This is a genomic window from Francisella philomiragia (assembly GCF_018135955.1).
GTDB lineage: Bacteria > Pseudomonadota > Gammaproteobacteria > Francisellales > Francisellaceae > Francisella > Francisella philomiragia.
The window spans coordinates 1,084,557-1,142,227 of sequence record NZ_CP063138.1; the positions used below are offsets into that span (position 1 = coordinate 1,084,557).

Sequence of the window (57,671 nt, forward strand, 5' to 3'; positions counted from 1 at the left end):
TATCTAAATGACTATCACTCTATTTGGATGAGAATTGGTATGTCATTAATATGGTTATTAATTATATTTAGTATAGCTATTGGTATAGTTATCAAAGAGAAATTACAAAAGAAATAGTTATACTTTTCTCCTGTAAAGGATGCGTTATAAATATTTAAATATTTTTTGTCGCGACTTTAAAAAAAGACAAATACTTGCTATATAAAGTTTTTGTTTAACACAGCTCTTCTATAAACTCTAACTACTGGTTCATGACAATATATTAAACTCAAATGAAACGTCTACTATTTACATCTTTATCCTTAATTCCAACATTTTTACTAGCAAACACTACTATAGATGACTCTTTTAATAATTTGGAAGATAAATATCATGGTAAACTCGGTATATATACCGTCAATACCGATGATAAAATTAATATAAGCTACAATGAAAATTATCACTTCCCAATTTGTAGTGTTTTTAAATTTTTATTAGTTGGTGCAGTTCTAGAATATGATATGCAAGACAAAGGTTTTTTAGATAAAAAAATTCTAATAACTCAAGACGATATTGGTACTCTAGGTTATGCTCCAGTAACAGGCAAAAATATTGGTAAAACTTTGACAATATCACAGCTCAATTATGCAGCTATTCTAAGTGATAATCCTGCTGCTAATATCCTTGTTAGAGAGATTGGGGGCTTGGAAAAGCTTAATAAATTAGTAGCAAAACTAGGAGATAAAGATACTATTATCAAAAATGATGAGCCTAAAATCAATCATACAAAACCAGATAGTAATATCAACAAAACAACGCCCAAAGCTATAACTCAAGATATCTATAATCTAGCATTTGGTAATATTTTGGATAAAAAACATCGTGAAATCTTCATAGGATATTTACAAAAAAACAATACTGGTGCAAATAGAATAGCGTATAGTATGCCTAAAAATTGGATAATTGGTGACAAGACAGGAACTTGTGGAGAGTATGCGGCTACTAATGATGTAGCGATAATTTGGCCACAGAATAAACCGCCTTTTGCTCTAAGTATTCTATATACAAACACTAGTGATGTAAAAGCTCTAAGTAATGAAAAAATTATTCAGCAAGCATCTAAACTTACTGCAAATAGCTTATTAAATAATGGTTACAAATAAGCTGTCCTCCACATAGAAGAGACATTATTTATAACAGATTCCCTATCTTGAATATTCGTCAAGAAATGTAATCCTGTACGCTGTTCAATATCCTTGATTGATACTCTATAATTTGCAATCTTTGTCTTTTCAACTCTTGCATTAGGCATTACAAAGGCTATAGCTTGGTTTTTAGAAGGTACATATATTATCTTAAAGAAATAATCTGGCACTGCTATCTTATTATCACCTATTGTTTTATATATCTTCTGTTTCTTATAGATAGGACCTGTATATACATAGATTGAATCATACATATTTGCCCAAATTCGCTCATCCGTTTCTAATCTCTCCCAACCTTGCCTATTTAATCCAGCTTTTTGAGGAGACATATTCGACAATAAGAATGACTCATCTGCAGACTTTTTACTAAAATTCATAGAAGCATAAGATGCCAAATGCCCTCTATCATAACCAGAGCGTGAATAATCATCTAATGTAGCTCGATAAACAAAAGGTACATCACTATCCTCTTTAAATTTATCATCTCTTTTTAGTTTATTAGCGACTTTTGACTTTGTAAGTTTAAATGCCACCCAACTCGCCTCTTTAGTTTGATAATTATAACCAACAACATAACCATCACGACATAAGTAGAGATTTGACTGTCCTAATCCTTCTGTCACATCATAGCTAGGATTACCATAAGCCAAAAAACCATGACAATAATCAGTTACAGCAGGCAATGTTCTAACAGGTGGATACTGCTTAAGATTCTCGAATTGATTTATCTGCTGTTGTTGATCTTTTGCACTATCACTTTCAGAAAAGAATTTTGCAATTATATTTTGATTATCTTTAGCAGTATAATGCTTTAGTGGCTCACTAGTAAAATAGTTATATATTTTATAACGTAAATCTATAAATTTTTCTTTAATATCAAACTTATCAAATAGAAGTCCTGAAAAACCTCCACTAATAGTTAATACCAAAAATAATACTATCTTTACATAGCGAATTGACTTCTTATTGTCTTTGTTAGAGTTTTTATTTTTTGCTGCCATGTTTACCTATTTTTTATCACAAAAATATCACTAGAAATTTTCATCTATATTAATTGAAAAATATTAGAAATAAAAAATTATTCAGCTATTTAATATGTCTTGTCTTGAATAATAGAAAATCTTTGACTTCTTGATCTTCGATTAATGGTAATACTTCTTTTCTAATTCTACTGTAGTAATTGTTTATAGTTTTTTTCTCGGTATAAGTTAGCATCCATGTTTCAATCAAATTATATTCATAAGGTACTAATGTCAAATCCTCAAAACAATAAAAAGGTCCATGCCCTGTAGGAGAATCTTGATTACGTTGTTTTACATAACACAAATTTTCAATTCTAATGCCAAACTGACCTGGAAAATATGCTCCTGGTTCATTGCTTAGAATCATGCCAGGCATTAGCTCAACTTTAGAAGCTGAGTTTATACGTTGAGGACCTTCATGCACACCTAAGAAACTACCCACTCCATGACCTGTACCATGAGCATAATCTGAACAGAAATGCCATAAATGCTCACGTGCTAATACATCTAAGTGAGATCCTGTAGTTCCTTTTGGAAAGACTGCTCTACCTAAGCCTAGATGACCTTTTAAAACTAATGTATAGTATCTTCTATGCTCATTAGATGGTCTACCGAAGTGCAGTACGCGAGTAATATCAGTTGTTCCTTCTTTGTACTGCCCTCCAGAATCGCACAAAAGAGGTGCTTGATCATCAATTTTCTTTAGATTTACATCTCTCTTAGCTGAATAATGAATAATCGCACCATTAGCAGCATGACCAACAATATATGAGAAACTATCTTCAACATAACCCTTTTGCTTAGCACGAAACTCTCTGAGTTTTGCCATTGCATCAAGTTCATCTATCCCTTGATAGTTGTTCTCCATCCAGTGCCACCATGAGATAAATGCTGCTGCATCTTTTTTATGAGCATCTTTTGATCCATTTATTTCAATAGAGTTTTTTAATGCCTTGCTCAAAATTATTGGACTAGTGTCTTCGATAAGTTTACTATGCTCATTTTCTTTGATTGCTAATTTAACAGCATAACTTGCAACATTACTATCGATAACAAACTTTGCAGCAAACTTTTTCAAATCTGCAAAAAACTCTTTATAGTCAAGAACGATCACATTATTTTGCTCAAAATGACTATGAATCTCATCTGTAACTTTATCTTTATCAATATATAAGAAAGTACTTTCAACTGTAACTACCATATAGCAAATAGCTAATGGTGTATTTTTGATATCTCTGCCTCTTATGTTTAAAGTCCACATAATTGAGTCTAAGCTTGTCTCTATTAGACACTCTGCTTTGATAGATTTTAAATATGTTCTAAGATTTCTTAGCTTTGAATCAACCGATTGACCAGCATATTGAATTTCGTGTACAAAAATATTTTCTTTAGGTATAGCAGCTTCTTGATTAAGCTCTTTTTGAGCTTGAGCTACCAGATTAGTATTATCAAAAACAATTTTACCATCAACTTTTTTTGCTATTGATAATAAATTTTCTGCTCTAGTAATACCTATTTTTTTCGGATCTATTGCAAGTGTTTTACCAGCGAAATTTTCTTCAAGCCACTCTTCTATTTTTGAAGAAAAAGCTGTTTGCTTTAATAATACAAATTCATTTTTATCAAGTTGATATTCGGCTTGAGTGAAATATCTACCATCGGTTGAAAGATAAGATTTATCTAAACCTATAAGGACATCTCCTGCTGAACCATCAAAGCCACTAATCCAGCTACGATATTGCCAGCACTCTGGAACATACTCATTATTATGATCATCTATAGAAGGAACTAAATAAAAATCATAGCCCTTTTCTTTCATTAATCTTCTTAAAACTTGTAATTTTTCAGACATTTTATCCCCATTAGATATATTTAAATTCATTCAAACCATACAAATGTAGCTTGTCTACCTGTAATACCCTCTTTGCGATAAGAGTAAAATCTTTTGTTACTGTAAGTACATAAACCAGAGTCGACTATATCAAAACAATGATTATCATTTAATATTTGTCGAGCTACCATTTTCATATCAAAAAGATATTTATCTTCACTTTTTGAGCGAAATGCTTGTCCATATGCCTCATGCTGCTCTACAAATTTATCATGAACATCACAACCAACTTCATAGAAATTTCCAGATATACAAGGACCAAACCAAGCTACTAGATCTAAGCCAACAAACTCTTTGAGAGTCTGCTCTAATATTCCTTGCAATAAACCTCTCCAGCCAGCATGAATAGCAGCCACTTTTGTCATCTTTTTATCAAAAAGTATTATAGGCAGGCAATCTGCTGTCAAAACCACACAAGCCTGCTTAGGCTTATCTGTAACGATAGCATCACAAAAACCACCATTATATTCATCAAAACTTGTGACAATATTGGTATGATTTTGTCTTAACCATTTAATATCAGCGTTGATGTAAGATCTAAATGAATTACGATTTTTTTCTACAGCTAAATGCTTATCACCAACATTATCTGCTAGATTAAATTTAGCATATTTATCTTTACTAAAGCCTTGAGTATTATTTGTATAACCTAGTTTAAGTCTAGCAAAAGGCGTATTTACAAAAACTACTGACATCCTCTTAAACTTACCTATTTTTTAGCGTAACGATTTTTAACATAATTCTCGACAATCTCTATAAACTCTTTTGAGATATTATCACCTCTGAGAGTATGAGCTTTTTTGCCATCTATAAATACTGGTGCTACAGGAGACTCTCCACTGCCTGGCAAACTAATACCAATATCAGCATTTTTTGACTCACCTGGACCATTTACTACACATCCCATCACAGCTACTTTCATGGCTTCAACACCATGATATTGATCTTTCCATGTGTGCATTTTTTCATCTAAATGCTCTTTAACTGTACTAGTTAGCTCTCTAAAAAATGAGCTAGTAGTTCTTCCACAGCCTGGACAAGATGTCACACTTGGAGTGAATGTTCGCATACCAAGGTTTTGCAAAATCTCTCGACACACTCTAACCTCTTCTGTACGTGGAGCATTTGGTGCAGGAGTTAATGAGACACGTATAGTGTTACCTATACCTTGTTGTAACAATATTCCCAAGCTAACAGCACTAGCAACAATACCTTTTGTACCCATACCTGCTTCAGTCAGCCCTAAGTGTAGAGCATAATCACACTCTTTAGCAAGCTTTTGATACACCGCGACTAAGTCTTGAACTTCACTAACTTTACATGAAATAATGATTTTATCTTTTGCTAAGCCAAGATCTTGCGCATATTTTGCACTCTCTAATGCTGAAGTAATAAGCGCTTTGTGCATTATTTGCTGCAATGTTAACGGATTTTCTTGAAGATTATTCTCATCAATTAGTCTAGCTAATAATGCCTGATCTAAACTTCCCCAGTTAACTCCAATACGAACAGGCTTATCATTTGCAATGGCAATTTTGATAATCTCGGCAAACTGAGTATCTTTCTTTTTACCGAAACCCACATTACCTGGATTTATGCGATATTTTGCTAGTGCTTTTGCACACTCTGGATATTTACTAAGTAGAGTATGACCATTATAGTGAAAATCACCAACTAAAGGTACATGGCAATCATGCTTTGCTAACTCTTTAACAATCTCTGGCACAGCGGCAGCAGCTGGCTCATCATTAACGGTAATTCTAACTATCTCACTACCTGCTTTATGAAGAGCTAAAATTTGCTTAACTGTCTTTTCAATATCTGCAGTATAGGTATCTGTCATTGATTGGACAACAACCGGATTATTTCCGCCAATTAAGACATCTCCAACTCTTACAACATTTGTTTTACTCATATAAGAACCCAAAAAATTATATTTATATTTTTAAATAATTTCACGAAAAGTATACAATGTAAGATTATATCATCATAAAGATTAATTTTCATAAGCTATGAACTTTAAAGAATTAGAAAATTACTTAAATAACTACTTTGATATTGCGCAATTTAAAGACTATTGCCCAAATGGTCTACAGATTCAAGGAGATAGAGATATCAAAAAGGTTGTCACTGGTGTCACAGCATGTCAGGCACTTATAGACCAAGCTGTAAAAGAGAATGCTGATGCCATTATTGTACATCATGGTTATTTTTGGAAAGGTGAAAGTTACCCTATCGTTGGTATAAAGTATGAGCGTATCTCAAAACTTATAAAAAATGGTATACATCTATTTGGTTATCACTTACCTCTAGATGGACATTCTAAAATAGGTAATAATATCTTATTAGCAAAAAAACTAAATCTTACAAATCTAGAGTTTTTTGAAACAGGTTCCAAGCCTGATATTTCAGTGATAGGTAACTGTGATTTAGATTTAGATAGTTTTAGCAATTTAATAGAAAATAAACTTGATAAAAAGCCAATCGTAATTTCTACAAAACAGCAAAATAAAAAAGTAGCTATTTGTACTGGTGGAGCACAAGACTATATTGAATATGCATATCAAGCAGGAGCTGACACTTTCATATCAGGAGAAATCTCTGAAAGAACAACTCATGCTGCTCGTGAACTAGGTATAAACTATATCGCAGCAGGACATCACGCTACAGAAAAAGAAGGTGTAAAGGCTATTGCTAATTTGCTTAAACAAGAGTTTACTCTAGATGCTAAATTTATAGATATAGATAATCCGGCATAGCCATACTTATTATTTCTTGGGTAATTCTTGGGAGATACCATTAGGGTATCCTCTATAAGAGATAATAGTTTTATCATTATTAGGGTTAATAATTCTATCTATGTATCCCAAAAATTTGGTGTTATCAGTTCCTAGCCTATACACTAAACTATTCCAGTTTATTTTTTTATCTTTGACAATAATATTTGGATCCGTCCATGATGCCTCAGCCAAACCAGTCATTTTTGGAAATGCCATATACCATAAATGATTTGCATTATTAATATTCTCTGACCACAGAGCTCCTTCTAGACCCTTTATATTTTTAGCTTCTTTTGTTGATAAACTGGTGATCGTAGTTTTTGAATCTAAAGCACTATTTAAAGCAGCATGAGTATCTGCATATTCAGTAGCCCAATAAAAACCAGGCTCCCAAAAATCTGGATTATATGATAAATCAAAATATGTATCATCAGCATATGCTAATACCGTAGAGTAACCAGCTTTTGCAAGTTGCTGTGCTTCATTGTATCCAGAGCTATTAAATGCACTCCAAACCCAAATATATCCAGTTTTCTCAGAAGGTATTGAGTTTTTATCAATACCTCCCGCTAAATTTCCATTAGGATCATTTTGGACAGTTTGTTGCCATCCAGATATTCTTAGATTAGTATTTTGTTGCAACTCTTTAAAAAACTTATGCGATTTTTCTAATGCATTTAAATCTTTTTGATTTTCACATGTCGAGTCATTAGTCCAAGCATCAGCAGAAACTTCATCACCACCTACACTAATTTGTGGCTCAAAATATACTGTATTTTGGTTATCAAAAAGTTTATATACCTCAGTTACAATCTGATCAATCTTAGCTGTAAACTTTTCTCCTTGAGTATTTGACTGGTTATATAAACACACTGGTAAAACATCATCATAATACCCTTGTACACTTATATAGTCACTTTTATCAGATTTATTAATAAATATATCAGGTGCTGAGTCAATCAATGATTTAGCATGACCTGGCAAATCTATTTCAGGAATAACTGTTATTTGTCTAGCATTTGCATAACTAATAATCTCTTGAATATCTTTTTTTGAATAATATCCCTCATAAATCGTTGCAGCTGTTGGGTAATTAGGCGATATAATATCGCTATCTTTTATTTTCTGATTAAAGTAATTTGATTTATCTAAATTTGCTTGTTGATACATTTGTGCCGGAATAGTTGAGCTATCATTATATCCTCTTGTACTGGCTCTTTTAACATCTACGCTATCTAGAGCTAACCTAAAACCTTCATCATCAGAAAAATGAATATGTAAAGTATTTAACTTTTGGCTTGCCATAGCATCAATTAGTGTTTTTATTGTCTGAACACTAAAGTAATGTCTAGCGACATCTAGCAATATACCTCTATACTGAAATCTTGGTTGATCTTTGATTGTTACTTGAGGAAGTATCAACATATTACTAGTATTCTTACTACCAACATTATCTTTTTGATAAAGGTTTCTCAGTGTTTGGATAGCATAAAATAAACCAGCACTTGTCTGATATCTAATATAGATCTTATTATCAATTATTTTTAAAATATAGCCTTCTTTATTTTTAATAGATAAGTCTTTTTCAAGAATAATACTCGCATGATTTTTATCAGTAACTGCTTTTAAGTCATTAGTTGTAATCTTATCTGTTTTAAAATATTGATTTAACAATTTGATATTCTGCTTACTATTAGAATCATCCACATATACTCCATTGTCTAAATTTATATTTTGCTTTGAACCAACATTACTAATACTTAGGGGAGTCGGTATCAGATGATATTGATTAGCAAATTCTGAAGAATCTCTGGAAATTGAGTTATCAACATATGATTGTAATTTTTTTTGGATTTCTATATTAATCTTAGCTGAATCATAGCCTTGAATGCTTGAGATTTCCTTAGTATTTTTAGATATATAAGCATCTAGATTAGCATTGGAAGTTACTACATTGCCGTTAGAGTCAATCAAAAAGAAGCTTTGAGGAAGAGATGATATATTACAAGGAACCCACAGGTTATTATTTTCGAAACTAAATCTATATATATGCCCTGCCTCTAGTTCAAAATCAGTAGTAGCTCTAAACAAATTACTATAACCATCAGCATAAATAGGCATAGTAGTCAAATTATCAGCTTTTTTAACATAACTCAGATTTGCTGATTTTTTAGTACTTAAATCAGTAACCTTGAGAGTAAGATTAGGATTTACATCTTTAGATGAATTATAAGTTCTTGGCATATAAAAACCAAAAAGCCAATCCCTTGATTGATTTTGATTAATTTTGACATCAATACTCATATCAAATTTACGATTATTTTGACTGATATTTTTTATTTGAATTTTTTGTACATCAAAATCAGTTGCAAATCCACTACTAAGTAAACACTGTGAACCAAGTAATACAGCTATTAAATTCTTTTTCATATATGCCTTATATCAAATTGAATAAATTTAAAATGATAATACTTAATAAAGATATTATCTAAACAATTTGATTATTGAAAATAAAAGATGAAAAAGAATATAGAATTAGTAAAAAGTTATTTGATAAAACCTTGTTCGATTTCTTCTAGAGTGCGTCCATTTGTTTTTGGTACAAATTTAAACGCTATAAAACTATATACCAAAGTACATACTCCACATATACCTAAAATCACACCGTAATTTCCATTAAAATGTTGTGTCACAGGCATCACTGAAGAAGCTAAAATTGCAGATGCCATACTATTTAAGAATAGTGCTACAGCTAAGCCTTTACTTCTAATATTTGTAGGTAATAACTCAGACATAATAACCCATATATATGCTCCTGGACCGATGGCAAAGAAGAATATATATAATATGAAACCAATAAGTAATACCATACCTTTTGCTGAAGTATCAGGCATAGCATACATTAGAACTGCTAGAGTAAGTAAAACTATAGAAACCATTAAAGTTCCAAAAGTAATTACAAATTTTCTCTCTATTTTATCAGCTATAACAACTGCTATAATCGTTGTCACAAAGTTAAGACCCGTAATTGCAACACCACCAACAACAGCTGCATATACAGAACCTAAGCCAGTTTCTTTTAGCATCGTAGGAGCGTATTGTAAGATACTGTTAATTCCAGTCATTTGAGCTAAAATCGCAACAGAGAATACTATAAGCATCGGCATTAAATAATGTCTTTTTGTAAGACTCGATAATAAACTGCCTTCATTTTTAGTTTTCTCAATCAAAGCTTTAACTTCTTGCATTTGCTGTTTTGCTGCATCTACACCTATAGTTTCTGATAAGATTTTTTCCGCCTCTTGCTCTCTATTTTTCATGATTAGCCATCTAGGAGATTTAATCAGTAGAAATCCTCCTATGAACACAATCAGACCAGGAATTAAAGCTGTAAGAAACATATTTCTCCAGTCACCAGTCTCTAAACCAGTTACAGGATCATTTGATATAAACAATAAACTTACTGCAACAGATATTAATATTCCTGCTGTGAGAAATAGCTGAAAACATGTAACGGCTAAACCGCGAATCATACTAGGCACAGATTCTGTCAAATATAACGGAACTGTTATAGATATAAAACCAACTGCTACGCCTTGAACTAATCTTGAAAATAGAAGAAAATCATAACTCTCAGCAGAATAAATCATGAATACTGATATTACAAATATTAATCCGGACGCGGTAATAATATTTTTTCTACCAAAAATATCTGCTAGTACTCCACCTATAAGAATTGCGAAGGCTCCACCAAATAAAACAGAACCTCCTAAGAATGATTCTTGTGCTGCAGTCATACCCAATTCAGATTTGATAAAAGGTAAAGCACCGCCTATTATACCTATATCATATCCATACAACATTCCACCCATTGCTGAGAAAAATATAATCATAAAGACTTTAAGCTTATTAGCTTCTTTCATTCTTTTCTCCTTAAAAAAATAAAGCCATCAGTAAATTATCATTTCAAAATAAATTAAACAGTTTCTGTAACTTTTTTTAGATTACTTGGACTATCAGGGTTATATCCTAATGACAATGCCAATTCATTTACCATTAGGTAGAATTTTTGCAATATAACTACAGTTTCAAGAATTGGATGAGTTTTTACATCAATATGTAAATGAACCTTTGCATCAGATTGATTATCTGTTGTAGCAAATACAGTTCTAACTCCCAAATCTGTCATTCTCTTAACAATCTCACGAGTACCTTGAGCACTTTCATCATGCTGCAAAATAGTAAATGTTGTAAAAGTTTGATTCATAAGAGCAAATGGACCATGTAATACTTCAGCAGAGCTAAATGCTTCAGCATGGATTCCACAAGTTTCTTTAAACTTCAAAGCCATCTCTTGGACTATTGGAAATCCAAAACCTCTTCCGATGACAAACATATTTTTACTTTTTTTAAGCTCTTCTATAGCTGGAGTCCAATCAGAATTTAGACTTTTCTCTAGTGCTTTTGGAAGATTATTTAAACTATCCAATAAAGCTTGATCTTGATTATATTCAGCTACAATATTTACTAGCGCTACTAAAGAAGTTATTACACTCTTAGTCGCTGCAACTGCATTTTCTGCATCAGCTCTTACAGGTAAGACCAAGTCTGCACTATCTGCTAAAGGAGATTTCTCAACATTCACTATCGCTAAAGTAGTACATCCAGCTTTTTTACAACCTTCAAGTGCTAGACGCAAATCCGGACTACCTCCAGATTGTGATATACCTATAGCTAATGTATTTTCATCACCTATATTTTTGTTATAAATAGTTGTTATAGATGGTGGCAAAGACGAAACACTAAATCCAAGCTGCGTTTCAAATAAATACTTTGCATAATTAGCTACACAATCAGAACTGCCTCTCGCTACAGTAATAACTCTTTTAATATTTTTTTCTTTAAGAGTTTTGACTATAGTTTTAACAATATCTTTATTGAGCTTAAGTTGATTAGCGACTTTCTCGAAGCTACTACTAGCCTCTTGGTGCATAAGAGTTTTTGTCATATTAACTGATGAAATAAAAATTATAGGTAATCCATTATAAGCTTGTTTTTTTTATTTTTGCAATAAAAATAGTTATCAAAATTAAACTATGACTATCAATTTTTGAGAAGACAAACCTCCGCTACTTATGTAGTATACCAAGTTGGTAAACTATGTTAAAATCCATCTCTATAATTTTCTACAATAAGGTTTATAATATGGTAATTTTACTTATAGTTTCGGTCGCTGTATTAATATATTTACACATTAAGCAGGTTAGTTTTAATTTTAGAACAATATTCGCTCTAGTTACTGGAATAATTATTGGTATTATCTATAACTGGACTGATAGTTATAGTAATAGTTTCATCCAGATTAGCAATATATTGGGAGACGGCTATATTTCTTTACTTAAGATGCTAATTATCCCTATTGTTCTAACATCTATTATCCATTCAATAGTAAATCTAAAAAACTACGAAGGCTCTTATGTTATAAAATTTGCATATAAAACAATAGCAATACTACTTATATTAACTGGGATAAGTGCTGCTATAGGAGCTACTGTTGCTATCATAATGAATTTAGGTCATGGTATAGATATCGCATCTATTACAGGCAATGTTGCTAAAGATATAAAAACATCAAGCATATCTGAGACTGTCTTAGGATTTTTACCTGAAAATATTTTCCATCAGATGGATAATAATAATGTAATGGCCGTAGTTATATTTGCGATACTTCTTGGCTTCTCAATGCTAATAGCTCATCGTGAAGATAGTAAACTAGCAGCTCCTTTCATCAGTTTTGTAGATTCTGCATTTTTCGTAATAAAGAAATTAGCTAGAATGATTATTGCTATCACACCTTATGGTGTACTTGGATTGATGATACAAATGAGCATAGAGCTAGATAACAATAGCATTTCTACAGTTTTATATTTTATCTTCACTTGTTATATAGCATTAGCAATTGTTCTAATAATGCATATTGTTCTATTAGTTATATTTAGAACTAACATTGTCAGATTCTACAAAAGTATTTGGAAAGCTATGTTAGTTGCTGCTACATCTAGATCTAGTATGGGCACTCTACCATTATCAATCGATGGTTTAAACAAATACGGTACTACCAGTAGTATTGCTACATTTGCACCAACTATGGGTACTACCCTAGGCATGAATGGTTGTGCTGGAGTATTTCCTGCAGTGCTAGCAATAATGGCAATGAATGCTACAGGCGTAGATATCACATTTTCAACTGTGATATTGATTTCGCTAATCTGTATGTTGGCTTCACTAGGTGTATCTGGAATTCCAGGTACAGCATTTGTTGCTGCGGGTGTTGTTTTTTCTTACTTTGGATTACCTTGGCAAATGATTGCTTTAATCATCGGTGTTGACGCTATTATCGATAGCTTTAGAACTCCTCTAAATATTCACGGTACTATGACAACAGCTATTATCGTAGATAAAACTACCAAAGCTTCTTAACACAGTAATATTTGATAAACTATTTAAGTACCGCAAAAAGTAAATCTAACTTTCTCTTGTTCTAGAGGTTCTGCCATATATTTCTTAGTGAGAGCATTTAATTCATATGGTGTTTCAAGTGCTGTCACGAGACTTTGAAGAATGCTAAAATTACCATTTTCTGCAAACTTAAGTGCTTTTTCAACTTGATGATTACGCGGGATTATTACTGGATTAGATCTCATCATACTTTCGAAATTGATATCGTAATTGACATATTTATCTAACCAATCTTTTAAGCCTTTATTTCGCAAGTGATCAAAATTATTATAGCTTAGATTATAGAACGTATTTGTATAATCTAACTTATGCTTAAACATATCAATGAGCAAACCGGAAATAAGTTCATCATCGTATTCGCTATTGACACTAAAACCTATTTTACTAAGAAACATTTGTCTCCATTTTTGCTTATAAATCTCTGAATAACTTTGCAGTTTATCTTGAGCTAATTTAATAGCTTCATCCTCATCCTGTGAGATAAGTTTCAATAAACTTTCTGCTAGTCTTGCAATATTCCAGCCAGCAATTGATGCTTGATTAGCAAACGCATATCTTCCATCTCGATCTATTGAACTAAAAACAGTATCAGGATCATAAGTATCTATAAATGCGCAAGGTCCATAATCAATAGTTTCGCCTGAAATAGTCATATTATCAGTATTCATAACCCCATGAATAAAACCTACTCTTTCCCATTGTGTTATTAAAGTTGTCTGTTTATCAATGACATAGTCAAGTAAGCTCAAAGCTTTATTATCACTATATGAAATATTATGTCTAACAATCGTATAGTCTAATAATTCTTGGCTATAATTCTCCCCAAGCATAGCTGCATACTGAAAAGTACCTACTCTAATGTGACTACTTGCAACTCTAAGAGCTATTGCTCCTTGTTGTAATTTATTTCTTTGAATATTCTCACCTGTTGATATCACAGCTAAAATTCGGCTAGTAGGTATGCCTAGATTATGCATAGCTTCACTAACTATATATTCTCTAAGCATTGGCGCTAAAGCTGCTTTACCATCACCACCTCGAGAGAACTTAGTTAAGCCAGATCCTTTTAGATGAAAATCAACCAGCTCGCCATTGGATTTTTCATATTCACCAATTAAAATAGCTCGACCATCTCCTAACATTGTAAAATTACCAAACTGATGACCAGCATAAGCTTGTGAAATTGGCTTTTTACTAGTATAACCTAAGAAAATTTTTAATAATTCTTGCTCTGATTTACCTTCTAAATCTAAACCTAAGTCCTTGGCTAAACAATCATTTACAATCAGTAACTTTGCATCAGGATATCTGTATACTTTTTGCGCTGAATAAAACTTATCAGATAAATCCGTATAACCATATTGGAAATCAATCATAAAATCTAAACTTTACTGTTTTGGTATAATTTTAGCAGAGTATAGATAATAACATAGCTTTTAAGGTAAAATAGATACTATAAGTGCTAGGATAAGGAGTCAAATAGTTATGGAATATCTCAAACTAGCAATAGTTGATTCTGAAAACTATAACAATTTCTCTCATATTTCTGAGGGTAATTTTGACAGAGTAATTGTCTTTACTAATCCACAAGAATTAGAAGCAAACTTCAATAAAACCCAAATCTATCATAACTTTGAACTTGTACCAATAATTTATGGTGAAGGCAACAAAGATAATATGGATGGTTATATCTGTGCTAAAGTTGGTGAGTATGTCGAAAGATATCGTGATTTCCGTACTTACCTTAGCATCACTATTTTTAGTAATGATCGAATTTTTAGAGGTATTGCGTCATACTATACACGCAAAGGATTCAATATAGCTACTGCTGCTCCTAACCAATGCGACACCGGTAATAGTAATACTGATCCTAAAATACGTATCAAAAAATTCCTGTCATGCCATGAAAGCATTGTTAATAAAACATTCAAAAAACACTTTAATGAAACAAATCAAGATGCCTTCTATAGACTCATTAGAAGACATTTAGACAAAGATATACCTAGACAAACTACAGATCTTTTCGTTGAAAACAATATTGTATTCTTTTCAAATAAATCACGTAAGATTGGTATTGATGAATCTAAGTATAACCTTTTGTAATGTTTTAATAAGGTACTGGATATACGATTTTTATAATGCTAAAATATTGCAACTTTTTATTTACTAATCATTTTTTTAGAGTTAATTATGGAATATAGAAAATACATTTGTATCGTTTGTGGTTTAATTTATGATGAAGCTGAAGGTTGGCCAGAAGATGGTATTGAACCTGGTACTAGATGGGAAGATGTCCCTGAAGACTGGGAATGTCCTGACTGTGGTGTTGGTAAGGATGAGTTTGAACTATTAGAAGAATAATTTCTTAAATGGTCTCCTTGTTTCAAGAAATATCTTTTGAAAATAAAGATTTCATTGTAATGAGAGATGATCTAAATCACCCGATTTTCTCTGGCAATAAAGCTAGAAAATTAGCTTATCTTCTAAAAAACCCAGATAAATACTCTCAAATCAAAACTATTGTATCTTTTGGTGGTAATCAATCTAATTTCATGCTGGCACTATCACAGCTAGCTAATATCAAAGGCTGGGATTTCCATTATTGGATAAAACCACTACCAAAATTTCTTAAAAATGCTAAAAATGGTAATCTAAAGATAGCTCTAGAAAATGGCATGCAGTTATTTGAGACTACAAGCTCTCTCAACCTAGAAAGTATAAAAACAAATTACAATATAGGCAATAGCCTTTACTTCTTTGATCAAGGTGGTAGGAATACTCTCGTTGAAGAAGGCATAGCTGACTGTGCTAATGAAATTAAAAAGTACTGTCTAGAAAATGATATCGATAATTACAGTGTTGTTGTGGCATCTGGTACTGGCACAACTGCACTATATCTTGAAAAGTACTTACCAAACAAAGTCTACACTATTGCCTGTGTTGGTGATAATCAATACTTAAAAAAACAATTTAATGATATTGATAATGGTCTCAAACATCCTAAAATTCTCAATTTAAACTTTAAAACTCATTTTGGGCAATTAGATATCCAAAATTACGCAATATACCAAAAGCTTTTAGAGCAGACAGAAATTGAGTTTGAGCTACTATATGACCCTATAGCTTGGCGTGCATTATTAAATGAACATCACAAACTTACAAAGCCTATTATCTATATTCACTGTGGTGGAACTAGTGGTAACGAAACTATGATGGCTAGGTATACAAGACTAACAAGATGAGTTGCTAAATATACTGTGCTACTAATATTTTGTTTAGTTGCTTTCTTAATTCAACAATATTTGTCTTCACAGATCTACATAAATTGTAAGTAGTATTAAGCTTCTCTGTTGTTGAATTACTAAACCTTATGCTACTAAGATTTGCCCTTGGAGAACTTTCAATAGCTGTTAAGACTGTAGATTCTTGTAAATCTAGAGGCTCCTGTAATATTTTTACAATCTGTCGAGCATAGGCTTTGATTTGCTCAGTTTTTGAAGAAAAATCATGCTCATGGTTGATATATTCAAACATTTTATAAGCTATAGACATTCTCATTTGCTCTTCGAGAAATATATAAGCTAATTGATGTTCTATATTTTTGCTCAATTTCTCATCATTACCAAACTCTAAAGATTTCCATTGGTTCAATAGAATATTCATCCTTTTAAGCCGAGTTTTTACTATACTCACTCTTTGGTAAAATCTATTTTTATTTTGCTGTATTAGCTTTTTGATTTCTTTAGGCTGATTTTTTGTAGATAGCTGTTTTATTGATTGCTCTAATTGATTTAGATTATTTGTTATATCTGGAGCTGTATCAACAACTTCTATCAAATCTAAATCAGGCGCAACTTCAGATACAGCTAAATAACATTGTTTATAAATACCTAGAATATGATTATATTTCTCAAGAATTCCCGTTCTTAAATTCTCTATAGAATTAAATAAATAATCTTTTTTAACATCTTCAAACTTAGAAACTGCTTTCAAATAATATATTTTTCTACCTGATAGTAGCTCTATAAAAAGAGTTATAACATTATTCGCATCTTCTAAATCAAATAGATTATACATCCCTGCACTATTATAAACTTTAGATAAAAAGCCAGCTTTTCTGTCAAGCCCCCTTTTTAGATCTGAATACTTGCCCACTAAAGCTTGCAAGAACTTCTCCTTTAAATCTTCAGGAATACTTTGACTAGTACTGATCTGTTTATAAAACTTTATTAACTTACGTTTGTTAGCTGGCGTATCAATAGGAAAACCATTATCACGATGTAAATATATAATCTCAGCAAATTCTGCCATTTCTTTATCAAAATGTAGCTCAAAAGCATAAAAGATTTCTTTACTTGTTGGATGAGATTTAGCAAGAATTTCATATGCAATTTTGTTATCTCTTACTTGATCGGTTAAATTACTGAGAACAATCTTTTTAGACAAATATAAACTTTGATATGATTCCTCGATGACATATAGAAATTTATCTTGCATCTGTTCTTTATTACGATGCTTAATAGAATCAAAAACAATTTTGCTAATAAAACCCACTAACCCTACAAAGAAAACATAAAAAGAAAAGTACGCAACTGTAACTAGCGGAACTTTTTGACCATGACTAAGGTAATAGCCTAAAGTTATAGCTATAATTGTAACGGGTCCAGCTGCCCAAAGTATAGATAGTATCGCAGCTTTGATATCAGCACGATGAATCGATGATATCAACTCACTAACATAAGTATCATTATATGAGTTTCTACTCTTGAAAAGTGCTTTTACTTTGTTAACTTGTGACAGCATACTCCAACTATATTTATAAGTTATTAATAAGTTCACTTTAAATTTTAACAAAATTATACTAATAACTCCAAATTAGCCATAATTTCAACTTGAGTACTAAACAATACAAAACTTTTTATTATTAAAGATTATTTGCTTTAATATATTTTTAGCACGATGATCTTCTGTTGCATATATTAAAAATAGAAAACTACTTTCAAACTAAAGTATCTATTTTTTTAGGTACTTTTACACCTTATTAGTCTATAATTGTTGGTGATTTTATAAAAATAGGTATCCCTAATGATTGAAAATTTAAGAAATATTGCAATTATTGCGCACGTTGACCATGGTAAAACAACATTGGTTGATAAATTACTACAACAATCAGGAACACTTAAAAACCGTGGACCTGAAGTTGAAAGAGTTATGGACTCTAACGATATTGAAAAAGAAAGAGGAATTACAATCCTTGCAAAAAATACTGCTTTAAAATGGAATGACTATAGAATTAATATCGTAGACACTCCAGGACATGCTGACTTTGGTGGTGAAGTTGAACGTGTACTATCAATGGTTGACTCTGTACTACTACTAGTTGATGCTGTTGATGGTCCTATGCCTCAAACAAGATTTGTAACAGAAAAAGCTTTTGCTCAAGGTCTAAAACCTATCGTAGTCATCAATAAAATTGATAGAGATGGTGCTCGTCCTGATTGGGTTGTTGATCAAGTATTTGACCTTTTTGACAGATTAGGTGCAACTGATGAGCAATTAGACTTCCCTATTATCTATGCTTCTGCAATTAATGGTTGGGCAACTAATGATCTTGATCAGAAAAAAGAAGATATGACAGATCTTTTCAAGGCTGTTATAGAGAACGTTGAACATCCTGCTGTAGATGAAGATGGGCCATTCCAAATGCAGATATCATCATTAGACTATTCTAGCTTCACAGGAACTATTGGTATTGGTCGTATACAAAGAGGACGTATCAAGACAAATACTCCTGTAACTATCGTGAATGCTAAAGGTGAAAAAAGAAATGGTCGTGTACTGCAAATATTAGGCTATCTTGGTTTAGAAAGAAATGAAGTACCAGAAGCTAGCGCTGGAGATATAGTTTGTGTAACAGGTATGGAAGGACTAAAGATCTCTGATACTCTATGTAATCCTGATCATGTCGAAGCATTACCTGCTCTTTCTGTTGATGAGCCTACTATCAGCATGACTTTCCAAGTAAACAACTCTCCTTTTGCAGGTAAAGAAGGTAAATTTGTAACATCTAGACAAATCAAAGATAGACTAGAAAAAGAGTTAATTCACAACGTAGCATTAAGAGTTGAACAATTAGATGATCCTGATAAGTTCAAAGTTTCAGGTCGTGGAGAACTTCATCTTTCTATTTTACTAGAGAATATGCGTCGTGAAGGTTATGAAATTGCTGTATCTCGCCCACATGTAATTTTTAAAGATGTTGATGGTGAAAAGCATGAGCCATATGAACAAGCTATTATAGATATCGAAGAAGAACATCAAGGTACTGTAATGGAGCGCATGGGCTTACGTCAAGGTGAGCTTAAAAATATGGAGCCAGATGGAAAAGGTCGAGTAAAACTTGAGTTTATTATTCCATCGCGTGGTTTGATAGGTTTCTATACAGAGTTCCTAACTATTACATCTGGATCAGGTATACTAAACAAAGTGTTCGATCATTACGGACCAATGAAGAAACAAACTCTAGAAACTCGCCAAAATGGTACTCTAGTTTCTATGGTACCTGGTAAAGCATTAGCATATGCTCTTTGGAATCTTCAAGAGCGTGGTAAAATGTTTATCGGTCACGGTACTGAAGTTTATGAAGGTATGATTATAGGTATTCATAGTAGAGATAACGATTTGGCTGTAAACCCTTGTAAAGGTAAGCAGCTAACTAACGTTCGTGCTTCTGGTAAAGATGATGCTCTTACTCTAGTTACTCCAATTAAATTGACTCTTGAATATGCTCTTGAGTTTATCGAAGATGATGAACTTGTAGAAATTACTCCAGTGTCTATTAGATTAAGAAAAAAACATCTAACAGAATCTGATCGTAAAAAAGCATCTCGTGGTGCGCTTTAATTAAATACATTCTTTCAAACTAATTCTTTTCTTACTTTTTATCTAAAGCTCTTATTCATAAGGAATTTAATATGCAAAGATTAAAAAATAAAGTCGCACTAATAACAGGCTCTGCTAGAGGAATAGGTAAGGCAACTGCTGAACTCTTTTCAAATGAGGGAGCAACTGTGATTGTTTCAGATATAAACGACAGTTTAGGTAATCAAACGGTTAAAGATATTAACTCATCAAATTGTGAATATAAACACTTAGATGTTAGTATTGAAGGTAATTGGATAGAAGTTACTAACTATATTGAATCAAAGTTTGGCAGATTAGATATTTTAATTAATAATGCAGGTATTACCGGCTTTATTGAAAGTGCAGGCCCTCATAACCCTGAGGATTTAGATATGGATTCTTGGCAAAAGGTTCATTCTATAAATTCTAATGGTGTAGCCTTAGGATGTAAATATGCTATAAAACTTATGAAAGAAAATGGCGGCAGTATAGTCAATATTTCTTCCCGTTCTGGACTTGTAGGAATACCTCAAGCTGTTGCATATGCTTCGAGTAAAGCATCTGTAAGAAATCATACAAAATCTGTTGCCTTATACTGTGCAGATATGGGATATAACATTAGATGTAACTCTATTCATCCTGGTGCAATATTGACGCCAATGTGGGATGAGATGCTACCGAAAGATAAGGATCAAAAACAAGCAGCTATTAAAACTATTGCTCAGGATATACCTTTGAAGAAAATGGGTGAGGCAAAAGATGTAGCTTATGCAGCTTTATATCTAGCATCTGATGAATCAAAATATGTCACAGGGATTGAACTAAATGTAGATGGTGGAATACTTGCAGGAAGCTCTGCTGCACCAAGAGATAGAAAGGAATAAGAAAATTTAAATAATTTGATATAAATCAATAGCCTATAGCTAAAGCATTACCTCTACGTGGATCTGCTGCACCATAGACATACTGTCCATCAGACATTACAGACTCTGCAGCACCCATAGCAGCATAAGGAGTTACGGTGTTACCCATTTTCTTAAGTAGATTGATAGTATCCACAGATATACCCTGCTCTACACCAATCTCTTCTGGCCATAATTGACTATGCATACGAGGATTGTTAACTGCTGATTGTAGATTCATATTATAGTCTATGATATTTAAAATCACCTGTAATGTTGTTGTAATAATACGACTTCCACCTGGTGAACCTGTAGCTAAAAACGGCTTACCATCTTTATCAAGAACAATTGTTGGAGTCATTGAGCTTAATGGTCGTTTATTGGGAGCAACTGTATTAGCTTCACCTTGAACTAAGCCAAAAACATTTGCCACGCCTACTTTTGCTGCAAAATCATCCATTTCGTTATTTAACAAGATACCAGTTCCTGGTACAACAATACCATTCCCATAAGAATAATTAAGCGTATAAGTATTTGATACCATATTGCCATCTTTATCAACTACACTAAACTGAGTAGTCTGAAGTTTTTCACGATCTTCTGGATTAACTGTGCTTATATCTTTACTTGGAATATGCTTATCTGTAGTGATTTTTTGAGCAATCTGTTTTGCATATTTTTTAGACAAGAATTTAGCCAAATCCATCTTAACAAAATTAGGATCTCCTAAATCAGAATTTCTATCATTATAAGCATAGCTCATTGCATTACTCATAAGATTAATGGTTTTAGCGCTATTGTTACCATAGTCAGCTAATGGGAAATTCTCAAGAATATTTAATAACTCTATCAGAATTACACCGCCTGAGCTTGGTGGCGGCATAGAATATATTGTATAACCTCGATATGTCCCTTTAAGTGGCTTCATCTCTTCTACATTATAATTTTTCAAATCTTGTAATGTTATTAGACCACCATTTTTAGCCATACTATCTGCTATCTTTTGCGCGATCTCTCCCTCATAAAAAGCTTTTTTACCTTGTTTTGCTATTAGCTTCAGACTATTAGCAAGTTCAGGCTGTTTTAAGATTTCTCCAACCTTATAAGCAGAACCATCTTTATGATAAAAAATCTTCATAGCCTCCGGTGATTTTTGTAACCATGGTTTTGCAGTTATAAGCGACTGATTTAGGTCATAGCTAACTGGAATTCCATCTTCAGCAAGCTTGATAGCTGGAGCAATAACTTGTGATAATTTCAATTTACCATATTTTTGTTGCGCATCAACCAAACCTGCTACAGTACCTGGCACACCTGAAGCACTGTATGAACCAGAAACTTTAGCATAATCGACATCTCCTTTATCGTTTAAGAACATATCTTTAGATGCTTTTGCAGGAGCTTTTTCACGGTAGTTTATTGCTATATTCTTATTGCCATCTTGTAAATGGACAATCATAAAACCACCACCACCGATATTTCCAGCTCTAGGTAATGTAACAGCCAAAGCAAAGCCAACTGCAACAGCTGCATCTACAGCATTACCACCTTGTTTTAATATATCTAAACCGACTTGACTTGCTAAAGCCTCTTGAGAGGAAACCATACCATGAGTTGCAACAACTGGTTGAGCAATTTGCATCTCTTCTTGGATAGGGATGAAATCATAACCTGTTGGTATTGGAGCAGCAACCAAAGCTAAATTTGGTAAAAAAATTACCAAACACATTAAACTTACAAATAGTTTTTTCACTAATAAACCTCAGTAATTATTTTTCAAACATAATACATATAAGATAACAAAAAACGATATTTTAAAAAAACCTTTTAAGCTAAACAAAAGATATTTTTTAAGACTTATGTATAACTTAGACTAGACTTCAGCAGCTTTATTTACACTAGTAAGGCTACTTTTTAGGACTGGTGGAGTATCTTGAGATGCCTGAACAAAACTCTCATCACTATAGGCAACCTCTGATTTAGCATTAGTGTTGTTGATACCTAAAACGCTTAATATTGCTTTATCATTTTGAGATCCATCAAGTGAAGGATCTTTTTGTTTGAGAACTTTTGCCATACCATAATCATAATTTTGGATATACGCGTTTCTCATAGCTGTATATGGGTCTACCGATACTTCTTCTAAATTTGAATATGCTGGCAGATATGAAACACCTTGATTTGTATAGTATAAGCCATAGACACTGTAGTTTACAGCATATGCTGTAAATGTACCTACTCCTGGAGCTAAAAACAAATACGAAAGTGGATTAAACATAGCATCAACACCATCACTAACTCCCTCTATAGTACCTGGTCCAAAAATTGGCCAAACAATATATGGTGAAGCATATCCTTTTTTATATACTCCCCACTTATGGAGAGTAACTGCAAAATCTTGATGATATCGCATTGGCAACCCAAACCTACTACCAGCCACATCAAAAATACCTACCACTCCAAGTGTCGTATTTTCCAAAAATCTCATACTATCATCTCCAGCATAACTCCACTCGCCTTGAAAAAGATCATTAGCTACTCGACTAGGCTCAAAAAGATTTTGAAAAAAATTGAATATACCTGTTTGTGCTGCTTCTGGCATAATGAAATTATAGGCTTTTGCTACAGGTGTCAGATCCTCATATAATTCATTATTCCAATGAAACATCTTACGATTATAGTTTTCATAAGGATCTCTATCATTAACTGGTGTCTCCCATTTAATTGAACAACCTGATAATGCTATGATAGTGGCGAGTAACAAAATACTCTTTTTTATTTTTAATTTCATGAACTTATTAAATTGATTTTAAAAAATCTCACAATTATAGCCAAGAATTGCTATATATAAATGGTCTGAAGTAATATTTTATGAAAATTTTATACCTTTCTTGAAGCTTCTAGTCCAAAAACGCTCTATAGCAAGCGCTTCTAGTAACTTATCCGAGTATTTTTGATTTTGATTTGTTATGTATGCTGTAATAATCTGAGCCGCTAATAATGATGAACATAAACCTTTTGAGCCAAATCCTGAACATATATATAGACCTTGTTGATATTCAATCTTTGGCATTTTTGATTTTGGATAGCCTTTAGACAGAGGCTTATAAAAAACTTGTTCGAAACTACTATAATCTGCCAACCTACCAACAAGTGGTAAATGATCAGAAGTTACACATCTCGTAGCTACTCTTGAGTTAACAATTTCAACATTGTAGTTTTTATCATCAAATATTTGCTTAATTTGATTAATATTAAAAGTATTATCTTCTTGTCTTATATCTCCACTAGTATCATTATTATCTCGAAATGTTGCTCCAATAACTTGTAGATTATCTTTATAATTAGGGATTATATATCCTTTATCCATAATATTATTTGAGATATCAAAACATCTTTTAATAACTGTTAACTGACCTTGAGATGGGTATACTGGAATATTTTGTAGCAGAGAAATATTTTTAAATAATGGATACCCTCCAGCAAATATCACAATATCAAAATCTTCAGTAAAATCATTAAATTCTAATTGCCAAGTATTATTCTCTAATTTCTTAATATCCAAGAGCTCATTATCTAATTTTAATTTAGCAGTTGATAATTTAAGCCATAGCTGACAAATACTTTTAGGTACCACAGATAAAGCATTAGGGTAATATACAGCTTTGTTAAGAGTATCTTTGCCAATTAATTGCGAAAGCTCTTGATGAGATATTATTCTAGCTAAATCATCAGCTATCTCTCTTTTTGTAAAAATCTTTTGATATCTATTTAGTTCTTTTTCATCACTTAATATTTGCAAAACACCCTGAGTACAAATTTCTATATCATTACGATACTGATTTATAAACTCTAATAATATACTATAGCCTAGTGTATGAAACTGATCTGAGAAATTATTATCTGAAGTTAAATAAGGTTCTAAAATTCCCGCAAAGTTCCCAGAAGCTTCTGTTGCAATATCAGAGTTTTTATCAAATAAAGTTATATCAAAGTTAAGGGTTCTACTTAATTCATAAGCTAATGAACACCCTGCTAGTCCAGCTCCTATAATAGCTATTTTTTTATTACGCACCAAAACCTCTGATGCCTTCTCTTTTACGCTTTTGTTCTGCTCTTAGCATACGGGCTTGTTTTGGATCAATAGTTAGATTTCTGTATATCTCAACTCTATCTCTATCCTCAAGAACATGATCTAGATCAATCATTTGTCCATAGATACCAACTTTAAGATTTTCGATACTGTCTAATTCAGAATAAGCATCTAAGATTTTTGATTCAATAATAGCTTCTCTAACAGTCAGAGAATCATCAGACTCAACATAAAAAGACTTCTGCTCATTAGGTAAAGCATAAATGACTTCTACTTTCACTATTTATAAACCTCTTCTGCACGTTTACAAAATGCGCCCAACATCTTATCTGCAAGCCCACGAAATACAGGACCAAGAGCCATTTCCACAAATTTATTTTCAAAGGTAAACTCCATGTCCAATGATACCTTACATGAATTTTCATCTTGAGGTTCAAATTTCCAATCACCTGTTAAACTTTTAAATGGACCATTCATAAGATTTAAATGAATATGCTGATCTTTTACCATTGTATTATGTGTAGCAAAATCCAATTTCACAAATCCTGATTTGATTTTTAGAGATGCTTTTGCTTCTGTTTCTGTATGCTCAAAAACTTCTATATCATAGCACATTGGTAAAAACTGAGGATAGCTTTCAATATCATTTACAAGATCATACATCTGTGAAGCAGTATAATTAACAATTGCAGATTTATTAACTTTATTCATTTATTTAATCTTTTGTGTTTTGCTGATAATATATAGCGTTACATTGTATATCTTTTACAAAAAATAATAAAGTTATGAGTAAACATAAGGTTTCTCCAGCAACTATTGCTAGAAATAAAAGAGCCTTCCATGATTATACTATTCTAGAGAAATTTGAAGCTGGAATAGTACTACAAGGATGGGAAGTAAAAAGTATCAGAGCTGGTAAAGTACAGATGATAGATAGCCATGTGCATATCAAGCGTGGCGAAGCTTGGCTTTTTAATTGTCTAATAACTCCTCTACTCTCTGCATCTACTCATGTGGTAGCTGATGCTTCAGCAAATCGTAAACTACTACTTAATCGCCGTGAGATAGACAAAATCATGGGACGAATTGAGCAAAAAGGATTTACATGTGTGCCTTTAGCTATGTATTGGAAAGGTCCTCGTGTAAAAGTTGAAATAGCTCTTGCTCAGGGTAAAAAAGTTCACGACAAGCGTCAGGCTCAAAAAGATAAAGATTGGGCTCGCGAAAAAGATAGAATCTTTAAGAAGGCGCATAGATAAAATGACTGAAATAAAAATAAGCAAAACTGAAAAAAAATTACGCCACTATATCACTAAGGCTATAGCTGATTATAAGCTTATCGAAAAAGGTGATAAGGTTATGCTATGTCTATCAGGAGGTAAAGATTCTTTTGGATTATTAAAAGTTTTGCATGGATTAATCGAAGATAAAACTTATGATATTGATCTTCATGTATATACACTAGATCAATCTCAACCAGGGTGGGATGATAGCAAGCTTAGAGCTTATCTTGATGATTTAGGCGTATCTTATGAGATTGAAACAAAAAATACTTATGGTGTGGTGATAGATAAAGTTCCAGAAGGCAAAACTTATTGTTCGTTATGCTCGAGACTTCGCCGTGGTAATATCTACAGATATGCAAAAGAACATAAAATGGATAAAATCATTCTAGGACACCATCGCGATGATTTGATCGAATCATTACTAATGTCGATTCTATATCAGGGGCAAATTAAATCTATGCCTCCTAAGTTTATTACTCAAGATGGTGAAAATACTGTAATCCGTCCAATGGTATTAGTTCAAGAGCGTGATCTCATAGAGTTTGCTAAAGAAGAAAATTTCCCAATAATTCCATGCAATCTATGTGGATCTCAAGAGAATCTTAAAAGAAAAAAAGTTAAAAAGCTAATTCAAGATTTAGCACATGAAAATCCAAAGGTACCAAGTAATATTCTAAACTCTTTATCAAATGTATTACCAAGTCATTTGATGGATAGAGATTTACTTAATGTTATACAAAATTAAATTTGCAACTTCCTCTATCTATTCTATCATTCTGAACTAGTTTCAATCTCAATAAAATAAATACTTATCATAATATCGAGTTTTGAATTAATTAACATATATAATCACAGTACATTAGCAGTTAGTAGTCCATAAAACAAAGGGTCTAGATAACTTTAGCACTAAATTTTCTTACTAAAGTACACATGATTTTATATAAATCATTATCTTTGTTATTCCACCTAAATTCACACTCTTTTAAATGTAAAACAAACTTATCATCACTTAATCCGTTAAATTTTGCAAGTCTTCTTTTAGAGAAAGACCAAAATGACTCTATACCATTAACATGGTTTTTACCACGAGCAAACTCATTGTGAGAGTGATAAATACGATAGTGATCATAACCGTTTAGAATAAGCCCATCATATGCTTTCCAGCCATCAGTATAGATTGTGCTGCTTTCGAGTATTTTGCCTTGTATTATAGGCATTAAGGACTCTTTAGAGCAGTTTGGTACAATAGAAACGTAGACTTTATTATGTTCATCGCGTTTTAAAACACCGAATACTGGTGTTTTACCAACTGCACCACGACCACGTTTACCTCGTACTCGTTTAGCTCCAAAATAAGACTCATCTAGTTCAAACTCTCCAGTAGATGCTAAGAATTTTTCATCAGATAATAGAATTATTTTACGAAATCTATCAAAATAGCGGTTAATTGTTACTCTGCTAACATTAGTTATTTTACTCGTATTTGTCGCTGTTAAATCCAAGCAGAAACACTTCAAAATCTCTCTAATTTTAGCATCTGAAATATGCGAACGTTTTTTATACCTTCCAAACATAGATAAAATATAGCTCCATCAATGATTTTTGACAAGCTAAAGTTATCTAGACCCAAACAAATTATTAGAAAATAAAATAATACTATTCGTCTTACTACGGCTCCGACCGTAGTATCCATTAACAGAGTAAAGATGTTATCAATATTCTTTAGATTCTATGATCAAGCCATAGGATAACATCATTTTTTCATTATGTCATTCCAAAATATTACAAAATAGAGTGATATTTTATATCTATAGAACTAACCCACATTATGAGAAAAATTAGAAATTTTAAATGTATTTGGACATGTACTTTGGTTAGCATTTGGTGCATTAGCTAGCAAAGCAGACAAATCTTTTTGGTTTGGTTCATCAGCATTTTTAGGCAATGATATATACACATCAACTAGCACACCATCTTTACAATTTAGATATACTTTATTACTAGTACCAGCCCCAAAGCTTTGATTAAAAGCATTATCAAATTGTTCAATAGTTATATCTTTACCAATATTTTGGCTAAATAACTGCTCTAATTTCGAATCATTTATTTGATTTACAAAAGTAGCTGCTTGAGTATAGTATTGGTTTTGATCTTGTAATTGACAAGTTCCATGCTTGTACCATTCATGGCGTTGCAAACATGAAGAGTCATTATATCCTGGCATCACACTATGCAGCAACTCCATAGTTTTATCATCTAAATTTAATGGCGCATAATTACAAAAATCAGATTGTTTCTGAGCACCACAAAAGCCATAATTAGTACCACAAGTATCTTGATTTGGCCAAAATCCATGTAGCGAAAAACTCTTAGCCGCTGCACTATCTACAGGTAGATTTTTACACTCTTGTTTTCCAGCACTGAAGCCATAAGTCTCACAAAATGCAGGCTGCCAACTTAGAGCTAATACATAGCTATCAGCAAGTCCAGGCTCTTGGACACATTGTTTAGCAGGAGTATCACCTCCTTCTTCAGGATCTGCGATACCGCAACTACTACTTACCCAGCGCAACTGGCTTTCACTAGCATTTGAAATAAATACTCTAAACCAATCAGGATTAGTATCTTTATTTTTTTCCTGAATAGAGTAAGTTTGCCCTGCAATTACATAAGTATTATCAGGATTAGTCATTTTGTTTTTTGATATATATGCTTGACACGATGACTCTGCTGTAAATGTACCTTTAGCAGGCACTGCGTATACTGATGTAGTAATTAATGCCAAAAGGACAATCGCTAAGATACGAATTATTATTTTCATATAAGTAAATTTTTGGTTAACTTCAAATAGTAATTATAACTTAATTAGAAGTATTTCGAGAAACTAACTTTTGACAAATTTGTTCTAATGAAATACCTTTCTCTCTCAGTAAAACTAATAAATGGAATAATAAATCTGCTGTCTCAGAAATTAACTCATCTTCTGAATCTTGTTTCATTGCGGCAATTACAACTTCTACACCTTCTTCGCCAACTTTTTGAGCGATTCTAGGTAATCCTTTTTTAAATAAACTAGTCAAATAGCTATTCTCAGGTAAATAGTCTTTTCTTTCAGCAATTAGTTTTTCTAATTTATCTATTATATACAGCGAGCTATTTTCTTCATTTTTAGTAAAACATGATTTACTACCAGTATGACAAGTTGGACCGTACGGTATAGCTTTTATAAGTATAGAATCATTATCACAATCAACAGCAATATCTTTTAATTCAAGGAAATTACCACTTTCTTCTCCTTTAGTCCACAATCGCTTCTTACTACGACTATAGAAAGTCACTTTGCCAATTTCTAAAGTCTTTGTTAAAGATTCTTTACTCATGTATCCTAGCATTAAGACACTATTATCAATTGCTGATTGAATAATAGCTGGAACTAAATTATCCATTTTTTGCCAAGCTATAGACTCTATAATTTTGTTATCCATTTTGTATCCTATTTTACTATTCTTGTAGGTATATTGTTTTTAAAAAGCTCTTGTTTTAACTCAGGTATAGCAATAATATCATCATGAAAGACACTAGCTGCTAATGCTCCATCAATATCTGTATGTTTAAATACATCAATAAAATGCTGAATCTCACCAGCTCCACCAGAGGCAATAACTGGGATTGAGACATTTGATTGAACTTCTCTAAGATGCTCTAGATCATAGCCACCTTTGACACCATCTTGATTCATACAATTAAGTACTATCTCACCAGCACCACGAGACTCTACCTCTTTTGCCCAACTAATGGGATCTAATAATGTCTGTACAGTTTTATCAGCACTACCTGTATATTGACAAACTTTAAATTCACCATCAATAAATTTGCTATCAATACCAACGACCACACACTGACTACCAAATTCATAAACTAGCTCATCTATTAAATTAGGTCTAGCTAATGCTGCTGAGTTTACAGATATTTTATCTGCCCCTTCATTAAGTATAGCTCGAGCATTTTCTACAGATTTAATTCCACCAGCTACACAAAATGGGATATTTATCTTTTTGGCTATCTCTTGTATCCATTTGATAGACAGTAACTTATTATCAGGACTAGCACCAATATCATAAAATACTAGCTCATCAGCTCCTGCATCCGAGTATTTCTGAGCTAGCTCAATAATATCGCCAATGATTCTATGATTTCTAAATTTTACACCTTTGACAACTACGCCATCTTTGACATCAAGACATGGAATTATTCTTTTTGTTAGCATTCTAAAGCCTCTTGAAGTGTAAATTTATTCTCATATAAAGCTTTGCCTATGATAACACCATAAGTATTCTGCTCTTTTAGAATTTCTAAATCTTCTAAGCTACCAACCCCACCAGAAGCCATAAACTGAACATCTGGATATATAGATGAGTAAATTCTATATAGCTCAAAATTTGGACCTTGTAGCATACCATCTCGTGAAATATCAGTACATAAAACATACTCAAGACCATCACCAAGATAAGTTTGCAATATCTCATCTAAAGTTGTTGTGCTTGATTCTTGCCAGCCATGCGTTGCGATATAAGGTATTCCTTCTTTGATAAATACATCTAAAGCTAAAACTATCTTATCAGCACCATATTTCTCAAAAAACTTCTTTGTTAACGCTATGTCCTTAACAGCCAAGCTACCAATAACCACTCTATCAACCCCTATCTCTAGAAGTTTTTCGATAGTCTCAAAATCTTTGACACCACCACCAACTTGTAGAGTCATATTACAGTTTTCTCTAATTTGTCGGATAGTTTCAAACTGACAAGTTTGGCCTTTTTTAGCGCCATCTAAATCGACAACATGGATAAACTCTGCACCAGCTTGTTGATATGACTTTGCAACATCTTTTGGCTCAAGCTCATAAGTAGTGGTTTTATTAAAATCACCTTTTTCTAAACGAACGCATTTGCCATTTATGAGATCTATCGCTGGAAATATATTCATTTACAAAGCTCCTTGTATAAAATTCTCTAAAATCTTCATCCCAACATTACCTGACTTCTCAGGATGAAATTGAATGCCATAGAAATTATCTTTATTTACCATTGCAGTGAAATCATTTATATAATCATTAGTAGCTATGCTAAATTGATTAAGCTCCGCATAAAAACTATGTACAAAATATACATAATCATCTTCTGCAATATCTTTAAATAAAAAATGATCCTTATTTATATTTTGTAAAATATTCCAACCCATGTGTGGAATACTAAAACCTTGCGTTTTTTTAAAAGCTTTTACTTTTTCAGGAAAAATACCTAAACAATATGTATCACCTTCTTCAGAAAAACTATACATAATCTGCATTCCTAAGCAGATTCCTAACACTGGTTGCGTCAGTTGTGGGATAAGCTTATCTAAATCATATTTTTTTAGATTTGCCATTGCTGATTTAGCATGTCCTACACCAGGTAAAATTACGCAGTCTGATTTTTTGATAACTTCAGCATCATGTGTTAGGACTATTTCTTGCCCTAATTTCTCAAAGGCATATTTTATCGAAGCAAAATTACTACCACAACAATCTATTATCGCTATCATAACACTCCTTTTGAACTAGGAATCTCATCTATACCATTTTTGGCAATTGCTTGTTTAAGTACTTTTCCTAAGCCTTTAAAACACGCTTCTATCATATGATGAGTATTCTCACCTGTTACTTTAATATGTAGTGTTGCTTTTAGACCTTCAGCAAAAGATACAAAGAAATGCTTCACCAACTCTACTGATAAATCCCCAACCATCTCTCGATCAAAATTTGCCTCAAATGAGCAGAAATTTCTGCCACTTAAATCTAAAGCAATTTCAACTAAAGCCTCATCCATAGGTAACAAGAATCCATAACGGTTAATACCGTATTTATCACCAAGAGCTTGAGCAATTGCTTGTGAAAGAGTAATTGCTACATCTTCAACACAATGATGATCATCTATATGAAGATCACCTTTTGCCTTAATTACGGCACTTATCCCAGCATGTTTTACAATCTGATCAAGCATATGATCAAAGAAACCAAGACCCGTATCTATTTCTCGAGTTCCAGGAACATCTAGATTAACTTTTACAATAATATCAGTCTCATTAGTTACACGCTTGATTTCAGCTACTCTAGGCTTATTTAATATAGCTGTAGTTATATCATCCCAAGATTGATAATTTCCAACACCAAATTGAATAGGATTGACTTTAATATTATGGGCCAACTGTACATCTGTTTCTCTATCACCGATTACATAGCTATCTTTTAGAGAAATCTTTTGCTCTACTAAATAATTCATCAATAAACCAACTTTAGGTTTACGACAGTTACAATTCTCATGAGCAAAATGTGGGCATATTAAGACATCCTCAAATTCTACCCCTTGAGATTTAAATATCTTCATCATCAAGTTATGCGGCGCATCGAAATCTTCTTGAGGAAAGGACTCGGTACCTAAACCATCTTGGTTTGATACCATCACAAGTTTAAAGCCTGCTTTTTGTAATTTTTTAAGAGCTTCAAAAACACCTTCAAAAAACTCTAATTTTTCGATACTATCAACTTGTTTATCTATAGGTGGCTCAACTATTAAAGTACCATCTCTATCAATGAATAAATATTTATTTTGTTTCATATTCGCTACTTAATTTTTGTAATACTTCGATTAATCTTTTATTTTCAGATACTGTCCCTATGCTAATTCTTAGAACTTTTTCATCATTGAAAAAATGCGCCATAGAACGAACTACTATTTTATTATCGATTAGTTTATTAAAGACACTATCTCTAAATCTAACTAATATAAAATTAGCATCTGATGACCACGATTTATCTACAATCTTCATTTGTGATAATACTTGGTATAGATGTTCTCTTTGCTCTTTTACTTCAGCAATTTGACTAGCTATATTTGCTAAATTCTCATCATCAAGCATTTTTAATATAGTATTTTCTGTAGTTTTTGGGATTGGATATGGTGCTAATATTTTTCTCAACCAAACTATTCTATCTGAATTAGTAATTACCGTCCCTAGCCTAAGACCAGCCATACCAAAAGATTTTGACAAGGTTCTTAGCACAACTAAATTTTCATATTTATTAATGATGCTAGAAACAGACTTTTCATTACTAAATTCAATATACGCCTCATCAACTACAACTACACAATTGCCAGCTAATTCAGATAGAATTTGCTCAATATCAGCTAAGGGTATAGATTTACCAGTAGGATTATTAGGAGTACATAAAAATAATAACTTACAGTTATCAGGAATATTTGCTAAAAGCTCTGTAACATTAATCTCAAAGTTATTTTCTTCTTTTAGCTTAAGAGTCTTATAATCAACACCCTGTAATTGAGCAGCTATTTTATACATCCCAAAAGTAGGCTCAACTGCAAAAGCAGAATCTTTTTGATACTCACAATATAATCTAAATAATAGATCAATCCCCTCATCACTACCTCTAGTAACTAATAGATTGCTTGCATCAACATTATATATTTTTGCTAGTTTCTCCACTAATTTTCTTGGTTGCGGCTCAGGATAACGATTATATAAATATTCATCATTATATGGCGATTCATTAGCATTTAACCAAATATCTCCATCTACTTTTAAAGAGCGCGCAGATGAATATGCACTAAATTTTTGTAAATCTTTACGAATAAGACTTTCTGTTGTTTGATTTTGCACAATCTTTTGCATAATGTTATAAACTCTCCAAACGAATAGCTATTGCATTTTCATGAGCTTTGAGACCTTCTATATCAGCTAATCTCATCGCTGTTTGTCCTATGTTTTTTATACCTTGTTTTGATACATTTTGGATACTTATAGCTTTCATAAAATCTATAGTTGCTAAACCGCTATAGGCTTTTGCATATCCATAAGTAGGTAGTACATGATTAGATCCTGTAATGTAATCACCTAATGCTTCAGCCGCCCAAGGGCCTACAAATACAGCACCTGCATTTTCGATACTATTAATATAATTATCTGCATTTTCAATATTTAAAATAAGGTGCTCAGAAGCATATTCATTAGCTATATTAATTGCTTGGCTAAGTGTATCTACAACAATAATTGCGCTATTTTCTAAAGATTTTTCAATAATAGCTTTTCTTTGGGCTGTACTAGTTTGCTTAGAAACTTCATCTCTAACCTTATTAGCTAAAACTTGACTAGTTGTAATTAATAAAGCTTGTGAGTCTGTGCCATGCTCAGCTTGAGCTAATAGATCTGCAGCAACAAATCTAGAATCGGCCACTTCATCAGCAACTACTAAAACCTCTGAAGGTCCAGCTGGTAGATCAATAGCCGCACCTTGGCTATCATTAGATACTTGTTGTTTTGCCTCTGTAACCCAAGAATTTCCAGGGCCATAAATTTTATTAACTTTTATTACAGCTTCTGTACCATAAGCTAGAGCAGCTATAGCTTGAGCACCACCTAATTTATAAATCTTTGAAACCTTACAAATATCAGCCGCTATTAAAATTAATGGATGGATATTGCCTTCTTTATCACAAGGAGTAGTTACATAAACCTCTTTACAGCCTGCAATTTGCGCTGGAGCCGCTAACATTATTAGCGTAGAAACTAAAGGTGCTGAACCACCAGGCACATATAAACCAACCTTTTCGATAGGCTTATAGATTTTTTTACAAACCACACCATCATTAGTATCACAAACAGTTGTTTTTGGTTTCATTACCTCATGATAGTTAGATATACGCGCAATAGAGTTTTTAACTAACTCAATATCATCTTGTGAAACTAATGAATAAGCTTTTTTAATCTCATCTGCTGAGACTTCAATATTATCTAAATCAACACCATCAAACTTAGAAGTAAACTCTAAAAGAGCTTTGTCGCCATTCTGCTTAACTTCATTTAAAATATTTCTAACACCTCCGACTAAGCTAGCTTTATTAGCAGAAACTGGGCGAGATAGAAGCTCTGCTTGCTTTGCTAGACTAAGTTCTTGCCAATTATATATTTCAATCATTGTCGTTACTTACTCCAACATCTTCTCAATTGGTAAAACTAATATAGAACTAGCACCAGCTGCTTTTAGCTTTTCTAAAGTTCCCCAAAAAACACCTTCTTTGGTAACTAAATGTATCGCAACTTTAGTATCACCATATAAAGGCATTATCGTTTGACCTTCATGTCCAGGTAGAATATGAGCAATCGTATCTATCGAATCTTTATCTATATGAAACATAATATATTTACGTTCTTGAGCATGTTTTACACCCTCAATGCGTCTAAGTAATAACTGATAATACTCTTCAAGCTCCGCTCCAAAACTCTCATTTGAGCGAATTAAAATAGCTTGGCTTTTCATGATAGTATGAATTTCTTTAAGATTATTCTCTTCTAATGTTCTACCAGTAGAAACCAAGTCACATATTGAGCTAGACATTTGTAAGTTTGGAGCTATCTCAACTGATCCTGAAATAGATAATGGATCTAGATTTAAATTATTTTCATCTGAAAACTTCTGCACTAAATGAGGATATGATGTCGCTATACGTGTATTTTTAAGTGTACTAATATCATCACTTGCATCATTAGGTACTGCTATAGATAATCTACAATAGCCAAATCCTAACTTCTTAGTTTTGATAATATCATTCTTTTTAGTGGTATTTTTGATACTTAATAAATACTCTTCTAAAACATTTTCACCGACTATTCCAAAATCACAAACATTACCATTAACTAGAGTTGGAATATCATCATCTCTCACAAAAAGAAAATCAATTGGAGCATTTATTGAATGGCATAACAAGTTACTTTTACTTGAGAACTCTACTTTAATACCTATTTTGTTGAATAATTCCATAGAATTGTCATATAGTCTGCCTTTTTTTTGTACAGCTACTCTTAATCTTTCTCTCATTTTAGCTCTCTTTATTAATTTTATTATATATGGTATTGTAACCATTAGTTCCATAACTAAGGCATCTTGCAACTCTGCTAATAGTTGTAAGGCTAACTCCTGTTTCAGCATGTATCTGCCTATAAGGCTTATCTTTTTTTAGCTCTTTAACTACTCTCCAACGTGCAGCCATTGCCATTAAGTCTACAGGAGTACATAAATCCTCTAAAAAAATCTTGGCCTCTTCAGCAGACTCAAAACTTTTGAATACTTCGTATAAGTTTTGAAGATTTTCTTCATTATTTTTTATTTCAGACATTAGGTGAATTAGAATAAACAAGTTTATTAATGTATTAACATATTAGTACATAAGAACAGCAAATACAAATAAAAATATCGTCTAAATTAATATATTTATTTATAGAAAAAATATTACAGAACTACAAATTTATTCTTCTAACTCAATACCTTTTGTCTCAGGCATAGTCGCTATGATAATAACTATAATTATAGAAGCTATTAGAGCATAAAAACTAGGAGCAACATTACCAAAATACATAACTAATGCTGCTGATACCATTGGTACAGTTCCTCCTAATAAAGCATTACTTATATTATACCCAGTTGCTACACCACTAAATCTTAGATGTGTTGGAAATAGCTCATTGATTGTGACTACAAATGTCGCTGTAGCTGCTGATATTAATAACATTATCACAGTCATAACTAATGTTATAACAATTTGTGAATCTGTATTAGTCATAATATAAAATGCGGGTATTATTAAAACTCCAATCCCAATACAAGATATTAACAATACTTTTTTTCTACCAACTTTATCAGATAAGCCACCCCATATTGGTGCTGTTGCAAAGTAGAAGAATGCTGCAACCATAGACATCAACATAGCTGTATGTACAGAATAACCTAAATCACTTTTTAGGAATGTTGGTATAAATCCAGAAACCATATAATATACAATTCCCAAATATCCAGCTAAAGCAAATACAATAAAGATTTGATACGGATATTCTTTAACTGCAGATACTACAGGAGTATCATCCAACATCCCATCTTGTTTTGATTTAAGATACTCAGGAGACTCATCTGATGCAAACTGAAGTATCAAAACGATAACAGCAAGTATCGCTCCAATAATAAAGCAAACTCTCCAACCATACGCATGCATCTGATCAGAATTTAAAAAACTTGTTAAGATATAGACTATAAACGTACCTAAAAAAACACCTAAACCTGAGAAAAACGTACCAAAAGCAGTAATCAAACCACGCTTACTATCAGGAGCGCCTTCACTAAGTACTGCAAGTACTCCATTATATTCACCACCTATTGAGAATCCCTGAATCATTCTAGCTAGGAGTATAATTATTACTGAAGCTATTCCCAAGCTACCATAACTAGGAGTAAATGCTATCATAGCTGTAGATATAAACATCAATGCCACAGTAAATATCAATACATGCTTACGCCCTTTTTTATCACCGAGATTACCAAAGAAAATCCCACCCAACGGTCTCATCAAATATCCAGCAGCAAACAATCCAAATGTTTTTAATATAGCAACTGAAGAGTTATTATCTGGAAAAAATGTCGCCGATATATAAATAGTTACATAAGTAAATAGAGCAAAATCAAAATACTCTACTGTTGTTGCAAAACCTGCAAATATTATATTTTTTGGGGATACTTTTTTTTGCATTTCATCAATTTTAAATTTATTTTTAACTATTATGATGAATAATAATTTAATTTGCAAAAATACTCTTATATTATTACTTTATAAAACTTTTTATTTCTTATAAAAATGAAATACATAAATGTAAAATTTACGATTATTATATTTATCATATTAAGCACGCTAAGTTTAAGTTTTGGTAATAATATTACTCCCACGAGCATAGCAAGTATTAGTCTAAAGCAAAAAGCTATTGAAAATGTTCAATATAGTATTTTTAACCAACAATCTGCAGATACATACTTACGTAATGCTATAGATGCTCTTGAATTGGCAATGAAGCAAACTGATCCAGATAGTAAAGAACTTTTACAATTAGGACTATCATTATTTTCTCTTCAGATAGAAACAAAAGAATATAATCAAGCCGGTGAAACTTTAGATATGCTTGTAGAGAACTTCCCTGATGACCCTATTGTGCAAATATATGATTCAGCATACTCATATATTTTTGATTTTAGTAGCTTTAGAAAAGCATTTACTAAATTAGAAACATCCAAATGGCCTGATATGCCAGTGTATATAAATGCTTTTGATATTATCAAAAGAAGTTTTAACCTACACATAAATACTGGCTCTAATCAAATACAACTTGAGAGAGGCTCTATACCTGTAATTGTAATTTTAGGATCTCCATTAAACTCTAATGCAAGTATGAATGAGTATCTAATCAAAAGACTCTATAAAGGATTAGAAGCTTATTTTAGATTCCCAGAGGCAACTATTATAGTAAGTGGTGGTAGAGTAACAGCTGGCAAAACTGAATCATATCAAATGAGACAATGGTTAGTTAATAGTAGTGTACCTTTGAAAAAAATTATATTAGAAGATCAATCATTTAATATGGTGTGGCAAGGTGTTAATACTTTTATGACTATAAAAAATATGAACCCAAAACCTACTGATATCATTTTAGTTACTTCAACAGCAGATATTAGAAGAGCTAATGCAATATTCAAACAAGAAGCTTTTGATAATAGTATGCTTGATATAAAGATTCATAATTTAGCTTCTGAGACTAAAGGATACAATATAATGTACCCTCTTACAGATTATGAAAAAGTAATGATTATCAAAGATACTCTTAGAGCCGCTGGAATATGGCAAATGCCAGGAATGATTTTTTAAAATTTTATAAAGAGATTTAATTTATAGTAACTTTTTTATATCATCTTATAATACTTGATAACAAAAACATAAATATGAAAATCTCAAAAAAAATTATCTTAAGCTTACTAATTATAACTTTACCTATTTTAACATTTGCAGCTCGATCAAATAATTTCAATCTTGATATCTTAAACAATCAACAAACTGCAATAGCAAATATCCAGTATGATTTGAGTGTTTCAACTGATGATAAAAATGACGGTTCAATTACCCAAAGAGGCGACTTACAAGGTTCAATCAACTCTTTAAAAAATGCTCTTAAAAAATCTAAGCCTAATAGTTATATCAATACACAGCTCACCCTTGCATTAGCATCTTTAGAAATATCTAATAATTCAGTAAATGATGCTAGAAAAACATTAAGCTCACTTGGCACGATAAGCTCTTATAATAACCCAATATTACAAATATTCTTAGCCGCATATTCTTTAATTTGGGATCCCAATAATTTTGATCAAAACATTGCAATTCTTAAAGAATCTAAATGGTCAAAAATGCCTCACTTTATACGAGCAATACAAACTGCTAAAACCAACTTCAACTTAGGCATAAACTCAAAATTAGATCAATTAAAAGATATTGATCAAAACTCTTTAGCAATAGTTACATTAGGATATTCATTAAATGATGATGGCTCTATGAGCAATATATTAGTTGATAGACTAAAAATAACCCTAGCAGCACACAAGAAATACCCTAATGCGATAATCATAGTATCAGGTGGAGTTGCTCACGAAGGTGTGACAGAATCATACCAAATGAAACAATGGTTAATTAAGCATGGTATTTCTGCACAAAGTATAATACAAGAGGATCAATCAACTAGCACTGTCACCAATGCTATCAATACGATAAATATAATCAAAAAAATAAATAGACCTATTAAAAATATTCTACTAATAAGCTCTGACTCTCACATCCGTAGAGCAAACTCTATTTTTGAGCAAGAAATTTACAATGCTAAATTACCTATCAAAATGTTTAACATAACTGCTAGAACAAATTATGATATTAATAAACCAGCACAGCAACAAGAAAAAATACTAATAATCAAAGATACTCTTAGAACAGCTGGAATATGGCAAATGCCAGGAATGGTTTTCTAGTCATTACCTTCAAATTCATCTATAAACTTCTGAGCTGCAGCAATTCTTTCTTTACATAACTGATAACTTTTTGAAGCTTGTTCTAGCATTGGTGCTAATTCATCTAACAGAGCAGGATTATCTTGTTGCTCTTGAAGCTTCTCATTAATCTCTTCTAATATTTGATAATTTTTTGCAAATTTTTTACTTTGAGTTGCCATTTTCTTTCACCTCTACTTGTATATGTCCATCGGCATAAACTATCTCTAAATCTAAGTATGCTTGCGCTTGTTTTTGAGTTGTTATATATTTGCCATCTATTGTCTTTGTCAAGCTAAAGCCTCTTTTAAGGGTTGGCTCTATTGATACAGATAATATCTGCTTATAAAGAGATTCGCTTGTTTGATTATAGTATTTTAAAATATTTCGAGCTGTATTGGTTGATTGATTATATGAATTATAAATGTTATTTTCGTAACTTCTTATCAATCTTTTTGAGCTTAATAGTATATTTTCATACATAGTATTCACGGTTTTTTCATATAGTTTAGAAACTCCCCTTGCTATAGAAGTAGATTCTTTATAGTTATGATCAACACTTTGACTCATTTGATAGAGATAATGTTCTATACATGTTTTAAAATTATGATACAGATTATCCAATTGATGTTTATTCTGTTTAGCTAAATTTTTAGTGATTCTTACTATCGATTCATAATTATATTTAGCGTTTATTGCATTATCAACAATTGTATTAGCTATATAATTTATAACCTTAGATGGTGTATCAAATCTTTTTGTACATATCTCATCTAAAACTGTACTATCTCTCTCATGTCCTATACCAACTAGCACAGGAATTTCACTATTACAAATGCTTTCAGCTGGTAGTATATTATTAAACCAGTCAAGATCAGCTTGAGAGCCCCCTCCTCGGATTAATACTATCGCATCATATTTATCAGCGATTGTTGCTATTTTAGCAAATGCTGTTGAGACACTTTTTGCACATTCTGCACCTTGCATCTTTGCTTCATATATATCAAAGTTACATAAATTTAAATCTTGTAATTTATCAGCCTCTTCGAAGAAATCTCCTTTACCTGCAGCAGTCATACTTGTGATTACTGCAACATTGGTAAAATCATCTGGCATATTAAGAACTTTATTTTTCTCTAGAATGCCGTTTTTAGATAATTTTTGTAGAATCTCAATTTTACGAGCTTGCCTATCACCAAGTGTAAAAGCAGGATCTATATCTATTATATTTAGACTAAGACCAAAGCTAGTATGATAATTTACACTTACCCTAAATAAGACTTTCATATCTGTTTTTAGAGTTTCACCAGTAGCTTGACTAAATTTACTATGAATATAATCAACTTTATTTGCCCAGCAATTACATCTAATTTTAGCTATAGGAAATTTACTAACCCCATCATGCTCTATAAGCTCACCATAGTAATGCTTACCAGATCTACGCCATTCAGATAACTCTGCAACTACCCAAAAGCCTTCATATCCAAAGCTCATTTCTATAGTACTTTTTATAAGCTCAAGAAATTCGCTTAGTTTCAATGATTCTTGCATGATAATATTAACTAAAAATCTTGATTTGAATAAATTCTACATTTACAGAACTAATATACAACCGTTATTAACATTTATAATAGAAAGACAGGTTTTATAAAGAATTTGTTTATAGTGCTGATCTTAATGCACCTCTGACTTTAAAACTACATTCCTGAACACTTGATTTTAGTTTTTCATAGTTTTCTTCTGAACAATTATCTGGCTTTTTTGATGGTATACAAGTTTTTATTTCCCCATGATGTTTTTGTTCCTGTAAACAATTTAAATCACCACTAGTTAATTGTTCATCTGCAGCATATACCGAAGCAGAAAAAATAATAAATACAAAAATAAAAATAAATTTTTTCATAGTGAATATCCTTAAGATTAACTTTAAACATACTTGCGACGAAACTTCAAAAAATCAAATAAATGGAGTTTGATCACATTTTCATTATAACACTTAGTTTGTACTATTTATCTATTTTAATATGTTTCATAAAAAGTTTTAATTTTCATTAGGTCTAACTATTTCATAGACATCTACGCTATCTTTATTAGCCACTCCCACAAAATGAGCATCTGAACTGAATATGAGCTGAAGAGGTTTATCTTTTAGATAAAATGCTTGAGATAAGACAAACCCATTAAATACTTGTATAGCCGATTCACTCATTATGGCTGTAACCTTATCGACATGCTCCACATCAATAAGCGAAGCATCAAAACCTCTTTGCAAAATAAGTTTATCTTCTATCGCATTTGTTTTAGCGTTAATCTCTCTAATATCAAAGCTATACTCATATGCTACTAGAAACATCTGTTTTTCATCATATGCATATATTTGATAAGGCTCTAGTTCTAGATTAACACTTGATGTTAATCTCACTCCCACACCATTAAGTATATATAGTTTCAAAGCACCTTGGCTAAGACCAGAGTCACCATTTTTTAAAGCCACCACCATTCGTAGTGTTTTTTTATCACTATCTTTTAGTATTCCAAAGTCCTTAATTGTATTACCTGGGTAATCTACTAGCTTACTAGAACGATTAATTGTGCCATCATTCAAAATATCATATTTATATATCTGCTCTTTAGATCTAACATAAACATAATCAAAGCCTGCATCTTCATAAAATTTAAATCCAGTTGGAGTATAGCTCAAAGACCTAGAGTCTGTCTTATCTAAAACACCATCATTTCCTATGGTAAATATAATTAAGGAACCTTTATTGCTATCTTCCTCATGTGTGAGAACATAAATTTTATTTTTAAACATCTCAACAGCCATAATATTTTGGGCTATATGCTCACTTGATATTTGCGAATTAACTTTGTTTGAGATTGGTGACATACTATATTCAGAAATAATATGCTTCGAAAACAAATATAAACGATCACCATTTTTAGAGGTAAGTGCTTTTATAACTTTACTTCCAACATTTGTTTCACTATCAAAACAACTAGAAAACACCGCACTATTATTTATAGAGTAGCCCAATTTTATAGCACTAATACAATATTGTGGACCATCACGATATATTGAATATAACCTAGAATTTTTTCCTTCGGATATAGCTAAAGCTTGAATATTTGATTCATTTATTGTGCTTATATATCCAGGTTGTGCTTTATGATTATCTTTGCTCGTACGAACAAAACTCGCTTGAGCATTAATATTAAGAAATATTAATAACATGATTATAGAAAATACTTTTTTTACCGAATTCATAACTTTTAATATTTACATAGTTTTATTAAGTAGTATTTGCAAGTATACATGACTATGAAAAATATTTAAGTTTGTGTAATAATCTAAACTATAACTATATATGATAAAAACAAGATGATTAATATATCTGATAATGCCATTGAAGAGCTTCAAAGAATTCGTCAACATATACATCAGCACCCAGAGCTTGGCTTTGATGTATACAATACAGCTGAGTATATAACTAAAGAACTAGAGAAAATAGGTTTAAAAGTTCAAAAATCAATTGGAAAAACTGGACTAGTTGCTGATCTAATTGTCCCAAATGCAAACAAGACCATCGCTTTTCGAGCTGATATGGATGCCCTACCAATTCATGAGCAAAATACCTGTCAATATAAGTCAAAAATAGATGGCAAAGCACATATGTGTGGACATGATGCTCATTGTGCTATGGTTTTAGTTGCTGCCCAACAGCTTGTTAAAAATAAAACTATGCTAAATGTAAACATTCGGTTTATATTTCAGCCTTCTGAAGAAGTCTTGCCAGGTGGCGCTCCAGCAATGATTAAGGATGGCGCTTTAGATAATGTAAATGAAATATATGGAATTCATGTTTATCCTATTATCAATGAAGGATATATGCAAATATCAACTCCTGTAGCTATGGCTGGTGTTGATTTATTCGAAATAATATTTCACGGTAAAGGTGGACACGCTAGTACTCCTATAAAGGCTAATGACCCTATCATTATGGCTGCTCAATTTATCAATCAAGTTCAAACAATTGTTTCTAGAAATGCCGATAGCTTTGACCCTATAGTTGTTTCTGTAACCGCAATAGAATCTGGGTCAGCATTTAATGTAATTCCCGATCAAGCAAAACTAAAAGGTGCCGTTCGGTTTTTAAGTTCTTTTGGTCAAAATATTGCAAAAAAACGTATACATGAAATAGCTAATGGGATTGCAAATACGTACAAAGGTAACGTAGAAATCAACTATATTCATGGCTACCCTGAAACTAGAAATAATGAAAAAATTGCTACTAAGTGTATAGCTAGTGCAAAACGTGTATTTGGTGAAGATAATGTTATAGAGGCTAATTATCCATGGATGGCATCAGAAGATTTCTCTTATTTTGCTAAAAAAATTCCTGCATGTTATGCTCTCTTAGGAGTTAAAAATGAAGCAAAAGGTTTTACATCTATGGTACATGAACCAACTTTTGACCTAAGTAATGAAGCAATGTTATATGGAGTCAAATATTTTATAAATATCGTAAGTGTTCTATTAACACAGAAAGAATCATGAACAAGATACTAATTAGCTTTGCAAACATAAATAATATAAGTACGAAAGAAATTAATAGTCTTGTAAAGATTATCAACGATGCCTATAAAGTTGCTGAAGGAGATTTATGGATAAACTCAGCTAAAAGAGTAACTTTTGACGAGATGCAGACTTTAATTAATCAAAATCAGATAATTATCGCAACAAATAATAATGAAATTATTGGTTCTGTAAAAGTCACAAAACTCTCAGAGAGTATAGCTGAATTTGGGATGCTTGCTACTGCCTTTAATCATAGAGGTCTTGGTATTGGCACTAAGCTTGTCAATGCCGCAGAAGATTGGGCAAGGAATAGTGGTTTTAGGATAATGCAACTTGAGTTACTTACGCCCAAACATTACATTAATCCGAGTAAGGAAATCCTTAAAGAGTGGTACACAAAATGTGGATATAAACATCACTCTATCGAACCATTTAAAAACTTATTCCCAAATACATACCATTTATTAGCTGTAGAATGTAATTTTAATATTTATCACAAGAATCTTTTTTAGATAAAACTATAATATCCCAGTAACATCAAAGACTTTAACATTTATGGATAAAGACTCAGTGCCACCTCCACGATAAATTGTTCCGGCTGTTGGTGTAGCATCAATATATGTTCTGCCACAAGCAATACGCACGTGATCACTATTAACTTCACAACCATTTGTAGGATCATATCCTATCCAGCCAACCCAAGGTATATATACTTCAACCCAAGCATGAGTTGCATCACTCATTTCAGTATTACTATAGTGACCACCATTAAATATATAGCCTGAACGATAACGAGCAGGCACACCTAAAAGTCTTGCCAAGCAAATAAATAAATTTGAGAAATCTTGACAAACACCCTGTCTAGTAATATAAACATCATAAGCAGTTGTAGCAAAAGTAGTAGAGCCTGAGACATATTTATATTCGTAATAGATTGTTTTATTAATATCATCAAGCACCGCCATAATATCACTATCATTTCTTTTGACAAAAGATACAGCATAATCCATCAACTCTTCAAGCTGAGTTTGTGGTAACTCTACAGATAGTAGATATGGTGTCATCATTTGTCTTTGCCATGGCATCCAAGAAATTGGCATAGTTGTCCGTGAGTTTATTGATCTCTTACGTACGCTGTGATCAGTACTTACAGCGACTTTAGTTTTCATTTCTATAGTAAACTCTTTATAGGGCTCTTTAGTTTTTAGAAAAACAACATCATTACCAAAAACATCTGTATACTCCTCTTTTTCACAAGCAACAGATATACTAAGATCATAATTAAGTATGCGCTGTTTTGGATCTACAATCGGCTTCATCCGAATATTATGCTTACTTAGATTAACTGGAAATTCATAAGTATATTTTGTTGTATGAATAATATCCAATATTCTTTCTGAGCTCTTAAATGTTTTGATCTCAGTCGGAACATTTAGCTGATCAGGCTGATATGTATGACCACCATAGTTACTACTATTTTTATCGCTATTCCATATAACTCGTCCATGAGAAACAGCTACCATTTGACCTGGTAATAATTTTCTCCATGTATTATCCACATTAGTATTATTTGAGAATATTGTATAAGTTCTAAGCTCATCTTCATATAACCCAGTAGCTACATTTACATAGCCAATATCGAGATTATTACTATTTGACGGAGGGAAGAATTTTTTATAATAAATTGGATTAAAGTCATCTTTGTCTTGATAAACTATTGTTACATCACCATTAGAGAGAACTAAGTTTACTTGTCCGACTTGATTTATCTGTTTTAATAAATCATAAACATAAAACAGATTATCATCATTTAACTCTCTAATATTTTTTTTCCTTAATTGAGAAAGAATCCAGCATAATATGTACTCTGAATCAGTTTTACCAACAGGTTCATAATCAGAAAAAGTTAAAATCAATGTATTTTGATACATTCTATTTAAATCACCATTGTGAACTATAGTCCACTCTTTGCCTGCATGAGGCTTCATAAATGGCTGAAGATTTAAATTAGTTTTATCAAACAAGCTATGACTATAAATATGTCCAATAAAAGTACTTGAACAAAAATTTGGATTACCATCGAACAAAGCACGTAATGCCTCTAGATTTTCAACATGATTATCCTTCATAATTGATACAGCATTATGATTATCATGATACCATCCTATACCCCACATAAATTCTTGTAGTGTTGTAGTGTCATCTACTAAAAAATTAATTCGTGGAGATATTGGACAGTCAGAAGATATAGCCAAGATATTACTAAACATTAAATATTTTTCCTTTTTATTTCTACCCTTCTAACATTGCTACGTAGAAATCTACATCAGATATAAAGAATTCTTTTGAAATAATAGTTGTAAGTTCTGCCATTGAGTTTATCAGATAAGTAATAAAATCATGATTTTTTTCTAGCAATGATTCTGTTGTATTACTTTCAAAGTATTTTATAATTTCCTCTACTTTTGTTCTAGACTGCATACCGACTCCCGTTGAATGATAAGACATTCTCTTTAATACAGCAAGACAATCATTTAAACAAAATGTAACTGTTCTAGGATAATCATCTGACTTTAATAGAAATTCCGCTACATCTTTTCTATTAACATCTAGTTCTGCTTTACGCATAAAAGCATCTTTAGACATTGTATTTAGCAACATTTCTTGCCAATACTGTGATTCATCTGTAGTTTCATTCTTTGATGTAAGACTTATATGCCTATGGTGATGTATATCTCCTAATCTTAATGTGAAGTCGACTCTTTCAATAAGCATACCTAACTTCATAAAATTGTAAGTATCATTTCTGAGAATAAAGTTATGATAGAAGCCTATCCATAAAAAGCAAAATTTTATTATTTTTTTACAAAAACTATCTAAACTCGTAATAGAAAGCCTATGAGTTTCTGGTGAGTTAATCCATAACCACAATTCATTAATCTCTTCCCACATATCTGCAGCTATAAGATCTCTTATTATTCTAGCATTTTCACGTGCAGAGGATAACGAAGAATATATCGAAGATGGGTTATCCTTATCCCAAATCAGAAATTCTTGAATTTTTCTAGCATTAGATCTCGCACTGTAGCCGTATTTTTTAATAAACGCCTCTTTACCACCTAATACCACAACCAAAGGATACCAAATATCTTCAGCATCACCATATATTTCAAGCTCTACATTATATGCCACATCGATAGCATTAGTTAACATCTGAACTCTTTCAATATTTCTACTTAACCAAAAACAATTTTCTGCTGTACGAGATATTATCATTTTTTATCTCCCTAAAACCCAAGTATCTTTTGAACCACCACCTTGACTAGAATTCACAACATATGATCCTTCTTTAAGAGCAACTCTTGCAAGCCCTCCTGGTAATATCCATGTATCTTTACCACTGACTAAAAATGCTCTCAAATCCACTCTTCTTGGTAGTACCTTGCCATCTATAAAGGTAGGACTTGTAGATAGTTCTACTAATGGTTGAGCTATATACGCTCTTGGTTTTTCTTTTATCTTAGCCGCAAACTCTTGTAACTCTTCTACACTAGCCTGAGGACCAATTAACATGCCATAACCACCAGAACCATTAGCTTCTTTAACAACTAGCTTATCAAGATTACTCAAAACATAATTTCTATCATTTTCTTCACTACAGAAATATGTTTTAACTTGAGCTAATATTGGCTTCTCATTAAGGTAATATTCAATCATTTTATGAACATATGGATATATTGCTTTATCATCTGCTATACCATTGCCAACAGCATTTGCTAAAACCACATTACCCGCCTTGTAAGCTTCTATTATACCCGGTACACCTAGCATACTTTCCGGATTAAAAAACTCCGGATCTAAGAACTTATCATCTATTCTTCTATAAACGACAGTTACAAGCTTAGGTCCTTTAGTTGTTTTGAGATATACATAATTATTATGTACAAAAAGATCTGAACCTTGAACTAATTCACACCCCATTTTACGAGCCAAATAACTATGCTCAAAATATGCTGAGTTATATTGTCCTGGTGTTAAAACCACACTCAAGCCTTTTTTACCATCTACAACTGGAGATATACTTGATAGAGCTTTTCTCAATTCAGTTGGATAGTCTACTACTTTTTTGATATTAGCATTTGAAAATGCTTCAGGAAGTACTTTCATTAAAGAGTTACGGTTTTCCAAGACATAAGAAACGCCTGATGGAGTTCTTACATTATCTTCTAGAACCATAAAACCACTTTCATCTTTGATAAGGTCAAGTCCTGCAATATGGCAATATACTCCGTGTGGTGGTTTTACACCTCTCATCTCGGGTAGATATTCCTCTGATGATTCAACAAGCTCTCTAGGTATTACACCATCTTCTAATATTTTTTGCTCATCATATATGTCATTTAAGAACGCATTCAACGCTTTAAGTCGTTGTTTCAAACCCTTTTCAAGTTCTTGCCATTCTTTTTCTGAAATTATTCTTGGAATTAAATCAAACGGAAAAATCTTTTCTGTGCCCTGACTATCACTATAAACAGTAAATGTAATCCCATTCTTCAGAAAAGAAGCATCAACAAATTTCTGCTTTTCATATAAAGATTCTACACTTAACTCATCTATAGTTTTTATCGCCTGAGAAACATCGTCACGCACACGCCCCTCATCAGAAAAAATTTCATCATATACTCCTGAATAAGGAGCATAACCTGAAAAAATGCTATCATTAGACATATATGAAAGACCTCCAAATAAAATAATCTAACAAATTCATAGTATAATAAATACTTATTTTTGTATACAAAAAACTTACTTTTGTATAAACAATATATTAAATTTTAACTAATATTCATACATCTATAATTATACAAAACAGAGCTACAAACCTTTTATAACAAATACAATCATAGATCGAGCAAATTTATATTTGAAAGATATTAATACTTTTTTCATTACCAGCACCTATAAATTTATCTGACATAAAAGAACTTTTATCAGAAACTTCACCCAAACTTAAAACTGCTAATAATCCATCATCTTTTAAATCATAAATAATTGCTGACTGAGATGATATAATCCCTACCATATTGTCTTTTTGATATATGCTTATAAGACTTCCATCATTTTTAGATTCAAAGTTTAACATTAAAAAGCTATTAGTAACTGAACTAACTTTATACTCATTCTCAAAAACAGCTATCATCGACTCTTGATTAGTTGCCTTATTGATATATGATGCTACTTGCAAAGGTATATTTTCATATGAATTTTTATACAATAGTCTTACCATATCACTAGAAAACTTGTATACACTAACCGCTCCCTGTTCAACATTTTGCCCTTCTATATTTTCTTTTTCTGCCAATATTATTTTACTCGCAGTACTATTTTCTGTAATGACTGAAAAATCTAATATTTCACCTGAAGATATAGTTATTATTTTGTTGTCTTTTATAATATTTCCATTTCCTAAAAAACTATAAAAATAGATGCTTTTATCACTCTGTATATATACGCTTTCAATATTATCAAATATTATTTTCTTAGGCTTATAATTCAATCTAATAATATTAAGCTCATCTAATGATCCATCTGTATTAACTTTGTAGACAATTAGCTTACCTTTTTGACTTTTATCACTTGTGGTTAACAAATACAAATATTCTCCTTCACTCACTAATTTAGCATCAACAATTTTTTGAGTAAAATGCTTACTAAAAACTTTTCCAGTAATACTATTTGTAATAGGAGAAATGTTGTAAGCCAAAATATTATAATTTGATAATATATAAAAAGTTTTTCCTAATTTATCTAAAATTATTTTATTAACTTTATTACCTACAGTATATTGATTATCAAAACAGCTAATAAATGATCCTGCATTGCTAATTGAATATGATATTTTTGTAACATTTAGACAATAATTATCGCTTGGCCTGAATATTGAAAAAAGCTTAGTTCCATCCTTGCTTATAGCTGTCGCTTGTATATTTGGCTCATAAATAGTCGTAATATATCCAGGTTGCGACATATGACTATCTTTAGCAATTTTTACAAAATACGCTTGAGAACTTTGTAAAAAGAACAAACTTAAAAAAGTTAAAAATATATTTTTCATAATAAGGAGTGAAATATGTCTTTAGATATTTATACTATCATAACGAGCTAATATTTCTTTTATCAATTTTTGACAACCAATATCAAAAATTAAATACCTCAATTATGTAATATTTTGTTTGTAAAAACCTAACCTTAGTTTTTTGTACAACAAGATTGCAAATAAAGCCAATACTAAGCAAATTAAACTAATAACAACAGGGCCTAACCAAATAACTCCTGTTTTAGAGATAACTGTTGCACTAATTATTGGACAAACACCTCCTACAAAAGCTGAATTTAAACTATAGCTCAAAGCGACTCCTGATAACCTAAATTCTGTTGGAAAAATATCACACAAGAAAAACAATGTTGTCGATGCACCAAATGAATAGCAAATAATTAAAAAAATCATACCTATAAAAACACTATAAGTATCTGACATCAAGTAGAATGTTATAGGAATAGCTATCAATAAAATGAAACAGCCAATAATATACATTTTACTAAGTCCAACTTTATCAGATATATACCCAAATGCTATTACAGATATTAAAACTATTATTTGTACTGGAATCATGATTAAACTTGTATTGCTAGTATTTAGTAATTTTGCAATATAAAAATTAGAATACTGAAGCAAAATTATTGCTCCTAAAGCAAATAACATTGCAAAACAAAAACCAATAAATATACTTATATAGTTTTGTTTGAAAAGCGTTATAATGCTCTTTTTATCTCTACTTGCGATTTTTCTAAATAAAGGTGTTTCTATTAGCTTTAATCTTACGTAATAACCAAATATAGCCAACAAGCCTCCTAATACAAAACCAATCCGCCAAGCATAATCATCAAATAAATATTCAAGTATCAGACATACTGTCGTTGCAAATAAAAATCCTGATAAAACAAATGCAAATAATATACTCAGCTTAAAACCTATGCTTTTTGAACTAGTCTCGTACACTATTACATATGCTGCTGGTAATTCTCCACTTAGAGCAAACCCTTGCAATACCCTGAATATCACAAAAGCTATACTTGCAAACACCCCAAAAGTAGCATAAGAAGGCATAATCCCCATTAGTAATGATGATATTCCCATAAGAATTATTGTAAATGTAAATATTTTCTTCCTACCATATCGATCACCCAATATTCCTAAGGTAATAGCACCTAAAGGCCTAACAATATATGTTAAAGAAAATATAGCTATAGCAATGAAACTTTTAATTACTGAATCATCAATTCCTACAAAAAATGTATTTATAATTTGTACCGAAAATAACACATATAACAAAAAGTCATAAACTTCTAAAACTGCACCTATACCTGCGATTGATACTACTTTAAAATCTTCTTTCATCTCTAAAATTACTTACAATTTAACTATCATATCTTCGTTATTTTTATGATAGCCTCCTCTTTTGGAATAAACATAGACACCTAGTAGGCCAATCACACCACAAACAATACCAACAATAGATGGACCTAAAAAATTATATGCTGTCATAGTAATTATCGTTGTACTTACTAAAGGAGCGATCCCTCCAACTATAGCAAAAGCAAGATTATAACTAAGACCTACTCCTGATAATCTAACATCTGTTGGAAACAAATCACAAAGTAAAAATATAAAGGTAGCCGCAACTAATGCATAACAGAGCATAATAGCTATAGATGCAAAAACAATTGCAGATACACTACCTATATAACTCATCAAATAAAACACAGGTAAAGCACAAACTACAACAAGCCCGGCACCTGCTATAAACATTTTTGCAATGCCAACTTTATCAGATAGAAAGCCAAAAATAAAAGTAAAACAAGTTAGTGTTAAAACACTTGGAGTTAGAATCAAAGAAATCTGACCAGAATTATATCCAGTTAAAATATCCTCAACAAATTTATGTATATAAAGAGTCAACATCACACCGCCAAAGGCTACTATAATAACTATACATATACCAGCGAACAAGTTTGGACCATAAGTAGAGACTAAAGAACCAAAAGAATGTCTTTTTTGTTTATCAATACTTTCAAACTCTGGAGTTTCATGAAGATTGCGACGCACATAATAACCGACAAATCCTAGCAATCCACCAATGATAAACCCTGCTCTCCAAGCAAAATCACCAAACACATACTCAAGAGCAAAACCTACAAAATCAGAAAATAAAAATCCACCCGTTACAAATGTAAATAATATGGCAGTGGCAAAACCAATTTTACCCTTAACCGATTCATACACAATAACATATGCTCCAGGTAGCTCACCACCTAAAGCAATACCTTGCATAATACGCAATAACACAAACACAAAGCTCGCATATAATCCCCATTGCGCATATCCAGGCATCAATCCCATACACAATGAACAAGTTCCCATTAATAATATTGTAAATAATAGTAGACGTCTTCGCCCTATCAAATCGCCAACAATCCCCAAAATAGTTCCGGCGAATGGTCTGACAAGGTAAGCTATTGAAAATATTAAAACTGTTAAAAAAGTTTTAATTGTTGGATTTGTAATTTGAGCAAAAAAAGTTGCTGAGATTTCTTTAGAAAAAATCATATATAGAACAAAATCATAAAACTCAAGAATTGCACCAATTCCGGCTAATAAAATAACGTTTCTACTATCTTTATCGTACATTTATAACACTTACTTTAATAATCAAGTTTAGCAAATCATACATTTTTTTAGCTTTATTTAGTAGAATATTTAAGCCTTATGATAGATTTTTTTAGTATATTTTTTAATAACTATCTAAACTAACTATTTCAAGATGTTGCATCTGTGTTTGTAAAAACATCTCTCCAACAGATCTAAACTTCAAAGGAATATCTGTAACATAAAATTTATACTCTGGATTAGAATTGTTTTTATTCAAAAGATTATTTTCAACAAGTAGTTGCTGAATCATCTTACTAGCTTGTAGTGAAGGGTCTATAAGCTTTACATCAAGAGCTTTAGCGATACTGTCTTTGATAATAGGATAATGTGTACAACCCAAAATTAGAGCTTGAATGTTTTTATCGTTAAAATACTCAAGATATTGTTTAGCTACTAATTCAACAACTTCTCCCTCTATAAATCCCTCTTCAATCATAGATACAAAAAGACCACATGAACTACTATAAACTTCGGTGCTAGGATTATTTTTGTGTATTTGTAGTGCGTATGCATTACTGTTAATAGTAGCTGGTGTTGCTATGACACCAACTGTTTTAAGACTATCGACTAAGCTAACTCCAGCACTTATCACATCAATAACAGGAACTGTTTTTGCAATCTCTTGAACGATATCTTTTGCTATAGCTGATATTGTATTACAGGCAATAATTATTGCTTTGACTTCTTGATCAATTAGAAATTTAGCCGTTTGGGCAGCAAACTTTTGAATAGTCGCTCGTGATTTAGTCCCATAAGGTATTCTAGCAATATCACCAAAATATATAATATCCTCATTTGGTAATATATTCATCAAGTTCTTGACGACAGTTAAACCACCAATTCCTGAATCGAAAACACCTATAGGTCTATTATTGAGCATTATTTTTTCTCTATTTTACGAATTATTTTTCTACGTGAGCGCGTAGGCATTTTTTCTAGATATTCTTCTTTTGCCTTGATAAAAGGTATTAGATTTCCTAATGATAAAACTGCTTGATTGGCATCATCTGCAATGAAATTTTCACTTAGCTGCGCATCATCATTAGCAAAAATAACTATCGTTACAACTGGGATACCTTTTATATATATTTTTTGTTTATAAAGATATGTTTGCAGTACTTTTTTCTGTGCAAATGTTTGTCTAATTGGATTTTTTATTGTTTTTGCATAGACTTTGTTGTTTTGAGAAGTTTTTGAGACATTCCAACGTTCAGCCATATTCTCGACTTCAATATAGCCACGATTATTCTTAACTTCGATTATATATATGCTTTTACGCGATATTGCAATAAAATCAATTTCTCTATTACCTACTGTTGACTTCTCATCTGGTAGAACCACTCGATTAAATAATACAAAGTTATTATCTAATTTTTTTAGTTCATCTAAAACAGTAGTTTCGCCTTCTGCACCTGAAATAATTATATCTACAGGATTATCATCTTTTGTTATTAAGAAAAAGAATACAAATAATATAAATGCTAGAGTAACTCCAACCTCTAACGATTGAGTAACAAATTCAATATCCCCTAAATATAAATCAACACCAACTATTAAACCACATAGAATAATAGATGCATATAGACTTTTTTTTGCTCTAATTAGGTAGTTCCTTAACCTAGCCCATGTAAAGCGCAAAAAGAGCCTGTCTTTTTTTAATTTACTTTCAATAGCCATAATACCAATATACTTTGTTTAAAAATCGTAAAATTATAAATTAATAAACTTCTGCTTTATTTCAGTTATCTTATCTCTAATTGCTGTTGCCTGCTCGAATTCAAGCTCTTTTGCATAAGCTCTCATTCGTTTTTCTAGAGCTTTAATAACCTTCGAAGCTTCAGTCATACCTAGTATAGCCGAAACATCTACATCATCAACCTTTAAGCGCGAATTATTTTTATATGCACGTTTTTGCATCTCTGGAGAACTATCTAACATATCATCTATACTTTTGATAATTGTTTTAGGCGTAATATTGTTTTTCTTATTATGTTCATCTTGAAGTTGACGACGACGTAGAGTTTCATCCATAGCCTTTTTCATAGATTTTGTAACAACATCTGCATACAAAATAGCTCTACCATTTTGGTTTCTAGCCACACGTCCAATAGTTTGAATAAGAGATTTTTCGGAACGCAAAAACCCTTCCTTATCAGCATCAAAAATTAATAAAACTCCAACCTCCGGCATATCAAGCCCCTCTCTAAGAAGGTTAATACCTACAAGCACATCAAATACACCATGACGCAAATCATGAATAATTTGGACTCTCTCAACAGTATCAATATCAGAATGTAGATATCTGACATTAACGCCATGCTCAGATAGATACTCTGTTAAGTTCTCTGCCATTTTTTTGGTTAAAGTTGTTATCAAGATTCTTTCTTCTTTGGCTATAGCTTTATTTATCTCTGATAAAGTATCTTCTACTTGTATAGTTACCGGTCTTACAAAGACTTCAGGATCTAATAAACCAGTTGGTCTGATTACTTGCTCTACAGTATTTTGAGACTTTTCAAGTTCATAATTAGCGGGTGTCGCAGATACATATATTGTCTGAGGCAGTAGACTCTCAAACTCATTAAATTTCAGAGGTCTATTATCCAAGGCAGAAGGCAATCTGAAACCATAGTTAACGAGATTTGATTTACGAGATAAATCTCCTTTGTACATTCCACCAAACTGTGGTAATGTCACGTGCGACTCATCAACTATAACTAAGGCATTTTCTGGTAAGTAGTCAATCAATGTTGGTGGTGGATCACCAGGAGCTCTACCTGATAACAATCTTGAATAATTTTCGATGCCTGTACAGTAGCCAAGCTCTTGAATCATTTCAATATCATACTTAGTACGTTGTTCTATTCTTTGAGCTTCAAGTAGTTTACCTTCTTCCTCAAAATATTTAACTCTTTCTTTAAGTTCTAGTTTGATCTCTTCTATAACTATATCTTTGCGCTCTTTTGATGCAACATAATGCGTACTTGGGAATATTGTTGCTCTGTGTAATGTTTTAATTTTTTTGGAAGTTAATGAATCGATCACATTTATCGCTTCAATCTCATCATCAAAAAACTCTACTCGAATAGCATCTTTTTCAGAGTCTGCTGGGAATATATCTAATACTTCTCCCCTAACTCGAAAACTACCACGACTGAAATCCATATCATTACGCGAATATTGCATCTCTACTAACTTAGTTTGAGCTTTTTTTAGCCCTAGCTCTTCACCCACTTTTAGGTGCAAAAGCATCTGCATATATTGCTCAGGATCGCCTAGACCATAAATAGCCGATACGGTTGCAACTATAATTACATCATTACGCTCAAGCATTGCTTTTGTAGCTGACAAACGCATTTGTTCAATATGCTCATTTACAGATGAATCTTTTTCTATATAAGTATCAGAAGCTGCAACATAAGCCTCAGGTTGATAATAATCGTAATATGATACAAAATACTCAACTGCATTATCTGGGAAATATTGCTTAAACTCCGAATATAATTGAGCTGCTAAAGTTTTGTTATGTGCAACAATCAAACATGGTTTTTGTGTTTGTTGAATCACATTTGCCATAGTATATGTTTTACCAGAGCCTGTAACTCCTAGCAAAACCTGATGCTGTAACCCATTATTAATACCTTCAACTAAGGATTTAATTGCATTTGGCTGATCTCCAGCTGGAGCATACTTTGTTACTAGGTTGAATTTATTCATAAGAGATATTTCCTGCTGAATTATAAAGTTCTAATAATTCTCTAGAATTTTTTAAACCATCACAAACT

At 31.9% G+C, this 57,671-nt stretch carries 54 protein-coding genes and 1 pseudogene (2 of these 55 cut by a window edge); 15 read left to right on the top strand and 40 right to left on the bottom strand.

What is annotated here, in order from left to right; genetic code table 11:
- Both lnt and bla read left to right on the top strand, forming a co-directional pair.
- Positions 1–117 carry the 3' portion of an apolipoprotein N-acyltransferase gene (gene lnt / locus IMS64_RS05300; protein ID WP_211490072.1) on the top strand. The gene continues 1,377 nt to the left of window position 1, outside the view, so only the last 117 of its 1,494 coding nucleotides appear in the window; its start codon lies off the left edge, out of view; the stop codon is at positions 115–117.
- A 155-nt stretch (positions 118–272) separates the two neighbouring features.
- On the top strand, positions 273–1,142 hold the full coding sequence (bla, locus tag IMS64_RS05305) for a class A beta-lactamase (protein WP_211490073.1): 870 nt from the start codon (positions 273–275) through the stop codon (positions 1,140–1,142).
- Here bla and IMS64_RS05310 read toward each other — a convergent pair.
- The 4 genes from IMS64_RS05310 to ispG all read right to left on the bottom strand — a co-directional run bounded on the left by IMS64_RS05310 (position 1,133) and on the right by ispG (position 6,012).
- Positions 1,133–2,185 (bottom strand): DNA/RNA non-specific endonuclease, encoded by a 1,053-nt coding sequence (locus tag IMS64_RS05310; protein ID WP_211490074.1) that lies wholly within the window; start codon positions 2,183–2,185, stop codon positions 1,133–1,135. The genes bla and IMS64_RS05310 overlap by 10 nt on opposite strands.
- Before the next feature lie 85 nt (positions 2,186–2,270).
- Positions 2,271–4,058, bottom strand: a complete 1,788-nt coding sequence (locus tag IMS64_RS05315) for an aminopeptidase P family protein (RefSeq protein ID WP_211490075.1) — start codon at positions 4,056–4,058, stop codon at positions 2,271–2,273.
- A 26-nt stretch (positions 4,059–4,084) separates the two neighbouring features.
- Positions 4,085–4,792 (bottom strand): peptidoglycan editing factor PgeF, encoded by a 708-nt coding sequence (gene pgeF / locus IMS64_RS05320; RefSeq protein ID WP_035736199.1) that lies wholly within the window; start codon positions 4,790–4,792, stop codon positions 4,085–4,087.
- Between the two features lie 14 nt (positions 4,793–4,806).
- Positions 4,807–6,012, bottom strand: coding sequence for a flavodoxin-dependent (E)-4-hydroxy-3-methylbut-2-enyl-diphosphate synthase (gene ispG / locus IMS64_RS05325; protein ID WP_200166397.1), 1,206 nt, complete (start codon positions 6,010–6,012; stop codon positions 4,807–4,809).
- 97 nt (positions 6,013–6,109) lie between these two features.
- Here ispG and IMS64_RS05330 point away from each other — a divergent pair, with 97 nt between their 5' ends.
- Positions 6,110–6,856 (top strand): Nif3-like dinuclear metal center hexameric protein, encoded by a 747-nt coding sequence (locus IMS64_RS05330; RefSeq protein WP_211490076.1) that lies wholly within the window; start codon positions 6,110–6,112, stop codon positions 6,854–6,856.
- Between the two features lie 249 nt (positions 6,857–7,105).
- Here IMS64_RS05330 and IMS64_RS05335 read toward each other — a convergent pair.
- From IMS64_RS05335 to IMS64_RS05345, 3 genes and pseudogenes are all read right to left on the bottom strand, one after another.
- Positions 7,106–9,307: pseudogene (locus tag IMS64_RS05335) on the bottom strand (family 20 glycosylhydrolase); the annotation flags it as partial.
- 116 nt (positions 9,308–9,423) lie between these two features.
- Positions 9,424–10,800 carry a sugar porter family MFS transporter gene (locus IMS64_RS05340; protein WP_211490078.1) on the bottom strand — a complete coding sequence of 459 codons (1,377 nt, stop codon included), beginning with the start codon at positions 10,798–10,800 and terminating at the stop codon, positions 9,424–9,426.
- Between the two features lie 53 nt (positions 10,801–10,853).
- A complete protein-coding gene (locus IMS64_RS05345; protein ID WP_012279600.1) occupies positions 10,854–11,885 on the bottom strand; it encodes an SIS domain-containing protein in 1,032 nt (343 codons plus the stop codon).
- A 197-nt stretch (positions 11,886–12,082) separates the two neighbouring features.
- Between IMS64_RS05345 and IMS64_RS05350 the strand changes: the two genes are divergently transcribed.
- Positions 12,083–13,357 carry a dicarboxylate/amino acid:cation symporter gene (locus IMS64_RS05350; protein ID WP_088821334.1) on the top strand — a complete coding sequence of 425 codons (1,275 nt, stop codon included), beginning with the start codon at positions 12,083–12,085 and terminating at the stop codon, positions 13,355–13,357.
- A gap of 23 nt (positions 13,358–13,380) precedes the next feature.
- On the opposite strand, the gene IMS64_RS05355 is transcribed toward IMS64_RS05350, so the two are convergent.
- Positions 13,381–14,772, bottom strand: coding sequence for a protein adenylyltransferase SelO (locus tag IMS64_RS05355; RefSeq protein ID WP_200166391.1), 1,392 nt, complete (start codon positions 14,770–14,772; stop codon positions 13,381–13,383).
- 109 nt (positions 14,773–14,881) lie between these two features.
- Here IMS64_RS05355 and IMS64_RS05360 point away from each other — a divergent pair, with 109 nt between their 5' ends.
- From IMS64_RS05360 to IMS64_RS05370, 3 genes are all read left to right on the top strand, one after another.
- The gene (locus IMS64_RS05360) at positions 14,882–15,499 is read left to right on the top strand and encodes a PIN domain-containing protein (protein WP_211490079.1); all 618 of its coding nucleotides are present in this window, start codon (positions 14,882–14,884) and stop codon (positions 15,497–15,499) included.
- Between the two features lie 87 nt (positions 15,500–15,586).
- Positions 15,587–15,757 carry a rubredoxin gene (locus tag IMS64_RS05365; RefSeq protein ID WP_012279604.1) on the top strand — a complete coding sequence of 57 codons (171 nt, stop codon included), beginning with the start codon at positions 15,587–15,589 and terminating at the stop codon, positions 15,755–15,757.
- Between the two features lie 8 nt (positions 15,758–15,765).
- The gene (locus IMS64_RS05370; protein ID WP_211490080.1) at positions 15,766–16,638 is read left to right on the top strand and encodes a 1-aminocyclopropane-1-carboxylate deaminase; all 873 of its coding nucleotides are present in this window, start codon (positions 15,766–15,768) and stop codon (positions 16,636–16,638) included.
- Between the two features lie 4 nt (positions 16,639–16,642).
- Here IMS64_RS05370 and IMS64_RS05375 read toward each other — a convergent pair whose 3' ends face one another.
- Positions 16,643–18,199 carry a hypothetical protein gene (locus IMS64_RS05375; protein WP_211490081.1) on the bottom strand — a complete coding sequence of 519 codons (1,557 nt, stop codon included), beginning with the start codon at positions 18,197–18,199 and terminating at the stop codon, positions 16,643–16,645.
- Positions 18,200–18,481: 282 nt separating this feature from the next.
- On the opposite strand from IMS64_RS05375, the gene typA reads away from it, so the two are divergent.
- Both typA and IMS64_RS05385 read left to right on the top strand, forming a co-directional pair.
- Complete coding sequence (gene typA / locus IMS64_RS05380) at positions 18,482–20,299, top strand: translational GTPase TypA (RefSeq protein WP_004287940.1); 1,818 nt, start codon at positions 18,482–18,484, stop codon at positions 20,297–20,299.
- A gap of 71 nt (positions 20,300–20,370) precedes the next feature.
- The gene (locus tag IMS64_RS05385) at positions 20,371–21,183 is read left to right on the top strand and encodes an SDR family oxidoreductase (RefSeq protein WP_211490082.1); all 813 of its coding nucleotides are present in this window, start codon (positions 20,371–20,373) and stop codon (positions 21,181–21,183) included.
- A gap of 25 nt (positions 21,184–21,208) precedes the next feature.
- Here IMS64_RS05385 and ggt read toward each other — a convergent pair whose 3' ends face one another.
- The 5 genes from ggt to IMS64_RS05410 all read right to left on the bottom strand — a co-directional run bounded on the left by ggt (position 21,209) and on the right by IMS64_RS05410 (position 26,005).
- Positions 21,209–22,930 (bottom strand): gamma-glutamyltransferase, encoded by a 1,722-nt coding sequence (ggt, locus tag IMS64_RS05390; protein WP_244972929.1) that lies wholly within the window; start codon positions 22,928–22,930, stop codon positions 21,209–21,211.
- Between the two features lie 144 nt (positions 22,931–23,074).
- Positions 23,075–23,992: an MlaA family lipoprotein gene (locus IMS64_RS05395; protein WP_012279611.1), complete on the bottom strand. Its 918-nt coding sequence runs from the start codon at positions 23,990–23,992 to the stop codon at positions 23,075–23,077.
- 78 nt (positions 23,993–24,070) lie between these two features.
- Positions 24,071–25,279, bottom strand: a complete 1,209-nt coding sequence (gene mnmC1 / locus IMS64_RS05400; protein WP_211490084.1) for an FAD-dependent 5-carboxymethylaminomethyl-2-thiouridine(34) oxidoreductase MnmC1 — start codon at positions 25,277–25,279, stop codon at positions 24,071–24,073.
- Complete coding sequence (locus IMS64_RS05405; protein ID WP_211490085.1) at positions 25,269–25,574, bottom strand: RnfH family protein; 306 nt, start codon at positions 25,572–25,574, stop codon at positions 25,269–25,271. The genes mnmC1 and IMS64_RS05405 overlap by 11 nt, the downstream gene beginning before the upstream one ends.
- Positions 25,574–26,005, bottom strand: a complete 432-nt coding sequence (locus IMS64_RS05410) for a type II toxin-antitoxin system RatA family toxin (protein ID WP_004287948.1) — start codon at positions 26,003–26,005, stop codon at positions 25,574–25,576. Before IMS64_RS05410 ends, IMS64_RS05405 begins: the two co-directional genes overlap by 1 nt.
- 74 nt (positions 26,006–26,079) lie before the next feature.
- On the opposite strand from IMS64_RS05410, the gene smpB reads away from it, so the two are divergent.
- Together smpB and ttcA are read left to right on the top strand one after the other, a co-directional pair.
- Entirely contained in the window at positions 26,080–26,553 is a 474-nt protein-coding gene (gene smpB, locus IMS64_RS05415) for an SsrA-binding protein SmpB (protein WP_012279616.1), read from the top strand.
- Between the two features lies 1 nt (position 26,554).
- Complete coding sequence (gene ttcA, locus IMS64_RS05420) at positions 26,555–27,325, top strand: tRNA 2-thiocytidine(32) synthetase TtcA (protein ID WP_211490086.1); 771 nt, start codon at positions 26,555–26,557, stop codon at positions 27,323–27,325.
- A 145-nt stretch (positions 27,326–27,470) separates the two neighbouring features.
- Here ttcA and IMS64_RS05425 read toward each other — a convergent pair whose 3' ends face one another.
- From IMS64_RS05425 to IMS64_RS05480, 12 genes are all read right to left on the bottom strand, one after another.
- The gene (locus tag IMS64_RS05425; protein WP_200404587.1) at positions 27,471–28,154 is read right to left on the bottom strand and encodes an IS1595 family transposase; all 684 of its coding nucleotides are present in this window, start codon (positions 28,152–28,154) and stop codon (positions 27,471–27,473) included.
- A 242-nt stretch (positions 28,155–28,396) separates the two neighbouring features.
- Positions 28,397–29,401 carry a ribonuclease T2 family protein gene (locus IMS64_RS05430; RefSeq protein WP_211490087.1) on the bottom strand — a complete coding sequence of 335 codons (1,005 nt, stop codon included), beginning with the start codon at positions 29,399–29,401 and terminating at the stop codon, positions 28,397–28,399.
- Positions 29,402–29,441: 40 nt separating this feature from the next.
- Entirely contained in the window at positions 29,442–30,065 is a 624-nt protein-coding gene (gene hisIE / locus IMS64_RS05435; protein ID WP_211490088.1) for a bifunctional phosphoribosyl-AMP cyclohydrolase/phosphoribosyl-ATP diphosphatase HisIE, read from the bottom strand.
- An 8-nt stretch (positions 30,066–30,073) separates the two neighbouring features.
- Positions 30,074–30,847, bottom strand: a complete 774-nt coding sequence (gene hisF / locus IMS64_RS05440) for an imidazole glycerol phosphate synthase subunit HisF (RefSeq protein WP_211490089.1) — start codon at positions 30,845–30,847, stop codon at positions 30,074–30,076.
- The gene (gene hisA, locus IMS64_RS05445; RefSeq protein ID WP_211490090.1) at positions 30,841–31,566 is read right to left on the bottom strand and encodes a 1-(5-phosphoribosyl)-5-[(5-phosphoribosylamino)methylideneamino]imidazole-4-carboxamide isomerase; all 726 of its coding nucleotides are present in this window, start codon (positions 31,564–31,566) and stop codon (positions 30,841–30,843) included. The genes hisF and hisA overlap by 7 nt, the downstream gene beginning before the upstream one ends.
- Positions 31,567–32,163 (bottom strand): imidazole glycerol phosphate synthase subunit HisH, encoded by a 597-nt coding sequence (gene hisH / locus IMS64_RS05450; protein WP_211490091.1) that lies wholly within the window; start codon positions 32,161–32,163, stop codon positions 31,567–31,569.
- The gene (hisB, locus tag IMS64_RS05455) at positions 32,160–33,236 is read right to left on the bottom strand and encodes a bifunctional histidinol-phosphatase/imidazoleglycerol-phosphate dehydratase HisB (RefSeq protein ID WP_211490092.1); all 1,077 of its coding nucleotides are present in this window, start codon (positions 33,234–33,236) and stop codon (positions 32,160–32,162) included. The genes hisH and hisB overlap by 4 nt, the downstream gene beginning before the upstream one ends.
- On the bottom strand, positions 33,223–34,308 hold the full coding sequence (gene hisC, locus IMS64_RS05460; RefSeq protein ID WP_211490093.1) for a histidinol-phosphate transaminase: 1,086 nt from the start codon (positions 34,306–34,308) through the stop codon (positions 33,223–33,225). The genes hisB and hisC overlap by 14 nt, the downstream gene beginning before the upstream one ends.
- Positions 34,309–34,312: 4 nt before the next feature.
- The gene (gene hisD, locus IMS64_RS05465) at positions 34,313–35,611 is read right to left on the bottom strand and encodes a histidinol dehydrogenase (RefSeq protein WP_211490094.1); all 1,299 of its coding nucleotides are present in this window, start codon (positions 35,609–35,611) and stop codon (positions 34,313–34,315) included.
- A 9-nt stretch (positions 35,612–35,620) separates the two neighbouring features.
- Positions 35,621–36,511, bottom strand: coding sequence for an ATP phosphoribosyltransferase (hisG, locus tag IMS64_RS05470; protein ID WP_211490095.1), 891 nt, complete (start codon positions 36,509–36,511; stop codon positions 35,621–35,623).
- A 1-nt stretch (position 36,512) separates the two neighbouring features.
- On the bottom strand, positions 36,513–36,809 hold the full coding sequence (locus IMS64_RS05475) for a YerC/YecD family TrpR-related protein (RefSeq protein WP_211490096.1): 297 nt from the start codon (positions 36,807–36,809) through the stop codon (positions 36,513–36,515).
- Between the two features lie 129 nt (positions 36,810–36,938).
- Positions 36,939–38,210 (bottom strand): MFS transporter, encoded by a 1,272-nt coding sequence (locus IMS64_RS05480; protein WP_088821876.1) that lies wholly within the window; start codon positions 38,208–38,210, stop codon positions 36,939–36,941.
- 105 nt (positions 38,211–38,315) lie between these two features.
- Between IMS64_RS05480 and IMS64_RS05485 the strand changes: the two genes are divergently transcribed.
- Both IMS64_RS05485 and IMS64_RS05490 read left to right on the top strand, forming a co-directional pair.
- Positions 38,316–39,374, top strand: coding sequence for an ElyC/SanA/YdcF family protein (locus tag IMS64_RS05485; protein WP_244972886.1), 1,059 nt, complete (start codon positions 38,316–38,318; stop codon positions 39,372–39,374).
- Between the two features lie 74 nt (positions 39,375–39,448).
- On the top strand, positions 39,449–40,522 hold the full coding sequence (locus IMS64_RS05490; protein WP_211490097.1) for a YdcF family protein: 1,074 nt from the start codon (positions 39,449–39,451) through the stop codon (positions 40,520–40,522).
- On the opposite strand, the gene xseB is transcribed toward IMS64_RS05490, so the two are convergent.
- From xseB to IMS64_RS05510, 4 genes are all read right to left on the bottom strand, one after another.
- Entirely contained in the window at positions 40,519–40,722 is a 204-nt protein-coding gene (xseB, locus tag IMS64_RS05495; protein ID WP_004287964.1) for an exodeoxyribonuclease VII small subunit, read from the bottom strand. The genes IMS64_RS05490 and xseB overlap by 4 nt on opposite strands.
- Complete coding sequence (gene xseA / locus IMS64_RS05500) at positions 40,706–42,091, bottom strand: exodeoxyribonuclease VII large subunit (RefSeq protein ID WP_211490098.1); 1,386 nt, start codon at positions 42,089–42,091, stop codon at positions 40,706–40,708. Before xseA ends, xseB begins: the two co-directional genes overlap by 17 nt.
- A gap of 109 nt (positions 42,092–42,200) precedes the next feature.
- The gene (locus tag IMS64_RS05505) at positions 42,201–42,443 is read right to left on the bottom strand and encodes a hypothetical protein (RefSeq protein WP_211490099.1); all 243 of its coding nucleotides are present in this window, start codon (positions 42,441–42,443) and stop codon (positions 42,201–42,203) included.
- A 138-nt stretch (positions 42,444–42,581) separates the two neighbouring features.
- The gene (locus IMS64_RS05510) at positions 42,582–43,775 is read right to left on the bottom strand and encodes a hypothetical protein (RefSeq protein WP_244972887.1); all 1,194 of its coding nucleotides are present in this window, start codon (positions 43,773–43,775) and stop codon (positions 42,582–42,584) included.
- Positions 43,776–43,922: 147 nt separating this feature from the next.
- On the opposite strand from IMS64_RS05510, the gene IMS64_RS05515 reads away from it, so the two are divergent.
- Together IMS64_RS05515 and IMS64_RS05520 are read left to right on the top strand one after the other, a co-directional pair.
- On the top strand, positions 43,923–45,098 hold the full coding sequence (locus IMS64_RS05515) for a M20 metallopeptidase family protein (protein WP_211490101.1): 1,176 nt from the start codon (positions 43,923–43,925) through the stop codon (positions 45,096–45,098).
- Positions 45,095–45,631 carry a GNAT family N-acetyltransferase gene (locus tag IMS64_RS05520; protein ID WP_004287969.1) on the top strand — a complete coding sequence of 179 codons (537 nt, stop codon included), beginning with the start codon at positions 45,095–45,097 and terminating at the stop codon, positions 45,629–45,631. Before IMS64_RS05515 ends, IMS64_RS05520 begins: the two co-directional genes overlap by 4 nt.
- Positions 45,632–45,637: 6 nt before the next feature.
- On the opposite strand, the gene IMS64_RS05525 is transcribed toward IMS64_RS05520, so the two are convergent.
- The 10 genes from IMS64_RS05525 to IMS64_RS05570 all read right to left on the bottom strand — a co-directional run.
- On the bottom strand, positions 45,638–47,389 hold the full coding sequence (locus tag IMS64_RS05525) for a class II glutamine amidotransferase (RefSeq protein ID WP_004287970.1): 1,752 nt from the start codon (positions 47,387–47,389) through the stop codon (positions 45,638–45,640).
- A gap of 22 nt (positions 47,390–47,411) precedes the next feature.
- A complete protein-coding gene (locus tag IMS64_RS05530) occupies positions 47,412–48,332 on the bottom strand; it encodes an alpha-E domain-containing protein (protein WP_234359907.1) in 921 nt (306 codons plus the stop codon).
- 66 nt (positions 48,333–48,398) lie between these two features.
- On the bottom strand, positions 48,399–49,847 hold the full coding sequence (locus tag IMS64_RS05535; RefSeq protein WP_004287972.1) for a circularly permuted type 2 ATP-grasp protein: 1,449 nt from the start codon (positions 49,845–49,847) through the stop codon (positions 48,399–48,401).
- A 187-nt stretch (positions 49,848–50,034) separates the two neighbouring features.
- Positions 50,035–51,231 carry a hypothetical protein gene (locus IMS64_RS05540; protein ID WP_211490102.1) on the bottom strand — a complete coding sequence of 399 codons (1,197 nt, stop codon included), beginning with the start codon at positions 51,229–51,231 and terminating at the stop codon, positions 50,035–50,037.
- Positions 51,232–51,333: 102 nt separating this feature from the next.
- Complete coding sequence (locus tag IMS64_RS05545; protein WP_004287974.1) at positions 51,334–52,575, bottom strand: MFS transporter; 1,242 nt, start codon at positions 52,573–52,575, stop codon at positions 51,334–51,336.
- A gap of 12 nt (positions 52,576–52,587) precedes the next feature.
- Entirely contained in the window at positions 52,588–53,865 is a 1,278-nt protein-coding gene (locus tag IMS64_RS05550) for an MFS transporter (protein WP_211490103.1), read from the bottom strand.
- Between the two features lie 103 nt (positions 53,866–53,968).
- Entirely contained in the window at positions 53,969–54,766 is a 798-nt protein-coding gene (gene murI / locus IMS64_RS05555) for a glutamate racemase (RefSeq protein WP_211490104.1), read from the bottom strand.
- Entirely contained in the window at positions 54,766–55,563 is a 798-nt protein-coding gene (locus IMS64_RS05560) for a nuclease-related domain-containing protein (protein ID WP_012279647.1), read from the bottom strand. The genes murI and IMS64_RS05560 overlap by 1 nt, the downstream gene beginning before the upstream one ends.
- A gap of 33 nt (positions 55,564–55,596) precedes the next feature.
- Positions 55,597–57,603 carry an excinuclease ABC subunit UvrB gene (gene uvrB / locus IMS64_RS05565; RefSeq protein WP_211490105.1) on the bottom strand — a complete coding sequence of 669 codons (2,007 nt, stop codon included), beginning with the start codon at positions 57,601–57,603 and terminating at the stop codon, positions 55,597–55,599.
- Positions 57,596–57,671, bottom strand: the final stretch of a protein-coding gene (locus IMS64_RS05570) for a hypothetical protein (RefSeq protein ID WP_211490106.1). The gene runs 566 nt beyond the window's last position; the window shows 76 of its 642 coding nt (coding positions 567–642); the start codon falls outside the window, past its right edge — the gene reads right to left on this strand; it ends in the stop codon at positions 57,596–57,598. The genes uvrB and IMS64_RS05570 overlap by 8 nt, the downstream gene beginning before the upstream one ends.

Excerpts from the sequence above, each read along its gene's own strand:
- hisC (WP_211490093.1), bottom strand. The coding sequence starts at position 34,308 with ATGCAAAAGATTGTGCAAAATCAAACAACAGAAAGTCTTATTCGTAAA.
- IMS64_RS05330 (WP_211490076.1), top strand. The coding sequence starts at position 6,110 with ATGAACTTTAAAGAATTAGAAAATTACTTAAATAACTACTTTGATATT.
- IMS64_RS05345 (WP_012279600.1), bottom strand. The coding sequence starts at position 11,885 with ATGACAAAAACTCTTATGCACCAAGAGGCTAGTAGTAGCTTCGAGAAA.
- ispG (WP_200166397.1), bottom strand. The coding sequence starts at position 6,012 with ATGAGTAAAACAAATGTTGTAAGAGTTGGAGATGTCTTAATTGGCGGA.
- IMS64_RS05510 (WP_244972887.1), bottom strand. The coding sequence starts at position 43,775 with ATGTTATTAATATTTCTTAATATTAATGCTCAAGCGAGTTTTGTTCGT.
- hisH (WP_211490091.1), bottom strand. The coding sequence starts at position 32,163 with ATGATAGCGATAATAGATTGTTGTGGTAGTAATTTTGCTTCGATAAAA.
- hisB (WP_211490092.1), bottom strand. The coding sequence starts at position 33,236 with ATGAAACAAAATAAATATTTATTCATTGATAGAGATGGTACTTTAATA.
- IMS64_RS05310 (WP_211490074.1), bottom strand. The coding sequence starts at position 2,185 with ATGGCAGCAAAAAATAAAAACTCTAACAAAGACAATAAGAAGTCAATT.
- IMS64_RS05525 (WP_004287970.1), bottom strand. The coding sequence starts at position 47,389 with ATGTTTAGTAATATCTTGGCTATATCTTCTGACTGTCCAATATCTCCA.
- IMS64_RS05350 (WP_088821334.1), top strand. The coding sequence starts at position 12,083 with ATGGTAATTTTACTTATAGTTTCGGTCGCTGTATTAATATATTTACAC.
- IMS64_RS05545 (WP_004287974.1), bottom strand. The coding sequence starts at position 52,575 with ATGAAAGAAGATTTTAAAGTAGTATCAATCGCAGGTATAGGTGCAGTT.
- xseA (WP_211490098.1), bottom strand. The coding sequence starts at position 42,091 with ATGCAAGAATCATTGAAACTAAGCGAATTTCTTGAGCTTATAAAAAGT.
- IMS64_RS05550 (WP_211490103.1), bottom strand. The coding sequence starts at position 53,865 with ATGTACGATAAAGATAGTAGAAACGTTATTTTATTAGCCGGAATTGGT.
- IMS64_RS05340 (WP_211490078.1), bottom strand. The coding sequence starts at position 10,800 with ATGAAAGAAGCTAATAAGCTTAAAGTCTTTATGATTATATTTTTCTCA.
- IMS64_RS05365 (WP_012279604.1), top strand. The coding sequence starts at position 15,587 with ATGGAATATAGAAAATACATTTGTATCGTTTGTGGTTTAATTTATGAT.
- IMS64_RS05485 (WP_244972886.1), top strand. The coding sequence starts at position 38,316 with ATGAAATACATAAATGTAAAATTTACGATTATTATATTTATCATATTA.
- IMS64_RS05520 (WP_004287969.1), top strand. The coding sequence starts at position 45,095 with ATGAACAAGATACTAATTAGCTTTGCAAACATAAATAATATAAGTACG.
- IMS64_RS05560 (WP_012279647.1), bottom strand. The coding sequence starts at position 55,563 with ATGGCTATTGAAAGTAAATTAAAAAAAGACAGGCTCTTTTTGCGCTTT.
- pgeF (WP_035736199.1), bottom strand. The coding sequence starts at position 4,792 with ATGTCAGTAGTTTTTGTAAATACGCCTTTTGCTAGACTTAAACTAGGT.
- IMS64_RS05425 (WP_200404587.1), bottom strand. The coding sequence starts at position 28,154 with ATGTTTGGAAGGTATAAAAAACGTTCGCATATTTCAGATGCTAAAATT.
- IMS64_RS05385 (WP_211490082.1), top strand. The coding sequence starts at position 20,371 with ATGCAAAGATTAAAAAATAAAGTCGCACTAATAACAGGCTCTGCTAGA.
- smpB (WP_012279616.1), top strand. The coding sequence starts at position 26,080 with ATGAGTAAACATAAGGTTTCTCCAGCAACTATTGCTAGAAATAAAAGA.
- IMS64_RS05360 (WP_211490079.1), top strand. The coding sequence starts at position 14,882 with ATGGAATATCTCAAACTAGCAATAGTTGATTCTGAAAACTATAACAAT.
- IMS64_RS05505 (WP_211490099.1), bottom strand. The coding sequence starts at position 42,443 with ATGAAAAAATTTATTTTTATTTTTGTATTTATTATTTTTTCTGCTTCG.
- IMS64_RS05370 (WP_211490080.1), top strand. The coding sequence starts at position 15,766 with ATGGTCTCCTTGTTTCAAGAAATATCTTTTGAAAATAAAGATTTCATT.
- IMS64_RS05430 (WP_211490087.1), bottom strand. The coding sequence starts at position 29,401 with ATGAAAATAATAATTCGTATCTTAGCGATTGTCCTTTTGGCATTAATT.
- IMS64_RS05540 (WP_211490102.1), bottom strand. The coding sequence starts at position 51,231 with ATGAAAAATATATTTTTAACTTTTTTAAGTTTGTTCTTTTTACAAAGT.
- IMS64_RS05530 (WP_234359907.1), bottom strand. The coding sequence starts at position 48,332 with ATGTTAACTAATGCTATCGATGTGGCATATAATGTAGAGCTTGAAATA.
- IMS64_RS05535 (WP_004287972.1), bottom strand. The coding sequence starts at position 49,847 with ATGTCTAATGATAGCATTTTTTCAGGTTATGCTCCTTATTCAGGAGTA.
- hisIE (WP_211490088.1), bottom strand. The coding sequence starts at position 30,065 with ATGGATAACAAAATTATAGAGTCTATAGCTTGGCAAAAAATGGATAAT.
- hisG (WP_211490095.1), bottom strand. The coding sequence starts at position 36,511 with ATGAGAGAAAGATTAAGAGTAGCTGTACAAAAAAAAGGCAGACTATAT.
- IMS64_RS05475 (WP_211490096.1), bottom strand. The coding sequence starts at position 36,809 with ATGTCTGAAATAAAAAATAATGAAGAAAATCTTCAAAACTTATACGAA.
- hisA (WP_211490090.1), bottom strand. The coding sequence starts at position 31,566 with ATGAATATATTTCCAGCGATAGATCTCATAAATGGCAAATGCGTTCGT.
- uvrB (WP_211490105.1), bottom strand. The coding sequence starts at position 57,603 with ATGAATAAATTCAACCTAGTAACAAAGTATGCTCCAGCTGGAGATCAG.
- IMS64_RS05395 (WP_012279611.1), bottom strand. The coding sequence starts at position 23,992 with ATGAAATTAAAAATAAAAAAGAGTATTTTGTTACTCGCCACTATCATA.
- xseB (WP_004287964.1), bottom strand. The coding sequence starts at position 40,722 with ATGGCAACTCAAAGTAAAAAATTTGCAAAAAATTATCAAATATTAGAA.
- IMS64_RS05490 (WP_211490097.1), top strand. The coding sequence starts at position 39,449 with ATGAAAATCTCAAAAAAAATTATCTTAAGCTTACTAATTATAACTTTA.
- typA (WP_004287940.1), top strand. The coding sequence starts at position 18,482 with ATGATTGAAAATTTAAGAAATATTGCAATTATTGCGCACGTTGACCAT.
- IMS64_RS05410 (WP_004287948.1), bottom strand. The coding sequence starts at position 26,005 with ATGAATAAAGTTAATAAATCTGCAATTGTTAATTATACTGCTTCACAG.
- murI (WP_211490104.1), bottom strand. The coding sequence starts at position 54,766 with ATGCTCAATAATAGACCTATAGGTGTTTTCGATTCAGGAATTGGTGGT.
- IMS64_RS05515 (WP_211490101.1), top strand. The coding sequence starts at position 43,923 with ATGATTAATATATCTGATAATGCCATTGAAGAGCTTCAAAGAATTCGT.
- ttcA (WP_211490086.1), top strand. The coding sequence starts at position 26,555 with ATGACTGAAATAAAAATAAGCAAAACTGAAAAAAAATTACGCCACTAT.
- IMS64_RS05355 (WP_200166391.1), bottom strand. The coding sequence starts at position 14,772 with ATGATTGATTTCCAATATGGTTATACGGATTTATCTGATAAGTTTTAT.
- IMS64_RS05480 (WP_088821876.1), bottom strand. The coding sequence starts at position 38,210 with ATGCAAAAAAAAGTATCCCCAAAAAATATAATATTTGCAGGTTTTGCA.
- ggt (WP_244972929.1), bottom strand. The coding sequence starts at position 22,930 with ATGTGTTTGGTAATTTTTTTACCAAATTTAGCTTTGGTTGCTGCTCCA.
- IMS64_RS05315 (WP_211490075.1), bottom strand. The coding sequence starts at position 4,058 with ATGTCTGAAAAATTACAAGTTTTAAGAAGATTAATGAAAGAAAAGGGC.
- hisF (WP_211490089.1), bottom strand. The coding sequence starts at position 30,847 with ATGCTAACAAAAAGAATAATTCCATGTCTTGATGTCAAAGATGGCGTA.
- hisD (WP_211490094.1), bottom strand. The coding sequence starts at position 35,611 with ATGATTGAAATATATAATTGGCAAGAACTTAGTCTAGCAAAGCAAGCA.
- bla (WP_211490073.1), top strand. The coding sequence starts at position 273 with ATGAAACGTCTACTATTTACATCTTTATCCTTAATTCCAACATTTTTA.
- IMS64_RS05375 (WP_211490081.1), bottom strand. The coding sequence starts at position 18,199 with ATGCTGTCACAAGTTAACAAAGTAAAAGCACTTTTCAAGAGTAGAAAC.